Origin of the sequence: Kineosporia sp. NBRC 101731, from assembly GCF_030269305.1 — a bacterium.
Classification (GTDB): Bacteria; Actinomycetota; Actinomycetes; order Actinomycetales; family Kineosporiaceae; genus Kineosporia.
In genome coordinates this window covers 230686-286368 of sequence record NZ_BSTC01000006.1, presented here as the reverse complement: position 1 = coordinate 286368, position 55683 = coordinate 230686, and the positions used below count along the sequence as shown (strand labels likewise).

Here is a 55683-nt window from a genome sequence, read left to right as displayed (position 1 = left end):
GGCGACGGAAGGGGCCGCGTTCGGCCTGTTCCCGGTGATGTGGATCGTGATCAACGCCCTCTGGGTGTACGAGCTGACGCGCCGGTCGGGCCATTTCGACGTCCTGCAGCGCACGTTCACCGGCATCAGCCCGGACGTGCGGATCCAGGGCGTGATCATCGCGTTCTGCTTCGGGGCCCTGCTCGAGGCCCTGGCCGGGTTCGGGGCGCCGGTGGCGATCTGCTCGGTGATGCTGGTGGCGATCGGGCTGAGCCCGCTGAAGGCCGCCACCACGGCCCTGGTCGCGAACACCGCCCCGGTGGCGTACGGCGCGGTCGCCACGCCGGTGATCACGCTGGCCCAGGTGTCGGGGCTGCCCCTGCGCGACATCAGCGCCATGACCGGGCGGCAGGTGCCGTTCCTCGCGCTGATCGTGCCGTTCCTGCTGCTCTACCTGCTCGACGGGCGGCGGGGCCTGCGGGACGTCTGGCCGGTGGCCGCGGTCTGCGGGGTGTCGTTCGCCCTCGCCCAATTCGCTGTGTCCAACTACGGGCCGGTCGAGCTCAGCGACATCGCCGCGGCCCTGGTCTCGGCGGGAGCCGTGCTGGTGTTCCTGCGGGGGTGGTCACCGGCGCCCATGGTGGACGCCCCTGAGCCTTCCGGTTCCGTCGCACCTTCCGGTCCTCCCGGGAGGAGGGAAGGTGAGGAGACATCGGCGGTCTCACCGACGTCCTCAGTGAAAACTCTCGAGAACCCCGAGCGCCACGACCGATGGCTGGCCTTCGCGCCCTACCTGATCGTGATCGCGCTCTTCAGCATCGTCGCGATCCCGGCGGTGAAGGAGACCCTGTTGCGGCCCTCGGCCCGGTTCGGCTGGCCCGGGCTCGACGTGGTGAAGGCCGACGGCAGCGAACTGGCGCTCACCACCTTCAAATTCGAGTGGCTGGGGACGGGTGGGACGGTGCTGCTGCTGACCGGGGTGCTGACCGGCCTGCTGCTGCGCCTGCCCCTGGCCGCATGGGGACGGGCCTACGGCGCGGTGCTGGTGCAACTGCGCACCGCGATCCTGACCGTGGTGGCGGTGCTGGGCATCGCCTACGTGATGAACACGTCGGGCATGACCACCACGCTGGGTGTCTGGCTGGCCGGTGCCGGCTCGTTCTTCGCGCTGCTGTCGCCGCTGCTGGGCTGGTTCGGCACGGCCGTGACCGGTTCGGACACCTCGTCGAACTCGCTGTTCGGGGCCCTTCAGGTGAGTGCGGCGGCCGAGACCGGGCTCGATCCCCTGCTGCTGGCCGCATCGAACGGGTCGGGCGGGGTGCTGGGCAAGATGGTCAGCCCGCAGAACCTGGCCATCGGCGCGGCCGCCGTCGGGCTGGCCGGGCGGGAGGGCGAGCTGTTCCGGGCGGTGCTGAAGGCGACGGTGATCCTCCTGCCGGTGATGTGTCTTCTCGTCGTGCTGCAGGCCTCACCGGTGCTGTCGTGGATGGTGCCCTGAGGGTCTGCGGCCGACGGTAGGCCGACGGTAGGCCGACGGTAGATTGTCGCGAATGGGACAGGGGTTGCGAGCGCATCGCGGGCCGGGCCGGCGGGACGTGCGCACCGTGGAAGACGCCTTACGGTTGCTGGACAGCATGTTTCCCACCTCGGCGGATCGCTGGAGCGACGGTGCGGGCGGGGCCTGGTGGGACGGCTTCTACACCGGTCGGGACCGGTCCGTACCGTTCTTCGAGAACAAGCCGGACGAGAACCTGGTGGCCCATCTGGAGGCCGGCCGGATCCGGCCGGGCCGGGCACTCGACCTCGGCGCCGGACCGGGACGCAACGCGCTGTTCCTGGCCTCGCGGGGTTTCACGGTCGACGCGATCGACCTGTCCGACAAAGCCGTGGCCTGGGCCCGGGAACGTGCGCAGAAACAGGGGCTGGCGGTGAACTTCGTCGTCGGCGACGCCTTCCAGGAGGCGGGGGGCGAGCTGGGCGGACCGTACGACCTGATCTACGACTCCGGCTGTCTGCACCACCTGCCGCCGCACCGCCGGGTGAGCTACCGGGCACTGCTCGAGCGGCTGCTGGCACCGGGCGGTCACTTCGGTGTCTCCTGTTTCGCCGCCGGCCGGATGGGCTCGGACGAGCCGGACGCCGAGCTGTACCGGTCGCAGTCACTGGCCGGTGGTCTGGCCTTCTCCCCGGACGACCTGCGCTGGCTGTTCCAGGACCTCACCGAGGTCGAGATCCGCCCGATGCTGGCCCAGTCCGGCGAATCCTCCTGGTTCGGCCTGGACTTCCTGGTCACGGCACTGTTCGAGCGCCCCTCCGAGGCGCCCTCCGCCATACCCTCTGCCGTGTCCTCCGAGGTGCGCGAGGAGCCGCCGTCGCCGAAGCTGGACCGGTGAGCGTCCGAACCAGACTGTCCACGGCCCTGCGGGCGTCCGTGCGCCCCGTCGCCCTGACCGCCGGGCTGATGCTCGCCGGCACCGCGGCGGGCCGTCCCGACGACCCGGCCTACTACCGATCCCTGCGCCAGGCGCCCTACGCCCCACCGCCCGTGGCATTCGGGCCGGCCTGGGCGATCGCCAAGCTGGGCTGGTCGGTGGCCACCCTGCGGGCGGCGCGGACGGTTCCGGGCCCCGACCGGGGTCGTCTGCTCGCTCTGGCCGCGGTCGACGCCGCCGTGTACGTGAGTTTCTCCTACGCCTACTTCCGGCGCCGCAGCCCCGTGCTCGCCGCTGCCTGGACCGCCACCGACGCGGCCGTCACCGCAGCGGCCCTGCCCCTGCTGGCCCGGCACGACCGGGCGGCTGCGGCGGCCCTGCTTCCCCAGGCGGCCTGGCTCGGCCTGGCCACCCCGGTGGCCGTCTACCAGGCCCGGGCCAACCCGGACCCGATCTTCGGGAAGCGGTTCGTCAGTCTCTGACCTGGTCGCTGGGTCGGTCGCTGGGTCGGTCGCTGGGTCAAGCTTCTCGGTGCGGGCGGTTAAGCGTCTCCCAAGCCACTTCACCTGCGCCTGGTCGGCGTCCATGCTCGTGGTCGTGCACTCCCGACGACACGTAGCTCCCGCCCTGGCCGCTCTCGGTACCGCCCTGCTGCTCGCGGCCTGCAGCGGTGGGGGTTCCGACAGCAGCCCGGCCCCGACCGGTAGCAGCGAGAGCAGCACGAGCGGTGAGAGCGCCGAGGCCGCCAAGGGCCAGGCCTGCGAGGAGTACCGCGATCTCTCGGCGCAGGTCGACGCCGCGAACGCGCAGGCGCAGGACCTCACGGTCAGCACCGAGGAAGACGGCAAGAAGGTGACCGAGTTGCTGACCAAGGTCAGTGACCTGACCGAGCAGGCCGACGCCGCCTACGCCCTCTGCTACGCCGAGGGCAGCGAGCCCCAGTAGCTGAGCCGGTCCCGGTGACTCAGCGGGTGTGGCGCCCCTGCTGCCGGGCTGCCGTCACGATCGCGATCGGCACGGTGTCGGACGTCGCGGAGACCGGCGGCAGCACCTGACGCACGGGCGGGGCCGCCTGTACGGAGGGCTGCGCCGGCTCGGTGCGGCCCCCGGGCACGACCGAACGGCCGGGTGTCGTCGTCCGTACCGGCTCGTCGTCCGCCAGCGCGGAGGCCGCCGGGAGCGTGGACACCCGCTGGAACCTCGACTTCAGTCGCAGGATCGGCTTCTCGAACAGGTACCACGAGGCGGCCGCGGCGACGACCGCCGCGACGGCCGCGATCGCGCGTTCCTTGCCGGTCAGGGCGCGTCCGTGCGGTTCCAGACTGATGAACACCCAGTTCCAGAGGTAGAGCCCGTAGGAGAGGGTGCCGAACCAGCGCAGCACCGGGTTGGCGAGCACCGTGAGGGTGGCCGCGCCGAGCACCAGCAGAGCGCTGACCAGCACCACCGGGAACATCAGCAGGGTGGCCTCGCGCCAGTCGGCCTCGGGCAGCCGGGTCAGGAACAGCGGCACCAGGCAGACCACGACCAGGCCGCCGGCTGCGGCCGGGGTGGGCACTCGCAGCCGGGCCTGCGAGCGCACGGACGTGGCCAGGAGGCAGCCGGTGAACAGGAAGATCGCGTTGCTGTCGGGCGAGTAGTAGGTCCAGTCGTAGCTCAGCACGGCGATCGACACGACGTGCCAGATCAGCGCGACGATCCAGATGTTGCGCACGATCGCGGTGATCCGGCGGCGGTCCCCGCGCGCGCGGCCGATGATCAGGCCGAGCAGCAGCGGCCAGACGAAGTAGAACTGCTCCTCGACCGACAGGCTCCACGCATGGGCGAGCACCGAGACGTGGCCGGTCGCGCTCTCGAAGTCCTGGATGTAGAACACCGTGCTGAGGAGGCCGGGCAGGATGTCGTGCAGTCGTGGGTCGTGGGCCAGCCAGAGCACCAGGGGTGTCAGGACCACCAGCAGCGCGAGAGCGGGGAAGAGCCGCAGGCCGCGCCGGATGTAGAAGTCCGTCATGTTGACCCGGCCGAACCGATCCCGCTCGGCCAGCAGCAGGCTGGTGATGAGGAAGCCGGACAGGACGAAGAAGATCGCTACGCCGGCGGGCCCGAGCAGCTCGGCGCGGTAGCTGCTGACGTGGGAGACCACCACCATCAGCACCGCGAGGCCGCGCAGGCCGTCGAGTGCTGGGATCCGGTGATGTGCACTTGTCGATGTCACGACCGTTGACTATGAGGCCTGCGAACGCCGAGTGTTAGCGATTTCGCCGATCATTAACCCACAAGGACGTCGGAGGTACTCTCGGTGATCGATTTCCCGGCCGTGCGGTGCGTGCTGGTCGCTACGGACAAGTTCAAGGGAACGCTGGACGCGGCGACCGCCAACGCGGCGATCGCGCGCGGCCTGCACACCGTTGCCCCGGGGATCGAGGTACGGACGCGGGGGGTGGCCGACGGAGGCGACGGCACCCTTGCGGTGTTGCTGGAGAACGGGTTCGAGGCGGTGGACGTCGAGGTCGCCGGGCCGACGCGGGTGCCCCGGCGGTCGGTCATCGGGCAGCGGGACGACGAGGCGTTCGTCGAGCTGGCCGAGATCTGCGGCCTGGTGCAGCTGCCGGAGGGCCGGCTGGACGGGCTGCACGCCTCCAGCTGGGGGCTCGGACTCGCGGTCCGGGCCGCGCTCGACCTGGGCGCGCGGCGCGTCCACGTCGCGATCGGTGGCAGCGCCTCGACCGACGGCGGGCTCGGTCTGCTGACGGCCCTGGGTGCGGTGGCCACCGATCGGGACGGCCGACCGGTGACGCCCGACGCCTCCGGCCTGCTGAGGGTGGAGCACCTGGACCTCTCCGGTCTGGACCGTCGCCTGGGCGGGGTCGACATCGTCGCCGTGACCGACGTCCGCAATCCCCTCACCGGAACCCAGGGCGCAGCCCACGTCTACGGACCACAGAAGGGGCTCGACGCGTCCACCATCGTGCTGGTCGACGCCGCGCTGGAGCGCTGGGCGAGACTCCTGGGGCCCGGCTTCTCCCCGGAGATTCCCGGTACCGGCGCGGCGGGTGGTGTCGGGGCGGGGATTCTCGGGGGCCTGGGCGGGCGGCTCACACCGGGTGCCCCGTACGTGCTGGACGCGATCGGTTTCGACGCGGACCTGGCGGCGTCCCAGCTGGTGGTGACCGGCGAGGGTTCCTGGGACGAGCAGAGTCTGCAGGGCAAGGCGCCGGCCGAGGTGCTGCGACGGGCCCGGGCCGCCGGGGTGCCCGCGGCGATCGTGGCGGGACGGGTGGCGAGCCGGACGGGACTGCAGGAGTTGGGCGTGCGGTCGGTCACGGCACTGGTCGAGCTGGCCGGTTCCGCCGAGGTCGCCATGCGGGACGCCGAGCCGTTGCTGGAGAGGGCCGGGGCAGACCTGGGCGAGTGGCTCAGAACACGGTGATCCTTCACCTTCCGGGCTGTTTCGAACGACTTCCGGGCTGCCAGAATCCGCTGGATGTACGGGTCGCCGCATCCATCGAATCGGTCGCACGAGTCACATGAGTCACCGCGGTCGAATCAGGAGTCCGAGGGTTTCTGGAGACGCTGGTCGCGGCGGGTCGGCGAGGGCTGCGACTGCGCCGATACCTGCACGGCCCCCTGCGGCTGGGCGAGCGACTGCTTCAGCCTGTTCGAGTGGTCGGGCTGTGACAGTCCGGACTGCAACCTGCCGGACTGTGGCCTGCTGCGGGGCGGCAGCGTGCTCGCCCTCATCGCCCTTCAGGTACCGCAGACACGACCCCGTCCGCGGCCGGGCGTGGCGGCCCGCGCCGGGCTGCTCCTGATCCGGGGGTACCAGCGTTTCCTCTCACCCCGGCTGCCGACCCGTTGCCGCCAGGTGCCCACCTGCAGCCGGTACGGCTATCTGGCGGTGAGCCGGTACGGTCTGCTCACCGGCAGCCGCCTGACAGCGGGCCGGATCGGCCGGTGCAACCGGGCCACCCCGCACGGGACCCTCGACCCGGTGCCGTGAGCACCGGCGTCCTCAAGCAGCTCAAAGCCCTTGCCCTCACCGGGAAGCCTGCTCTCAGAAGGGGTACACCGGAAGGTCACCGCGCAGCGTGACCCACTGGGTCTCGGTGAACGCCTCGATGTTCGCCGCCGGGCCACCCGCTCGGGAACCGTTGCCGGATGCCCCGACCCCACCGAAGGGGGCGACGGCCTCGTCGTTCACCGTCTGGTCGTTGATGTGCACGAGCCCGGCCGGAACGCGCTGCGCGAACGCCAGCCCGGCGTACACGTCCTTCGTGAGAATGCCCAGCGACAGGCCGTACTCGGACCCGGAGGCGAGGGCCACCACCTAGTCCACCGACCCGAAGGCCGTGACCGGTGCGACCGGGCCGAAGATCTCCTGCTGATAGGCCGGAGCCTGTTGGGGCACCCGGCCGAGCACCGTCGGGCGGTAGAAGAGCTCGTCGTAGGTGCCACCGGTCAGCAACGTCGCCCCGGCCGCGACGCTGGAGGTGACCAGGTCGTGCACCCGGTCGCGCTGCCCGGCGTCGATCAGCGGGCCCAGCGCCACCTGCTCGCGGAAAGGGTCACCCACCGGTAGTTTCTCCACCCTCGCGGCGAGTGATGCGGCGTAGGCGTCGACGATCGACTCGTGGACCAGGTGACGGCTGGTCGCCATGCAGATCTGGCCGGAGTTCAGGAACGAGCCCCAGGCCCCGACCGCCGCGGCCTTGTCCACGTCGACGTCCGGCATGACCACCAGCGCCGAGTTACCGCCCAGCTCCAGGTGGGCCCGCTTGAGATGCTGCCCGGCGATCGCCCCGACAGCCCTGCCCGCCTTCGTGGAACCGGTGAACGCGATCACCCGGACCTCGGGGGCGACGATCAGGGCCTCGCCCACGTCCGCCCCTCCCGGCAGCACCTGGAAGACGCCCTCGGGAACCCCGGCCCGGGCGAACACCTCGGCGAACAGGGTGCCTCCGACGACGGCGGTGCGCGGGTCCGGCTTCAGCACGACGGCGTTGCCGAGTGCGAGTGCGGGGGCCACGGCGCGGATCGCCAGGATGGTCGGCACGTTGAACGGTGCGATCACCCCGACCACCCCGACGGGCAGCCGGCGCGCGAAACTCAGCCGCGGCGAGCCGGTCCGGAGCAGTTCCCCGTACGGGTGGCTCGGGAGGGCGGACGCCTCGTAACACTCCTGCGCGCTGGTGTGGACCTGGAAGTCGCCGAACGGCGGGACGGTGCCGGCCTCGCGCGCCAGCCAGCCCTTGATCTCGTCCGCGTTCTGCGTGAGCAGGTCCCCGGCCCGGCGCAGCACGGCGGCGCGCTCCTCGAACGGGCGCGCGGCCCAGTCTTTCTGCGCCGCGGCCGCTCTTGTCGCGGCATCGGTCACGTCACCGGGGGTGGCCCGGCCGACCTGTGCGACCTTCTCGCCGGTGGCGGGTTCCACGCAGTCGTAGACGCCACCGGAGCCGTCGGTCCAGCCACCGGTCCAGATCTTGCCGTGCCAGGAGGTGTCGTCCAGCAGTGCCATCAGTCCGCCGTCCCGTTCGCCGTCGTCCGAGCCGTTCTGCATCTCGTGGTTCTTGTGGCTTCTCGCGGTCGAGCATAGGGCGGGGGCGCGGGATCGCACGGGCATCACTCGTCCGGCGGTCTCGCGGTTCCGGACCCGCTCAAGGGCCTCCCGGGATCCGCCGACGGGAAACAATGGTCGCGGCCCGTCCGGTGTTCGAGAACAGCCCGGTCTACGACCCGCAGCGAATTCGCGCGGTCGAGGCCACCGGGCTGCTGCATCGCCCTCCCGTCGCGGGTCTGGAACGTCTCACCCGCCTGGCGGCACGCCTGCTCGATACCCCCGTCATCCTGGTCTCCCTGGTCACGGGTGAGCGTCAGGTGTTCGTCAGTCAGCTCGGCCTGTCCCAGCCCTGGGCGGACGCGGGCGAGACGCCGCTCACGCACTCGTTCTGCCAGCACGTGGTGGACACCGACGCTCCGCTGGTCGTGACCGATGCCCGGGAGGACGATGTCCTGGCCGGCAACGGGGCGGTGGCCGACATCGGGGTGGTCAGCTATGCGGGCATGCCGATCCGGCTGGATTCGGGTACCTACGGCTCGTTCTGCGCGATCGACGGCCACCCCCGCGAGTGGACGCAGCAGGAACTGGACATCCTCGAGGACCTCGCCGCGGCGGTGGCCTCGGAGATCGCCCTGGAACAGGCGGCCCGGGAGGCTCGGGAGGCCTCGGCCACGTTCGGGGCCATCCTCACCGCGACCAACGACGCCTACCTGTCGGTGGACGCCGACGGCGTCGTCCTGGAGTGGAACCCAGGTGCGGAAAGACTCTTCGGGTTCGAGCGGGAGATCGCCGTAGGAAGCCGGCTGGCCGGGCTGATCGTGCCGTCGGGGTCTCAGGACGCCTACGCGGACGCTCTCTTCCCGGGGTACGACGACGGGAAGGGCAGTCCCACGCTGCGGGAACGGACCGAACTGCCCGCCATCGACCGGCACGGGCGCACGTTTCCCGTGGAGGTCTCCGCCCAGGTGACCCGCACCGGCCTCCGCCCGGTCTGCCACGCGTTCGTCCATGACATCAGCGCCCGCCGGGCGGGCGAGGAGGAGATGCGCCGTCAGGCCGAGCTGATCGACGCCGCTCCGGCGGCGATCGTCGTGCGCGACCAGGACGGCACCATCCGGTCCTGGAACCGTGGCGCCGAGGAGATGTACGGTTGGCCGGCCCAGGCGGTGATCGGCCGGAACATCCACCGACTGTTGAACACCGGCTTTCCCAAGGGACTTCCGGAGATCGAGACGGAGCTGATGGCTACCGGCCGCTGGCAGGGCGAGCTCCGGCACCGGCGTGCGGACGGCGCCGTCGTGGTCGCGCTCAGCCAGCACGTGGTGCGCTCCACCGCCGACGGCACCGGCCACGAGGTGATCGAGACCAACACCGACATCACCGAGCGCCGCCAGGCCGAGGAACGACTCGGCGCGAGCGAACGGCAGTTCCGGGTGCAGTTCCACCAGGCCACGATCGGGCAGACGATCATCGGGCTGGACGGCCGGTTCATCCGGGTGAACGACGCCTTCGCACGGATGCTCGGTTACGGCGCCGACGAGATGATCGGCATGGTCAACTCCTCCTTCACCCACCCCGACGACCGGTCCCGTGCGGCCCGGCAGCTGGCCGGGCTCTACTCCGGCGACTACGACTCGTACGAGCACACGAAGAAGCTGGTGCACCGCGACGGGCACGCGGTGGATGCCCAGGTCGGGGTGCGGCTCGTGCGGCAGGCGGACGGACAGCCCCTGCACCTCATCGGGTTCGTGCAGGACATCAGCGACCAGCTCGTGATCCAGCGCGAACGGGACGAGGCCCTGGCCACCCTGGCCCGGCGCAATCACCAGCTGGTGGAAACGAATTCCGAGCTGGAAGACGCCAACCAGCTCAAGCTCGACCTGATGGGCATGCTCTCGCACGACATCGGCACACCGCTGAGCACGATCCTCGGTTACGGGGAGATCCTGGGAGACGCCGCCCCGTCGGCGGACGTGCCCGGGACTGCGGCGAAGATCGTCAGGGCGGCCCAGCGCATCGACCAGTTGCGCCTCAACGTCCTGGCCATGTGCAGCCGGGACACCAGCAAGTTGCAGGCCCACCGCGAGGTCGTGTCGTTGCGCGGGGCCTTGCAGGAGGTGGTCGAGTCCGCCGACCAGACGGTGGCGGTGTCCTGCCCCGAGCACGTGCAGGTGCTGGTGAATCCCCAGCACCTGCAGCAGATCATCACCAATTTCCTGACCAACGCCGTGAAGTACGGCGGTGGGGCGACGGCGGTCGCCGTCACCACGGAGGCCGGCTTCGCCACCATCGGTGTGCACGACGACGGACCCGGCGTACCGGCGGACGTGCGGGAGCACCTGTTCGAACGCTTCACCCGCGCGGCCGACGCCGGGGCGGGCGGCACGGCCGGGCACGGCCTGGGACTGCACATCGTGGCGAGCCTGGCCGAGGCGAACGGTGGGGCCGTCGGGCAGCACGACAACCAGCCCACCGGGAGCGTGTTCACCCTGCGGTTGGAGATGGCCCGCTGAAGCCCTGGGTGCCCATCACCGCCGATCTCTCCCAAATCCCCCCAAGAGACACCAATCCTCTCGTCGCCAAACAGCCCATACTCCCGCGATTCGACACCGCTATCCCCACCCTGGCCATCCACGGGGAAGGTCTTCGCGGCATACTGTTCATGTGACGTTTGAGCTCATCGGTGGCCCGGAGAAGCGCGACATCGTCCTCGTCGGATACAGCGACTCCTGGCCCTCGATGTTCGAGCATGAGCGTGACAAGATCGCGGCCGCTCTGGGTGGAAGAGCCTCGCGCATCGACCATGTCGGCTCCACCTCGATTCCCGGCCTGACCGCCAAGCCGATCATCGACATCGATCTGAGCGTGGTCGACGCCGACGACGAGAACGACTACCTGCCCGCTCTGGAGTCCGCCGGCTATCAGCTGCGGGTACGGGAGCCGGACCATCGCATGGTCCGGACTCCCGAGCTCACCGTCCACGTTCACGTCTGCTCGGCCGGTAGCGAGTGGGAACGCCGACACCTCCTCTTCCGTGACTGGCTACGCCAGGACCAGTCCGACCGCGACGCCTACGCCCACCTCAAACGGCAGCTGGCCCTTCGCGACTGGCCGGACGCGAACGCGTATGCCAGGGCCAAGGGCACCCTGATCGCCGCCATCACCGACCGGGCCGAGTCATGGGCGGCAGCCACCGGCTGGGCGGTCTGAGGAGCATCAGGTCCGGCAGTTCGCCCAGCCCCCGGATCACCGGCACGCCCGGCCCGGCTCCCGGCCCGGGCTCTTCCCCCTCACCCGCCCGATCCAGCCAAACTCCGGTCAGCCCCGCATCGCGTGCGGCGGCCGCGTCCAGGTCGAGCCGATCCCCCACGCAGAGCACCCGTTCCGCCGGCAGATCCAGCCTGTGACAGGCCAGGGCGAAGATGGCCGGATCCGGTTTGGACACGCCCACCTCGCCCGACACCAGCACCACGTCGGTCAGGGTGTCCCAGCCGATCGCCGCGAGCTTGCGTCGTTGCTGGTCGCCCTGTCCGTTCGTGACGACGCCCAGTTTCAGCCCCCGGGCCACCAACCGGTCGACGACCTCGGCGACATCGTCGTAGGCTCGCCATCCCGCTTCGTAGGCCTGCAGGTAACCGGCGAACCAGGCATCGGTCTGCTCGTCCGTCCAGCTTCCGAGCCCACGGTGCCGGGCCAGCGCGGCGACCCGCACCCGGCGCTGCTCCGTGAAGGTGAGCTCCCCGGCCAGGAAACGGCCGAAGACCGAAGCCTCCAGTTCACGCCAGACCTGCAGTAACTCCGGCAGTGCCGGATCGTCCGGCCCCAGCCCGCACGTCTGCGCCAGGGCAGCGCTCGCGGCGCTCTCATGGTCGAGCAGTGTGCCGTCCAGGTCGAACAGAACCGCCTCGATCGTCGGTACACCGTGTTCTTCGATCCAGGACTCCTCCATCCAGGGACTCTCCGTCCAGAGCTCCTTCTTCCGAGGTATCCCTTCCGGAACCCTCATGCGGAGCCTCGTCCAAGGCCCCATCCCGGTGGACTGCGGGCGATGAACGCCGGCCCGTCGCCAGCTGGGCCGCATGCCTGCCGTCACCGACGCGCGGGCTTCTCAGCCCGGCAGCCCGGTGACCCGCATCGTGATGTTGATACGCCCACCATCCAGACCGCACCCGTCCGGAGCCGTGCCCGGATAAACCTTCGGAATGCCGTGATGGGCCAGCCTCGACGGGCCTCCGAACACGAACAGGTCTCCCGAGGCCAGATCGATGTCCTCGTAGGGCCGCCCCCGGTTCTCGGTGTTACCGAACCGGAAACGGCACGTGTCCCCGATGGACAAGGACACCACCGGATCCAGAACCGCCTCGTCCCGGTCCTGGTGCATGCCCATCCGGGCCTGCTGGTCGTAATAGTTCACGAGCGCAGTGTCGGGCGTGTACGCCTCTCCGGCCGGCGAATCACCCGTTGCCTCGGCGATTGCCCGTCGCCCGAGACGGACCATCCAGTCGGGAAAATCGAGCACCCGGTTGCCGTTCACATCGACGGCCTCCCGGGTGTACTGGTACGGACGCCAGTGCCAGCCCAGGCAGACGGTTTTCACACTCATCTCGTGCCCGTTGACAACTGCGCCCCGGAGAGGCACCGGACCGTCGGCCCATTCGCGGAACCGGGCCACGATCCAGGCCTGCTGCTCGAGCGTGAGCCACCCCGGCACCCAGTAGGCGCCGGGCGCCAGCTCGCGCCGTGGACGCTCGAACAACTCGTCACCGAACAGCGTGCTCATTCAGGCCTCTCCTGACGTTCTCCCCCGGCCGGATCTTTCCCCACCCGATCTTCCCCCACCGATCGTTCCCCGACCGACCGCTTCCCGACCGATTGCGTCTCGTCCGGTTGTGTCTCGTCCGACAGCTTCCCGACCGGCCGCCCCTCCACGACCGGTTCCCCCAACTGCTCCTCCCACACGCGTCCCCCTTGCGCTCGATCCCCCGCCGACCGCGCCTCACGCCAGGCCTGGTACTTCACGGGCAGACAAGCGCCACAGGGCCGGTACCCAGCAGCGATAGCGACGGTCTCGGACGCGAAGAACACCCGGTACTTCAGGTAGCCGCCCGTCTGTCCCACCCGGCACTGACCGATCGCCCTCAATGCCGACGGACAGTCCAGACGGCCGTAGACCTTCAACCGCCGATGACCGCCGAGCAGCCCCGGAACATCCGAAGAGTAGAGCCGACCATCGGCACCGAGCAGCGTATAGACCCGCCTGTCCCCGCCCACGGTTCCCCTCCCCTGCCGACCACCTGCCCCGTCACCAGGTAAACGCTCCGGCACCCCCCGATTGTGAGGTCGTCCCCCCCACCCATTTCCGCCGAGCGCACCAGGAGGGCAGCACCGTGCCGAACGACGGCACGGCCCGCCCTCCCCTGTTCACCAGCTCGACTTCGTCACTCCCGGCAGTTCGCCACGGTGGGCCATCTCCCGGAAACGCACCCGGGAGAGCCCGAACCGCCCCAGATACCCGCGCGGACGCCCGTCCACCAGGTCGCGGTTGCGCAGCCGGGTCGGGGACGCATGACGGGGCAGCCGGTGCAGGGCCGCCATCGCCCCGGCCCGCTCGGCCTCGGACACCTGCGGATCCACGCTCAGCCGCTTGAGCTCGAGACGACGTTCGGCATACCGGGCGACAACCTCACGACGCTGCTCATCACGGGCGATCTTGCTCTTCTTCGCCATCAGAGCCTCACCCCGCGCGCCCGGATCGCCCGCACCACGGCATCGATGCCGCGCTGGTCGATGGTCTTGATGCCCCGTGCGCTGACGGTCAGCGTCACGCTCCGGCCCAGGGACGGCACCCAGTACCGCTTGGACTGAATGTTGAGGTCGAAGCGCCGCTTGTTACGCCGGTGGGAGTGGGAGATGGCGTGACCGAAGCCGGGAACGGCACCGGTGACCATGCAAACGCGGGACAAGCCTGCCTCCAGAAGGGCCGGGAATGAAACGGCGCCAGGTTAGCTTATTGAAAACGATTCTCAATACATCTAAGGTGACCGCATGCCCGACGTCCCCGTCCTGACCGTCACCTCGATCGATCCCGTCCTGCGCGACAGCGCCATCGCCACCCTGCTTCTCGACCTTCCGGAAGCGGTGGCCGTCCACCACGACATCACCCCGGACGGCTATCTGCACCGGGTGGTGCACGACTGGTCCGGCGTCCGGGACAGGCACACACAACCGATGGACCACGGCTGTCTGTCGTGTGCACTGCGCGAAGATCTTCTGCCGGTGCTCCGTGGGCTGCTCGGGTCCCCGCAGCCACCCACCCAGATCATCGTCGGCCTACCGGTCAGCACCGAGCCCCATCCTCTGATCCACGCCGTCCAGCCCTGGCCGGGCGCCGGCCTGCTGCCCGGTGCGAGGGCTGCGGCCGTGATCGCGGCCGTCTCTCCTGTCGGCCTTTTCGACGATCTCTTCGGTGACGACCTACTCGCCGAACGCGGTCTGGAACTCCACACGGACGATCGCAGATCGGTGGGCGAGGCTCTCGCCGCCCAACTGGAATACGCGGACGTCGTCCTGTTCGATGCTCCTGCCGGACGTCGGGAACGCGATCTGATCGACCATCTGACCAGTCCTGATCTACCGAGAAGCGCTATCACGGAGATTGATACGAGGTCTCTGGTCAGCGTCCACCGCTCTCCGGACGACCCCCGAGGCGACCCGACCCACCTTCCAGCCCTCCGCTCGACCGACACCCAGGAGATCTGGTCACTGGACCTGCACTCCCATAAGCCCTTCCACCCGGACCGCCTGCACGCCGAATTACCAGGTCTGGGTGATGGGCCGATGAGAGCGAGGGGAACCTTCTGGCTGCCGGGGCGACCTTCGGTCGTCGGGATCTGGGACGGTGCCGGCGGCCAGCTCAGCATCGGCACAGCCGGCACCTGGTCGGGTGAGGTTCGGACCACCCGGTTGCGCGTCACCGGCATCGGGCCGCAAAGGGATTCGGTCTTCAGGGCCTTCCACCGGGCCCTCCTGACCGACCAGGAGATGGAGCGCGGACTAGGTCGCTGGCTCGGGACGGACGACGGTTTTGGCCCCTGGCTCGGGGATCACGACGAGATGGACATCGACGACCTCAGCGCCTGAAAGACCCCTAAGGAGAGTTCATGAAGGTACGCGCCTCACTGAAGTCGCTCAAGGAGAAGCCCGGTTCGATCGTCGTACGCCGACGCGGACAGGTCTTCGTCATCAACAAGAAGAACCCACGATGGAAAGGACGGCAGGGCTGACGTGAAACCTGGCATCCACCCTGAGTATCGCCCGGTCGTGTTTCGCGACCGTAGCTCCGGCACCGCATTCCTCACCCGCTCGACCGTCGCCTCCCGGGGCACGATCCAGTGGGAGGACGGCCACGAGTACCCGGTCGTCGACGTGGAGATCTCCAGTGCCAGCCATCCGTTCTGGACCGGACGCGCCCGCACCGCCGACACCGAGGGCCGCATCGCCCGCTTCGAACGACGCTACAAGAAACAGTGATGCGCCACTGATCAGGGGATTTCGGCAGAGGACGCCGGCTCCGGGGAAGATTGTCGGTAGGGGCATCTAGTATCGGTTCTAGGCGGTGGGGACCGCGACGATTCGGGCGAGACGGGGGTTTCACTCATGAGCATGCTCGGCGAAGGGCTCATGTCCACAGAGGCTTTCGTCTCGCCCGACGCCCTGGCCCGGGTTCTGGATGCCGACAGGTCATCGAACGGCGCACTCCTACAGGGCATCGTCGACAGCGAGCTCCTGCTGCGGCAGCTGAAGGCCTGGCAGCTCGGCTGCGTGAGAGAACTGGTCGAGCACACCCAGCCGGTGCAGCGCAGTCCGCGGTCCACCCGGAACAGCAAGAGGCCCACAATTGAAGACGACGCGCTCACCGATGCGTTCGGTCCCAGCACGGCTTCACAGATCGGGTCCGGTTCACTCGTATCGGCGCAGCTCGCTCCCGAGCTGACGCTTTCGCGCAACAGTGCCTGGGGTCTGGCCCGTACCTCGGTCGAATTGCCCCGCGACCTTCCGATGATCGCCGCCCTGTTCGAAGCCGGTCGCCTGGACTGGGACAGGGCCAGGTTGATCAACGACCGTCTGCACCGCCCACCGCACAAGCCCGAATGGTTCGGGCCCGGTTGCCCGCAGTGGATGCTGTTCCAGGTGGCACTGGCCGAGCAGGCGCCCTCCACCCCCTACCACGCGCTGCAAGTTCTCATCGACCAGCTCCTGCTCGGCCTTGCTCCCGACGGTGCCAATGAACGGCATGCTCAGGCACGCCAGGCTCGAGGTGTCTGGACAGAGCTGCTGCCCGACGGAATGACCGCCGTGCACGCCATTCTGGCCGCCGACGACGGTCAGCTCCTCGACGGTGTGCTCGACGCCATGGCCGATGCCTGCCGCGACCGGCTCCTGGCCGAGGGGCGAACCGATCCGCGCACACATGATCAGCGCCGGGCCGACGCTCTGGCCGCCATCGTCCAGGCCCTGGCCGAAGGCCTCGATATTCCTCTCGCCCACGACACCCGCCGGGAGCAGACAGACGACGAGACGGACCGGCGTGCGGACGACGGCGAACCGGAACCGGCGGACGTCAGTAGGAACCACGCTGCGACCGGAGCCGGCGCACATGAGCCCTCCGAGCCCTCCGAGCCGTCCGAGCCGTCCGAGCCGTCCGAGCCGTCCGAGCCGTCCGAGGATGCTGCCCGGAATGCCCGCCGAGGGGATCCCGACCGTCTTGCCGCTGCGGTCACCAGGTCCACGGGATCTTCTGATGGGCCTGTGGAACCAGCCGTTTGCCCTGGCTGCAGTCATCGAGCCCGCGAAGATCTCACCGACGCCGCTGCCCAGGCACGATCCGAGTCCTACGCCGGATTCGGACTCTCCGCTCTCCCCCAGGGCCGGATCCCGGCCTGGTGGGAGCTACCCAGCCTTCCGAGGAAAAAGGGCCATGGCCCTCACCTGGTCATCACGATCACAGACGCCACGCTTCTCGGACTCGACAACGTCCCGGGCCTGTTGCAGGGCTACGGGGCTGTGCCCGCCGGGTTGGCCCGCCGGATCGCCGCCTCCGCAAGGGACATCACCTTGCTTCCAGTTCCAGGCACGGCGACGGGAAGCGATGGGAAACCTGACTCATCAGCGGACCCCGGGCCCGGGTGCAGTTACGGCCGGGACCATTCCACGCCGCAGGCCCATCGCTACCATCCGGGAAGGGTTCTCACCGATCAGATCAATGCCCGCTATCAGACCTGCACGTTCCCCGGCTGCAGCGTGCCCTCAAACCGTTGCGACCTGGACCATCTCGTTCCATTCAATGAAGGAGGCGTCACCTGTCCCTGTAATCTGCACCCAGCTTGCAGAACTCACCACAATCTCAAGACCAGCGCCGGCTGGAGCACCCGCTTCAGCCGGTCCAACGAACGCCTTCCGGCCGGGACTGTTCTCTGGGTCACCCCCGAGGGCAGAGTTCACGCGTCTCCTCCGCCGGTACTTCCTGGCAGTCCGGGATGGACCTTGCCCCTGTCCGCGACGTTGTCCGAGAGGGAGTTCCCCATCAGGCCGGCAACATCCATCCCGAACGACACTTGGTCTGCAGCCCAGCGCACCGCTGACCGCCTCAGACGCTGGCAACGCGACATCGAACAAGTCAACGACGAGATCGCACGGGCACGAAGAAGACGCGATGGCCACAGCGAGAAATCTTCTTCCCCAGATAGTTCTGCGCCCCTCCGTGGCAAGCGCAGACCGTGGGGGACGGCCAGCGGCCATCTTCCCGACTACCCCGAACCGCCGTTCTGAGAGCTTCCGGGCCTTGCCGCCTCGATGACGGACTCCCGGTTCCGAAGTCCCACGACGCACAGCCAGATCGAAGGCCCGGCAAGGCCCCGTGCCTACCTGATGATTCCCCGTTCACCAGCCCGACGGACGGTACCGGCCACGCGACCGGTGGCGCACTACCGGACCACCACCGAGCCGCCCCGACAACCGTGACATCACGGTCCGGTGAGCCCTCACCGCACCACTCAGGCAGCAGGCCCCAGCAACAGGCCACCGTCGATCACCACGTCCGAACCGGTCATGAACGCCGCCCGTGAGGAGGTCAGATGAAGCAACAGATCGCTCACCTCCTCCGGCCGACCCAGCCGCGGCACGGCGAACGGCTCGGGCGAGAAGACATCGACGAGTGCCGGGTGTCCGTCAGCCGGCGACTCGTGCACGAGAGGTGTGGAGATGACGCCCGGGTGAATCGCCAGCACCCGGATCCCATCCTTCGCGAGCTCCAGGGCCGCAGAGCGCGTCAGTCCCCGAACCGCCCATTTACTGGCCACATACGAAGCGAAGTGGGCCGTCCCGCCGTAGGCCATCGACGACCCGACATTGATGATCACCCCGCCACCGGCGCGCCGCATGGAGGCTGTCACCGCCCGGATGCCCAGATACTGCCCGGTGACGTTGACCGCGAACGTCCGCTCCCAGAGGCCGGGTTCGGTGTCCTCGAGCAGCACGGCCGGATTCTGCACGCCCGCGTTGTTGATCAGCACCGAGACCGGACCGAACCGTTCCTGCGCGGCGTGCACCGCCGCTCTCCAGTCGTCCTCGTCCGTGACATCGAGCCGGACGAAGAGCGACCTCTCCCCCAGCTCCCCGACCATCGCCTCACCCACCGCCGCATTGAGACCCGCGACGACCACGGCGTCCCCTTGTGCATGAAAGGCCCGTACATGACTGGACCCCATACCCCCGGTGCCGCCGGTGATCAGAACAGTCCTCATGAGCATCCTTCGATCAAATAGCGAGCCGAGCGACTCGCCTCACAACGTAGACAGAGACCCATAGTGAGTCAAGTAGCTCACCATCCGGGCAGGGCGGCATGATGGACGACGTGTCTCCGGAGATCTCCACGTACCACCAGGCCATGGCCGCCCAGAAGCGCGCCGCGATCATCGGTGCGGCAACCGGCCTCTTCCTCCGGTCGGGCTACGCCGGCACCTCCCTGGCCAAGGTCGCCATCGCTGCCGACGTCTCCAAGGCGACACTGTTCAAGCAGTTCCCGACCAAGGCCGCGCTGTTCGACGCGATCGTCACGGACTACTGGCGACCGCAGCACGAGGGCGACCACGATCAGCCCTCCACCGGTGACCTCACGGCCGGCCTGGAGACTGTCGGGCGACGCTACGTCGCCCTCCTCACCCGCCCGGGTATGGCCGATCTGTTCCGTATCGTCATCGCCGAGGCCCCCCGCTTCCCCGAACTGGGCCAGACCCACTTCCGCCTGGGCAAGATGCCGTTCTTCGACTCGGTGCGCAGCTACCTCGAGGCCGAGAGGGATTCCGGGAACGTGGAACTCTCCGACGCCTCACTCGCCGCAACGCAGTTCCTGGGCATGATCGCCGACTTCGTTCTCTGGCCGCGCATGCTGCTGCTCGACTACAGCCCTTCGGACGAGGCGATGGACGAGGCCGTGGTCGAGGCCGCCAGAACCATGAGGGCCCGCTACGCCACCACCTGAACGACCGTTCGTCGCCAGACGAGAGGTATCTGTCGCTTTGACGTGAGGTTTACCGCTAACTTCCGTTACCGGTAAACCTGCACGAACACGCAGGCCAGGCATCGGAGTGGATGCGGCTGGCGCGCCCACTCCTCCTCAAGGAGGTAGCGCCCGTGGGACAACGACGGATCGTCGTCGGGAGTGCAATGGCACTCGCGGCAACCCTGCTGGTGACCGCCTGCAGCGGCGGGAGCGACGCCGCCGGCAGCAGCGACATCGACACCGCCCCGAAGGGTGAGGGGCAGACCCTCACGGTGTGGACGTACGAGGACAAGACCAGTGCGATGGGCATCGCCTGGGAAGAAGCGATGAAGAAGTTCACCGAGGAGACCGGGGCCAAGGTCGACTTCCAGCTCAAGAGCTTCGAGCAGATCAACCAGTCCGCCAGCCAGGTGCTGAACTCGGACTCCGCGCCCGACGTGATGGAGTACAACAAGGGCAACGCCACATCGGGCCTGCTCTCGAGCCAGGGCCTGCTGACCGACATCGGGCCCGCGGTGGAGGCGTACGGCTGGGCCGACAAGCTCTCCTCGTCCCTGCAGACCACGGCGCGGTACAGCGATACCGGCGTGATGGGCTCGGGTAACTGGTACGGCATCCCGAACTACGGCGAGTACGTCCAGGTGTACTACAACAAGGATCTTTTCAAGAAGTACGACCTCGAGGTGCCGACCACCCTCGACGAGTTCACCCAGGTGCTCCAGACGTTCAAGGACCAGGGCATCACCCCGCTCGCCGAGTCCGCCCAGGAGTACCCGCTCGGTCAGTTGCTGTACCAGCTCGCCCTGATGAACGCGGACCGGAAGTGGGTCACCGACTACCAGACCTACACAGCTCCCGCCGACTTCCACGACGCGAACTGGACCGCCGCCGCGAACACCCTGAAGGAATGGGTCGACAAGGGCTACATCTCGAAGAACTCCACCGGGCAGAAGGCCCAGGACGCCGGGGACGCGTTCATCGCCGGCACCAACCCGATCTTCTTCTCCGGTAGCTGGTGGTACGGAAACTTCACCACCTCCAACAAGTTCGACTGGGGCACCTTCCTCTTCCCCGGCGCCAAGCTCTCCCCCGGCTCGTCCGGCAACCTGTGGGTGGTGCCGGAGAACTCGGACGCCAAGGACCTGGCCTACAAGTTCATGGACATCACCATGTCGCCGGAGATCCAGAACCTCCTGGGCAACAGCGGCGGTATCCCGGTGGCCGCCGAACCTGACGCGATCACCGATGAGAAGTCCAAGGACCTGATCACCAACTTCACCACCCTGAACGACCAGGACGGCCTGGCCTTCTACCCGGACTGGCCCGCCCCGACCTTCTACGCCGACCTCAACTCCAGCCTGCAGGAGCTGGTGAACGGCTCCAAGCCGGTCGACGCCGTGCTGGACCAGCTCCAGACCGACTACGACAAGGGTGTCAAGGAGATCGACGGGTGAGGTCGGAAAGCCGTAAAGGCTACTGGCTCTACCTGATCCCGGGAGCGATCCTGCTCACGGTCATCATCATCGTGCCGCTGGCCTGGAACGTGTACCTGAGTTTCACCCGCTACCGCGGGATCAAGCCGCCCATCTGGATCGGCCTGGACAACTGGAAAGAACTGTTCCAGGACGCCGACTTCTGGGCGTCGTTCCAGCACAGCATCGTGATGGTCGTGGCCATGGTGATCCTGCCGACCGCGTTCGGGCTGTTCCTCGCCTCGCTGCTGTTCGACCTGGTGGGGCGCCGGTTCAACGGCAAGATCATGGGTCTGCTGCGGGCGGTCTACTACCTCCCGCAGATCCTCCCGATCGCGATCGCGGCGATCGTGGTCGGGTGGATCCTGCGCCCCGAGGACGGTGCCCTGAACGACCTGCTGAAAGCGGTCGGCCTGGGTGGGTTCCAGCACAACTGGCTGGGAAGTCCCGACACGGCGCTGCTCTCGATCGCAGCGGTCCTGGTCTGGATCCAGATCGGTTACCCCGTCGTGGTCTTCATGTCGGCGTTGCAGAGAATCGACCCTCAGCTCTACGAGGCCGCGGAACTCGACGGCGCCAACTGGTTCCAGCGGTTCCGCGCCATCACCCTGGCCGGCATCCGCCCGGAGATCTTCGTCGTGGTGCTCACCTGCACGGTGGCCGCCCTCAAGGTCTTCGGCCCGGTCTACGCGCTGACGAGAGGCGGCCCGGGCAGCTCGACGATCGTGCCGAGCTACTACTCCTACACCGAGTTCTTCACCGCCCAGCGGGTCGGCTACGGCGCCACGATCGCGACGGCGCTCACCGTGGTGGTGCTCGCCGTCGCCATCTTCTTCGTCCGCGCCCAGTTCCGGCTGGCCGATCAGGAGGAACAATGACGGTCGGCCAGTCCGAGAACGAACAGCAACGAATGGTGGACGAGGAAAACCCCGCCCCTGAGCCCGCCCGGCAGAACGGACCGCGGCGCCGGACCGGCTTCGAATGGCTGGCCCTGGCCGTCACCGTGCTCGTGGGCGTGATCATGGGAGCGCCCCTGCTCCTGGTCCTGCTCAACGCCGTGAAGTCACCCGAGGACTTCTCCGCCCACGGCCCGCTGGGACTGCCCAGTGGGATCTACCTGGACGGCATCAAGACCTTCTGGGAGGCCGTCGACTTCCCCCGCAAGGTCTGGAACAGCGTCCTGATCTCCGGCCTGGTGGCGGTGTTCGGCGTGCTGGTCTCGGTGCTGAACGCCTACGCCCTGGGCATCGGGCGGGTGCGGGGCCGGATGTGGGTGCTCGTGGCGTTCCTCCTGGCGACGATCGTGCCGCAGGAGGCGCTGCTCTACCCGCTGTACATCATGTTCAAGAACATCGGCCTGTACGACACCATCTGGTCGGTCGTCGTCGTCTTCGTCGTCGTCCACGGCGCGTTCGGGACGTACCTGCTGGCCAGTGTCTTCGGGGCCTTCCCCCGGGAGCTCCTGGAAGCGGCGGCGCTCGACGGGGCCAACCGGCGGCAGATTCTCTGGCGCGTCGTGGTTCCCGTCTGCCGCCCGACCCTCGCCGTCCTGGCCGTGTTCTTCTTCATCTGGACCTGGAACGAGTTCCTGATCCCCCTGTCCTTCCTGGTCAGTGCCGACAACCAGACCGTTCAGGTGGGCATCGCGACACTTCAGGGAGAACGCATCATGAACGTCACCACGATCAGCGCCTCGGCCCTGCTCGGCGTTCTGCCCACCCTGATCTTCTTCCTCGTCTTCCAGCGCACCCTGACCCGCGGACTCACCGCGGGTGCCATCAAGTGAGACGAAAGGTGCTGACCCGCCGATGAAATTCAGTGATGGTTACTGGCGCATGCGGGACGGGGTCGAGGCCCTGTACGCCCGTGAGGTGTTCGACATCGAGAGCACCGCAGACCGCCTGATTGTCGTTGCCGCCACGAAAGTCGTTACCCACCGAGGTGACACGCTCAACGCGGCGACGCTCACGGTGACCCTGACGGCTCCGGCCCCCGGTGTGGTCAAGGTGCGTGTCGAACACCACAAGGGCAGCAAGGAGCCGGAGCGGTTCGAGCTCAACACGTCCGAAGGCAACGGTACGGCCAGTTTCGACGGCACGACCGGGGTGCTGCGCTCGGGAGCCCTGGAGGCCCGGATCGACCTGGGCGCCCCCTGGAACCTGAGTTTCGTGCAGGACGGGAAGACCCTGGCGAGCAGCGGCCTGCGCTCCCTCGGGCTGATGCTCGACAACGGCACGACGTACCTGCACGAGCAGCTGACCCTCGGCGTCGGCGAGACCGTCTACGGGCTCGGCGAGCGCTTCGGACCGCTGGTGAAGAACGGTCAGTCGGTGGACATCTGGAATGCCGACGGCGGGACCTCCAGTGAGCAGGCCTACAAGAACGTGCCGTTCTACCTGAGCAGCCGCGGTTACGGGGTGCTGGTGAACGACGCCGGCCCGGTATCGCTCGAGATCGGGTCGGAAGCGGTCGAGCGGGTGCAATTCTCGGTCCCCGGCGAGACGCTGGAGTACCTGGTGATCGGCGGGCCCCAGCCGAAGGACGTGCTCGACCGGTACACCCGGCTCACCGGCCGCCCGGCGCAGGTGCCGGCCTGGAGCTACGGCACCTGGCTGTCCACGAGTTTCACCACCGACTACGGCGAGGAGACCGTCAACCACTTCGTGGACGGTATGGCCGAGCGCGGTATTCCGCTCAGCGTCTTCCATTTCGACTGCTTCTGGATGCGCGAGTACAGCTGGTGCGACTTCACCTGGGATCCGCGGGTGTTCCCCGACCCGGTCGGCATGCTCAAGCGCCTGCGGGAGAAGGATCTGCGGGTGTGCGTCTGGATCAATCCGTACATCGGCCAGCGCGCGGCCATCTTCGACGAGGCGAGCGAGAAGGGATACCTGCTGCAGAAGCCGGGGGGAGGCACGTACCAGACCGACCTCTGGCAGGCCGGGATGGGCCTGGTCGACTTCACCAACCCGGATGCTGTCGCGTGGTACCAGGGACACCTGCGACGTCTCCTGTCCGAGGGCGTCGACTGCTTCAAGACCGACTTCGGCGAGCGCGTGCCCACCGACGTCGTCTACCACAACGGTGCCGACCCCGAGCGGATGCACAACCTCTACACGCACCTCTACAACCGTGCGGTCTTCGAGGTGGTGGAAGAGGTCCGGGGCCACGACGAGGCGATCGTGTTCGCGCGCTCGGCGACCACGGGCGGTCAGCAGTTCCCGGTGCACTGGGGTGGAGACAGCACGGCGTCGTACGTGTCGATGGCCGAGACGCTACGCGGGGGCCTGAGTCTCGGGCTGTCCGGGTTCGGTTTCTGGAGTCACGACATCGGTGGGTTCGAGGGGACGCCCGACACGGCACTGTTCAAGCGGTGGACGGCGTTCGGCATGCTCTCCAGTCATAGCCGCTTCCACGGCAACAACTCGTACCGGGTGCCGTGGCTGGTGGACGACGACGACAGCAGCGACCTCGGCGCGGTCGCGGTGGCGCGGAAGTTCGGGCAGCTCAAGGCTCGTCTGGCCCCGTACCTGCTGAAGGCCGGCCGGGAGGCCCACGAGCGGGGGACGCCGGTGATGCGGCCGATGATCCTGGAGTTCCCCGATGATCCGGCGGTGGCCTACCTGGACCGGCAGTACCTGCTGGGCCCCGATCTGCTGGTCGCGCCGGTCTTCTCCCCCGACGGCGAGGTGGAGTACTACCTGCCCGAAGGCGACTGGGTACGCCTGCTCACCGGTGAGACCGTGACGGGTGGGCGCTGGGTGAAGGAGCACCACGACGTCGACTCGCTTCCGCTGCTGGTGCGGCCCGGTGCGGTGGTGCCCCTGGGTGCGCGCGAGGACCGTCCCGACACCGATCACCTCGACGGGCTCACCCTGGTGGTCAATCCCTCCAACCCATCAGCAGAGGACGCGTGGGAACGTCGGGTGGATATCCTCACCGGTCATGGTGAGGGCGCCGGATCGGCAGAGTTCTCCGTGCGTCGTGACGGCGGGCGGATCGTGGCGGAGTCCAGCATCGCGAACGGCTGGGGCCTGGCCCTGCCCGGGGGCGAGCGGGTCGCCGCGGAGAACGGCAGCGCCGTCCTCGGATGAGCAGTTGTTCCCGGATGGGCAGTTGTTCCCGGATGAGCACCTGTGAGCTCTGACCAGCCTGGCCAGGCCAATCAGCCTGGCCAGGCCAATCAGCCTGGCCAGGCCAAGCGCCCCACCATCTACGACGTCGCCCGGGAGGCCGGTGTCTCGCACCAGACGGTGGCGATGGTGCTGCGGGGGCAGGGCAAGTTCCGGCCGGAGACGCATGCCCGGGTGTCGGCGGCGATCGAGACGCTGCGGTACCGGCCGAACAACGCGGCCCGGGCCCTGGCCACGAGCAGTGCCAACCGGATCGGGGCCCTGGTGTTCGAACTGCTGGAGGTGGGCCCGAGCAAGACCGTGCAGGGTGCGAGCCTGCGCGCGGCCGAGGCCGGGTACCTGCTGGAGATCCTCAGCCTGCCCCTGCACGATCCGCGCGACGACCAGACCGACGACGGTGCGATCCGGCGGGCGCTGACCCTGCTGGATCGCGCGGATGTCGCCGGGATCCTGGTCTTCGCGCCGGTGGACCGGCTGCTCGACCAGCGCAAGGGCGTCGACGTGAGCTCTCTGAGCGTGCCCCTGGTGATGGAGCTGGAACCCGAGCCGGCCCGGGGCACGACGCTCAGCGAGCGCGGGATGGACCTGGTGATCGACCATCTCGCCGGGCTGGGTCACACCCGCATCGCCTACCTGGGCGGCTCTCCCACCTGGCTGGCGGCCCGGCGCCGCAGCGAGGCCGTGCGCGGGGCGCTGGCCCGGCACGGCCTCGAACTGGTCGCGGAACTGACCGGTGACTGGTCGGCCGCGTCCGGGGCCCGGGCCGTGCGGGCCCTGGGCCCGCACGAGCTGGCCGGGATCACCGCTCTGATCTGCGGTAACGACCAGATGGCCCTGGGCGCCCTGCTGGCCCTGGACGAGCACGGCATCGACGTCCCCAGCCGGATGAGCGTCACCGGTTTCGACGGGATCCCGGAGAGCGGCTTCCTGCGCCCGCCCCTCACCACCGTGAAGGTCGACTACGCCACCCACGGGCGTCAGCTGCTGGAATCGCTGCTGGCCCGCATCGGGCAGCCGGCCGGGAACAGCACGGCCGGTCACCCCACGGACGACCCGCCCCCGGACACCGAGTTCCTGCCCCGGGGCAGCACCGCACCACCCCCGAAACCGGACATCAGGAGCTGAACTTCTGCCGGCCTGCGAGGGCCGACGACACCAGGTCGTCCTTCGGCAACGCAGTTCCGGAGGCGACGGCAGACGTCCACTGCTCCACCGTGCCCACTGCCGCGAAGTTGGCGTTGAGCACCGTCATCAGGGTGGCGTGCAGGTCGCTCGCCGCCACGTGCCCGGCCCCGTTGGCCAGGTGCGTGGTGCCCGAGGCGTCGATCAGGATCTCCGCGGCGAAACCCAGCCCCTCGGACTCGACCGACGAGGCCAGGTCGCAGTTGTGGGTCATGAAGCCGACCAGGGTGACCGTGTCCACGCCCTCGGCCCGCAGCCGGGCAGCGAGATCCGTTCCGGCGTAAACACTTCCGTTGACCTTGGAGATCCGCGGGGAGTCGCCGGCGGAGGCCTCGATCTGTGGGTGCAGCTGCCACCCGGCCGAACCCTCGGCGAACACCGGCGAGCCGGCCGGGGCGGTGTGCTGCACGTAGACGACCGGCAGGCCGGCCTCCCGGGCGACGGTGATCGCCCGCAGGATCTGCGCGAGCGCCTCGTCGCGGGGCGGGTACTGGATCTCCAGCGGACCGTCGAAGTACTCCTGCTGGACGTCGACGACGACGAGTGCACGAGTGGTCATCGGGGTTCCTTCCTGAGGCGGAAAAGGCTGACCCCTGAAGCATCCGCGCCCGACGGCGACGGCACGAGTGGCCCGGATGCATAATAGCGATGAGTTCAGGCCAACCTCCGGGATCCCCGAGCCGACGGAGGGATGAAGCATGCGCATCGCCGTTCACGCCTTCGACGGCATCACGATGTTCCACCTGGCCGCCCCCCAGCTGGTGTTCGGCGAGGTCGCCAAGCTCGGGCTCGCGCAGTGGTCGACGCACGTGTGGACGACGTCGGGTCCCTCGATCGTCACGGCCGAGGGGTACACGATCGCGGGCCTGGGCGGCCCCTCGACGACGGAGGGGGCGGACATCGTGGTCGTCCCCTCGTGGCGGGACAGCCTGGAGGCACCGGACGACGGTCTGGTCCGGGCCGTCCAGGACGCCCACGCCGCGGGCAGCATGGTGATCGGCCTCTGCCTGGGCGCGTTCCCGGTGGCCGCGGCCGGCCTTCTGCGGCACCGCACCGCGGTGACGCACTGGAGCGCCACCGAGGAACTGGCAGCCCGCCACCCCGAGATCACGGTGGACAGCTCGGTGCTCTACGTGGATCACGGCGACGTGCTCACGTCCGCCGGCACCGCGTCCGGGATCGACGCGTGTCTCCACGTCGTCCGTCAGCATCTGGGGGTCACCGCCGCGAACCGGGTGGCCCGCAGCCTGGTCGTCGCCCCGCACCGCGAGGGGGGCCAGGCCCAGTACATCGAGCGGCCGCTGGTGGACGCGCGCAGCGACGCCCCGATCGCCGACGTGCTCGCCTGGGCCCTGGAGCATCTGGACCAGCCCTTGGCCCTGGAGGATCTGGCGGCCCGGGCCACGATGAGCCGCCGCAATTTCGTGCGCCGCTTCCGCGAGGCGACCGGCAGCACCCCCGCCCGCTGGGTGACCGACCAGCGGCTCGACGAGGCCCGGCGCCTCCTGGAGACCAGCGATTGGCCCGTCGACCGCATCGCCCAGGAGTGCGGATTCGGGAGCCCGGTGACATTACGCCAGAATTTCGCGGCCCGGTTCGCAACGTCCCCCGCCGGTTACCGGCGCACTTTCCAGGAACGACGTCCCCAAGCAGTGGTTTGACCCTGCCCAAGCAGACAGCGCAACCTCTGGTTAACCTCAGACGGGTTCACATGCGTTCGACAGGAATGGCACCCTAACCTTCCCTGTCGACTAAGAAGGGTTTGTCCGATGATCAGCAAGAAGTTCCTCGCCGTCTCCGCGGCCGCGCTCATGACGCTGGGCCTGGCCGCCTGTGGTGGCGACTCGGACAGCTCGGGCGGTACCGGCGGCGGCAGCAAGGACCCACTGAAGGTGGCCACCGAGGGCGTCTACGCGCCCTTCACCTACCACGACGCGAAGAACGGCAACAAGCTCACCGGCTACGACGTCGAGGTGGTCGAGGCCGTCGCCGCCAAGCTCGGCCGCGAGGTGGAGTTCTCCGAGACCTCCTGGGACTCGATCTTCGCCGGCCTGGAGGCCAAGCGCTACGACGTGGTGGCCAACCAGGTCACCGTCAACGACGAGCGCAAGGCCAAGTACAGCTTCTCGCAGACCTACACCGATTCGGTCGGCGTCATCGTCACCCGCGCGGACGAGACCTCGATCACCACCGCGGCCGACCTCAAGGGCAAGACCGCCGCGCAGTCGCCGACGAGCAGCTTCGGCACGGCCGCCGAGGACGCCGGGGCCAAGGTCGAGGCCGTCGAGGGCTTCAGCCAGGCCATCCCGCTGCTCAAGCAGAAGCGGGTCGACGTCACGCTCAACGACAGCCTGGCCGTGCTCAACTACCTGACCGAGAGCGGCGACCAGGACATCAAGATCGCCGGAGAGATCGGCGACCCCACGCAGCAGGCGTTCGCGTTCCGTAAGGACAGCGACCTGCCCGCCGAGTTCGACACGGCGCTCGACGAACTGCGCGCCGACGGCACGCTGGCCGAGCTCTCCGAGAAGTACTTCGGTAAAGACGTCTCCGGCGGCGACCCGGACAGCGCGAGCAGCGCCTCCCCGAGCCCGTCCGCGAGCTGATCCCTCATGGACCAGTCGACCGTCGAGCTGATCCGTAGCTCGCTGCGGCCGCTGCTGGAGGGGATGGTCAAGGGGACCATCCCCCTCACGGCGATCAGCTTCGTGCTCGGGCTGCTGCTGGCCCTGGTCGTGGCGCTGATGCGGCTGTCGCCGATCTGGCCGGTCTCCGCGATCGCCCGGTTCTACGTCTCGGTGATCCGCGGAACGCCGCTGCTGGTACAGCTGTTCATCATCTTCTACGGTCTGCCCTCGCTCGGTGCCACGATCGATCCGTGGCCGAGCGCCGTCCTGGCGTTCACCCTGAACGTCGGCGGGTACGCCTCGGAGATCATCCGCGCGGCCATCATCTCGGTGCCGCGCGGGCAATGGGAGGCGGCCCAGACCGTCGGCATGAACTACCCGACCACCCTGCGCCGGATCATCCTGCCGCAGGCCGCCCGGGTGTCCGTGCCGCCGCTGTCGAACACACTCATCTCGCTGGTGAAAGACACCTCCCTGGCCTCCACCATCCTGGTCTCCGAGACCTTCCGAAAGGCCCAGGAACTGGCCGGCCCCACCTTCGAGTTCTTCACGCTCTACATGGTGGCCGCCGCCTACTACTGGGTGGTCTGCCTGGTGCTGTCCTTCGCCCAGTCCCGCCTGGAGACGCGACTCGATCGGTATGTGGCCTCATGACGGAAAACCTGCTCGAAGTCAACGGTCTCCACAAGTCCTTCGGCGACAACCACGTGCTGCGCGGTGTCGACCTGACCGTGCCCACCGGCTCGGTCACTGTACTCATCGGCCCGTCCGGCTCCGGCAAGACCACGGTGCTGCGCTCGCTCAACGCGCTCGAGATCCCCGACACGGGCACGGTGCGCATCGGTGACGTCAGCGTCGACTTCGGTGCGAGAACCGATCGCCGTCAGATCACGGAACTCCGCGCGCAGAGCGGGATGGTGTTCCAGAGTCACAACCTGTTCCCGCACCTGAGCGTGCTGCGCAACGTCACCGAGGGCCCGCTCGTCGTGCAGAAGCGCCCGGCGGCCGAGGTCAACGCCGAGGCACTGGAACTGCTGCGGCGGGTCGGGCTGGCCGAGAAGGCCGAGCAGTTCCCGTTCGAACTGTCCGGAGGTCAGCAGCAACGCGTCGGTATCGCCCGGGCCCTGGCCATCAAGCCGCGGCTCATGCTGTTCGACGAGCCCACCTCGGCCCTCGATCCCGAGCTCGTGGGCGAGGTGCTCGCGGTGATGAAAGACCTGGCCGCCGACGGCTGGACCATGGTCGTGGTGACGCACGAGATCCGGTTCGCCCGGCAGGTCGCCGACCAGGTGCTGTTCCTCGACGGCGGGGTGGTGGCCGAGCGCGGCACCCCGGCCGAGGTGCTCGACCACCCGAAGGCCGAGCGCACGCAGCGCTTCCTGCACCGCCTCACCGATCCGCTCTGAGCTCGTCGGGAGCAGGCCCGGCCCGGCCGTGGAGATCCCGGTCACAGCCGGGCCGTCCGGCGGAATACCCTTCCCGGCCCTGGGCTTCCCCTGACCAGGTACGTCGGAGGAGTCACGTCATGCAGCGGGCGACCGTGGTGGTCATCGGAGCGGGTCAGGCCGGGCTCTCGGCGGCCTACCACCTGAAGCGGCGGGGATTCCGGTCCGCGCTCGAGCAACCGTCCGGAACCCGCCGCACCTTCGTCGTGCTCGACGCGGCCACCGCACCGGGCGGGGCCTGGCAACAGCGCTGGGAATCCCTGACGATGACCACGGTCAACGGGATCTTCGACCTCCCCGGCCGTCCGAGCCCGCCCGTCGATCCCCACGAGCCGAGCCGGACGGCGGTCCCCCGCTACTTCGCCGGGTTCGAGCAGGAGAACGACCTTCCGATCCTGCGCCCCGTCCCGGTCACGGCGGTACACCGCACCCCGCCGGGGTTCGAGGTCGAAACCAGCCGTGGCACCTGGCTCGCCGAGGCGGTCGTCAACGCCACCGGTACCTGGACCAACCCGGTGCTCCCGCACTACCCGGGTCAGGAGACCTTCACCGGACGCCAGCTGCACACTCGCGACTACGTGTCGGCCGCGGAGTTCTCCGGGCAGCGGGTGGCCGTGGTCGGCGGTGGTATCTCGGCGGTCGAGCTGTTGGAGGAGATCTCCCGCGACGCCACCACCTTCTGGTTCACCCGCCGCGAACCCATCTTCCGGGAGGGCAATTTCGAGCCGGAGGTCGCCGGGCGCGAGACGATCGCCCGGGTCGTCGCCGATGTCGAGGCGGGCCGGCCCACCGGCAGCGTCGTGTCGTACACCGGCCTGATCTGGGCCCCGTACGCCGTCGCGGCCCGCGACCGGGGTGTGCTGGTACGCCGCCCGATGTTCACCGCGATCGAGCCCGGCGGCGTGCGCGAGGCGGACGGCTCGTTCACCCCCGTCGACGTGATCGTCTGGGCGACGGGTTTCCGGCCCGCCCTCAGCCACCTCGATCCCCTGGGCGTGCGTAACGAGAACGGTGGAATCCAGCTCGACGGCACCTCGGTCGTGGGCGAACCGGGCCTGCACCTGATCGGTTTCGGGCCCTCCCAGTCCACCGTCGGCGCCAACCGGGCCGGGCGGGCGGCCGTGGCCTCCCTGGTACGACAGCTCGAACCGGTACGGGCCTGAGAAAGCGCTCCTACGGTCAGTCTGTCAGAAGGACACGTCGGCCAGGCGCCGGGTCACGACCAGGGCCACGCGCGAGAACAGGTCGCCCTCCGGTGGATGGGCCAGGATGTCGGCCAGGGCGAAAAGGTCGAGTGCCCGGGCGATCTCAAGCCAGTTCTCGGGCAGTTCGCCACCGGCGCCGGTGTAGCCGTCGGCAAACCCGGCTCCGTACTCCCGCGGGCCGTCCTCCGCGAAGCGGAGCATGTTCCCCACATCGGTGAGAGGTGAGCCGCTGAAAGCGAACTCCCAGTCGAGCACGGCAGCGACCTCCCAGCGCCCGCGCACCTGACGCACCAGGATGTTCTTCGGACTGAAGTTGCCGTGCACCAGATGCCGGGCCCCGGCGACCGCGTCGACCCAGTGAGTGGAACGCAGCGCGAGCGCCAGCAGACCACGCCGCTGGTGCCCGTCGAGCACACGCGAGGAGTACCCGGCGGACAGGGCCCGGTCCATGACGTCCAGAGGGTCGATGAGAGCGTCCCTGCCGTCCGGTTCGAGCGAACCCTCACGAAATACCCCGGGTTGAGCGAAGGAGAACTGACCGACACCGGCCAGAGCCTCGCCGACAGCCCGCCCCAATTGCTCCATCTCGTCCGCACTGGAACGGTTTTGGTCATGGAGGACGAGGTCGAGGGGGCGACCGTCGACATATCGGTAAACCAGGGTCGGCTCGCCGGAGGCCTCACCGGTGGGGTCGGCACCGACCACCTCGACGACCGGAACCCGACCGGCCAGGTGGACCAACAGAGACTGCTCCAGGGCGCAGGAATTGCGGTGCCGGTACCGGCGCACCACGTACCGCTCCCCCGAATCAACGGTCAGGCAGACCATTTCGCGGTCGACTCCACCGACCAAGGGCTGCGAGTCGACGATCCGCCGACCGGGCAGCACCTCGCCGACCACCCACTCGTTCAGTGGATTGTCAAGGACGACATGCGGTTTGGTCTCCCCCATCGCACGGACTCTACCCGGTCCACCCCGGGCAGCCATGATCAGGGCACGAATACCACCCGCTCGCCGGTCGTCGCCTCCCAGTGACCGGCGACCTCGGCGAGCGGCACCGCGCGAGCCTGGACCTGGAGCGACCCGTCGGTGACCGCCGCAGCCAACGCCGGCAGTTCCGCGAGGATGTCCCGGGCGGGCACCGATCCGATGCCGCTGCCGACGATCTGGAGCCGGGCCTGCCGCAGCGCGGCGGCGGGAACGGCCGCGTCCGGCCCCGCCATCGACCCGATCTGGATCCAGGTCAGCGGCGCGCTGCGGTCCGCGCGGGACCGGAGCATCGGCACCATCAGTCCCGCGGTGACATCACCCCAGAGGTAGTCGAGCACCACGTCGACATCGGCGGCCTTGCCCACCTCGTCGAAGGTGATGACCTCGTCGGCCCCCAGCGCGCGCAGCTCCTGCAGGCGGGTCCGGTCCCGCCCGGCCGCGATCACCTGCGACGCGCCGAACAGCCGGGCGATCTGCACCGCCAGCCGCCCGGAGTTCCCGGTGGCCCCGAGAACCAGCACCCGCTGGCCCTTCTCGAAGGCGATACGACGGCGCAGGGCGACCCACGACGACATGCCCGGGTTCATCGCGGCCGCGATCCGCGCCGGGTCGACGTCGTCCGGCAGCACGACACTGCGGCGCGCGTCGATCACGGTGCGGTCGGCGAAGGTACCGAAGGCCGAGTCGTCCAGCACCACGTACCGCAGCCGGCCCGACGCGTCCCGCACCACGCCGTCCATCCCGGGCACCATCGGGAGCACCCCCGAGCTGCTGTAGTGCGAGCCGTTCGCCCGCGACCGGGTGAGGTGGTGCAACCCGGCCGCCAGCACGTCCACCAGCATCTCGTTCTCGTCCGTGACAACGGGGTCGGCGTGCTCGCGGTAGACCGGGGGGAGGGCGAGGTCGGTGATGACAGCTGCCTGCATGACGGGGCTCCTCGTAACAATGGTTTGTGTTGCCAACAACTTCATATTGGTTGGTCATCCAAACCATGTCAAGTAGCCTGGCTGCGTGACCCCCGAAGACCCCCTGCTCGACGCGCTGGTCCAGAACACGTTCCGCGTCACCGCCGTGCTCACCCGGGTCGGTGCCGAGCACGATCTGTCCCTGACACAGCTGCGGGTGCTCGGCATCCTGCGCGACCGCCGGGCCCGCATGAGCGACCTGGCGGCATTCCTGGGCCTGGACAAGTCCACCCTGTCCGGACTGATCGACCGGGCCGAGAAGCGCGGGCTGCTCGCGCGGGAGAAGAGCCCGGGCGACCGCCGGGTGATCGAGGTGTTCACGACGGAAGCCGGCCTGGAACTGGCCGAGATCGTCTACGCGAAGATCAGGCGGGAACTGTCACCGTCGATGGACCGCCTGGACCCGCAGCAGCGCGATCAGCTCACCGCTCTGATGGGGATCTTGCTGGAGCACTTCTGAGCATCCGGTTGAGGCTGTTCCTTCTTGTGCTCCTTCTGTTCGGTGGCCATCCGCTCGGGTCAGCCACGCAGACCATCCTGAATGCGGTCATAACGTTTTGCATGTCGGCAGGCGGGCCCTCGCTCACCACTACTCCACCCCCGACGCCGAACCACCGGGCCCGCTCCGCCGGCGGGGCGGGCGAGCGGGCGGCAGACCCAGGCGCCCGCACCGTGCTCCCGAGGGTGATCTTCGCCGCCCGTAGCCTCTTCTGATGACGGCCCCGGCAAGCGTTTTCACCCTGATCCCGAGGCCCAGGAATCACCGGGCACGACGGCTGCATCTCCCGGTCCCCGACCGTGGTGGCGACCGATGACCTGGTCAGCTCGACAATGCTCATGATCCCCGCGCGCCACACGATGATCGAGAGCCGGATGGGTGCGGGGCCGCACCTTCAGCGCAGTGTCATCGGCCATGACGCAGGGTCCATCTCATCCACGGACGGCCGACTTAGCCTGCTGAACTAGCGATTTGGTATGAAAGTGCTAGGGCCCCGTAATGTGTGCCGTATGTCGCCGACTCCTGTCCCACGGAACGTTCTGGGCCTGTTGGGCGCCTTCGTGGTAACCAGTCTCGTAGCGGGAATTCTCGCGGCCGGACTAGCGGTACCGGCGATCGGCGCCTCGGGCATGGCCACCACCGGCGCCATCAAGTCCTTCCAGGAGCTGCCCAGCGACCTGCAAGAGACGCCGATGGCGGCCAACACCACCGTTCTGGCGGCGGACGGGTCCGTGCTCGCGACCTTCTTCGACCAGAACCGTGAACTCGTGAAACTCGACGACATCTCGCCGTTCATGCAGAACGCGATCGTCGCGATCGAGGACGAGCGCTTCTACGAGCACGGCGGTGTCGACCCGCAGGGCCTGATCCGCGCCCTGCTGGTGAACGAGATCAACGGTGGTGTCGCGCAGGGTGCCTCCACGCTGACCCAGCAGCTGGTCAAGAACATGCTGCAGCAGCAGGCCTACCTCGCCGGCAACGCCGAGGGGGTCGACGCCGCCGCGGTGCAGACGAACGCCCGCAAGCTCAAGGAGATCCGGCTCGCCTCGGCCCTGGAGCAGCGCAAGGACAAGAAGGAGATCCTCCAGGACTACCTGAACATCGCCTGGTTCGGCTCCGGGCAGGTGTACGGCATCGAGGCGGCCTCGCACTACTACTTCAACACCTCGGCCAAGAAGCTGACCCTGCCGCAGGCCGCGATGCTCGCCGGCATGATCCAGTCGCCGACCCAGTTCGACATCTCCGACAAGAGCAAGCTCAAGGCCGCCGAGACCCGTCGGAACACCGTGCTGAACAAGATGTTCGCGCAGAAGATGATCGACGAGGAGACGCGCGACAAGGCGATCGAGACCAAGCTCCGGCCGAAGATCACGCCGATCTACCAGGGCTGCGCGAACGCCGGGCTGCGGGCCTACTTCTGCGACTACGTCTACAACATCATCACCAAGAGCAATGACTTCAAGTCGCTCGGCAAGACCGTGGAAGATCGGCAGAAGGCCCTCAAGTGGGGTGGCTACACGATCCAGACCACGCTCAGCCCGAAGCTGCTGAAGACCAGCTGGAACGCGGCCAAGAACGCGATCCCGCCGAGCGACCCGAGCAACGTCGCCACGGCGGCGGTCACCGTCGAGCCGGGCACCGGCAACATCCTCTCGATGACCCAGAACAAGTACTACAACGTGAACGAGGGGCGGAAGAACACCACGGTCAACTACTCGACCGACTACCAGTACGGCGGATCTTCCGGCTTCCTCACCGGCTCGACGTTCAAGCCGGTCGTGCTCGCCACCTGGCTGAAGTCGGGGCGCAAGCTCAACTCGGTGATCGACGGGTCGCCGGGCTCGATCGCCCAGAGTTCATTCAAGAGCTGCGGCTCGAACCTCCGGTCCACGAATATTTGGAACTTTGTCAACTCCGGTGACGGTGGCGCGAAGGGCAGCCTGACGGTCTGGAACGCGACGGCGAAGTCCATCAACGGCGCCTACATCCGGATGGAACAGCAGCTCGACCTGTGCGACGTGTCGGACATGGCCGCTGCTCTGGGCATGCACCTGGCCGCACCGCAGGACGACGGGTGCGACGGATCCGAGAAGAAGCACCTGACGACGAAGATCCCCTACTGCATCCCCTCGGTCGTGCTGGGTGTCGCCAACCAGTCGCCGCTGACCATGGCCAACGCCTACGCGACGTTCGCCGCGAGCGGTAAGTACTGCAAGCCGCGGGCGGTCACCTCGATCAAGGACCGCAACGGCAAGGCCCTGAAGATCCCCAAGAAGGACTGCAAGCAGACCATCCCGGCCAACATCGCCAACACGGTCACGCTGGGCCTGAGCCGGGCCTTCACCACCGGTACCGCGTCCCACCTGGGCGGGCTCCCCAACGGGCAGCCGGCCTCGGCCAAGACCGGTACGACCAACAACTCGCAGGACACCTGGTTCGCCGGGTACACCCCGCAGCTGGCGACCGCCGTGTGGGTCGGCCCGCAGACGGTCAACGGGCAGCGCAAGCCCATGCTGGGCGTCACCGTCAACGGCCACTACTGGGCGAACGTCTACGGTGGTTCCATCGGTGGGCCGATCTGGAAGTCGATCATGACGACCGCGCTCCAGGGCAAGAAGGTCGAGCGGTTCCCGAGCGCCGACAGCAGCCTGGTCGGTGCGGAACCCCAGATCCAGAAGCCGAAGACCGACAAGGGCGGCACCACCGGTGGGGGCCGGGGCAACGCCGGCGGCGGCACGGGTACGGGCGGCAACACCGGTGGCAACGGTGGCGGTAACGCCGGCGGTGGCGGCAACGGCCGCTGAGCAGCCGTGATCTGATCCGGGTCGAAAGGCCGGGAGCCCACGTCGGGCTCCCGGCCTTTTTTCTTCGCCCCGATCACTGTACCGTTCGGTACAGTCATCTGCTGCTGAGGAGAAACCATGCCCCGCCCGCCGTTCCCACCCTTCACCGCCGACACCGCGGTCACCAAGGTCCGCCTGGCCGAGGACGCCTGGAACAGCCGCGATCCCGAGCGGGTCAGCCTGGCCTACACCCCCCACAGTCGCTGGCGGAACCGCTCGCAGTTCCTCACCGGCCGTCCGGAGATCGTCACGTTCCTGACCGCCAAGTGGGAGCGCGAGCACGAGTACCGGCTGATCAAGGAGTTGTGGGCCTTCACCGGCGATCGCATCGCGGTGCGCTTCGCCTACGAGTGGCGCTCCGGCGAGGGCCAGTGGTTCCGCTCCTACGGCAACGAGAACTGGCACTTCGACGCCGAGGGCCTCATGGCCGAACGGCACGCGAGCATCAACGACGTGGCCATCGCCGAGACCGACCGGCTCTTCCACTGGGACCACTCCGGCTCCCGGCCCGACGACCACCCCGGCCTCAGCGACCTGGGCCTGTAGATGGCGCGCGTTCAGGCCGACCGGGCCGACGCCGTCCTGGCTCTCGCCACGACCTTCCGCCTCCACGGCTACGAGGGCGCCAGCCTGACCGCGATCACCGCACAGACCGGGCTGGGCAAGGGCAGCCTTTACCACTTCTTCCCGGGCGGGAAGGAGGACATGGCCCGCGCCGTGCTCGACGAGGTCGGCGACTGGTTCCGCCGGGAGGTCTACGGGCCGCTACGCGCCGACGGCCCCGCCGATCAGCGCCTGGCGGCCATGTTCACCGCCGTCGAGACCTATTTCGCCTCCCGCCACCTGGTCTGCCTCTTCGCCGCCTTCGCCCTCGGCCAGGAACGCGACCGCTTCGCCGAGGTGATCACCGCCTACTTCAGCGAATGGCTCGACGCCCTGGAGGCGGCGACCGGTGACCGCGAACTCGCCGCCGACACGGTGGCCACCCTGCAAGGAGCCCTGATCCTGGCCCGGGCCCTGAACGACCCGGCCGTTTTCCACGCCACTGCCGCCCGCGCCCACGAACGTCTTCGTTCGTGATCATGCAAATCCCCCCGCCTTCGGCCGGGAGGTGCCCCCACTCCCCGGAGTTCTATGACTCTCGATTGCTCCCGGCCAGGCTGTCGCCCAGTTCCGTGCGCCGGTACACCACCGACCGGCCCACCCGCTCACGAGTGACGAGACCCGCGTCCAGAAGCACTCGAAGATGACCGCCCGTGGCCCCGAGGGACGCCTGGAGCACGCCGGCGATCTGGGTGGTGGAACCCGGGTCGGCCAGGGTCTCCAGGAGCCGCGCGCGGGTACCGCCGATCAGGGGCGCCAGGGCTGGTGAACGGAGCGGCCGGCTCTCCCAGAGCGTTGCCGTGCCCCGGCAGGAGTAGCGGATCATCGGCTGCCGCGGGTCGTGCAGGCTGAGGGCCAGGCCCTGGGTGAGGAACACGGAGGGTACGAAGAGCAGGCCGCGCCCGGCGAGCGAGACCGTCTCGTCCGGGCGTCCCGACAGGCGGATCTGACCGCCGTGCCAGCCGAGCCGCGGATGAACGCCCTCCAGGCCGGCGGCCCAGCCGAGGGCCACGAGCCGCCCGGCCCGGTGCTGCACGTCACGCTGTAACACCGCGAGCAGGCGCGGCCATTCGGGGCGCAGCAGCACGTCCCAGGCCCGTTCGACCGCGTCGGCCAACTGGTCGAGCACATCGGGGGCACCGAGAACCGAGGCCACCGCATCGTCCCCTGTCTCCGGACCAGGAGGCCCGAGGATCTGGGCCATCTCCTCGCGGGCCGCCCCGACGGACCCCGACCGCACCGCCGCGAGATCGTCCTGAATCGTCTGCCCCATCCCCGCCGGAGGCGGCGAGGTGAAGTCGACGCCCTCGTGCTGCCGCTGCAGCGAGGCCAGGGCACGCACCCCCGGATCGTTCCGGATCGTGCCCCACCGACGGGCGAAACGCCGCAGCAGGGGCGGGTGCCCGGTGCGCCGCCGGGCGAGCATCGCGACCAGGTGCACGGTCTCCCCGGCCGGGGAGACGGCGAACCGGGACGACGCGATGTCGTCGGCGTCCACCGTGATGCGCAGCGATGTTTCGCTCATATCCGAAACATTAGCCCGGCCCCCACACCGGTGCCAGATTGATCGTCATGAGCACTGACACCCGCACCACCTATCGGGAGGTGTTCGCCGTACCGGGTTTTGCCGCCCTGTTCGGTGCGACCACCCTGACGGTGCTCGGCATCTCGCTGCAGATCCTGGCCTTCTCGGTGCTCGTCTTCGACGCGACCGGCTCGTCCACCTGGTCGTCCGCCGCCTTCGCCGCCGGGTTCCTGCCCGGTGTCGTCGGTGGGCTGCTGCTCCCGTCCCTGGCCGACCGCCTCCCGGCCCGGCCCCTGATCGCCACCGGTGGCCTGGTCCGGGCGAGCGGCAGCGCCCTGCTGGCCCTCTCGTCCACCAGTCATTCAGGTGCGGCAGCCGGTTTCGTGGTGGTGACGACCGTTGCGCTGGTCCATCCCCTCTTCAGCTCCGCGCAGTCCGGCGTGGTGACCGAACTCCTCACCGGCGACCGTTACGTGCTCGGCCAGTCGCTGTTCACGATCACGTCGATGGTCGCCCAGCTGCTCGGGCTGGCCGTGGGTGGTGTCGTGCTGCAGACGCTCGGCACCACCTGGGTCCTGCTGCTGGCCGCTGCGATACAGGCGGGCGCGGCCCTGCTGAGCACCGTCGGCCTGCCGTCGGTACCGGCGCGAGGCCACACCCGCTGGGCCCCCGGGGACACCGTGCGCGGGTACCGGGAACTGTTCTCACTGAGCACGATCCGGTCCCTCCTGCTGCTCTGGTGGGTGCCGTTCGCCCTCCTCGCCGGGGTCGAGTCGCTGGCCGTGCCCTACGCGGCCGGCTCCGGGGCGGGTGGCCTGGCGGCGTCGGCCCTGATGGCCGCGGCGCCGCTCGGCGCGATGGTGGGAGCGGCCGCGGTGGGCCGGCTGGCCGGTCCGCCCACGCGCGAAAAACTCGTGCCCGGGCTGCTTCTTCTTCTGGGTGCGGCCCTGCTCCCGCTCGTGGCCAGTCCCCCGGCCCCGTTTGCGGCCGCACTCATCGCCGTGGCGAGCATCGGCCTCGCCTTCGAGATCGGTGGGCAGGGCCGGTTCCGGGAGGCGCTGCCCACCGGGCGCGAGGCCCTGGGCTTCGGGCTGCTGGGCGTCGGGATGATGACCGGGCAGGGCCTCGGCCCCCTGATCGCCGGCCCGCTGGCGGATCTCGTCCGCCCGGGCCCGGCCTCGGCGATCATGGGCGGTCTCATCCTGGTGTCAGCGGTCTTCCTGCTCCCCCGACAGGACCACATAGAGGACAGAATCTGACCGCTACCCCTGAGATTGTCGTCGCACCGGCAGAACCGCCGGCCTTCAGATCTCAGGAGTACTCGTGTCGCTGGACTTCGGCATCAACCCGATCGCCGTCATCGTGGCCACCGTGGCCTGCACCCTGCTCGGCGGCCTCTACTTCACCGTCGTCGTGGCCAAGCCGTACGCCGCCGTGATGGGCCGTGAGAACGAGCCGGCCTGGCAGCCGCCCGCATCGGCCTTCGCCGGGCAGTTCGTCTCCACCCTCCTGGTCGTGCTCACCAGTTCGGTCCTGCTGAACAGCCTGCGGATCACCGAGATCGGCACCGGCCTGCTGTTCGGCCTCGTGGTCGGCGTCGGGTATCTAGCGGCCCAGACCCTGAACATCGCGATCAACCCGAACTTTCCCCACCCGTTCCGCTACACCGCGCTCAATGCCCCGTACTTCATCGCCTGCAGCGTGATCACCGGCGCAATCGTCACCGCGCTGGCCTGACACGCCGCCGGACCGACCCGGCTCGGCCCTCCACCCGGCGGTTCGGCAAGATCTGGGGCATGAGTAACACGGGCAAGAGAATCGTTCCGGCGCCGCGCCGGGTGGCCATGGTCTACGGAACCATCTCCGTCATCGGAGTGCTGGGTGTCATCGCCCTCCTGACCGAGGGCTACGTCCCGGCCGCGGTCGTCGCCGCGATTCTCACGGCCTTCTGGCTCGCCGTCACCGTCCGGGCCCTGGGCAACGGTGTGTACAGCGACGGCTACCAGCTCGTTAACCGCAACGACCTGGGCAGCCGCCGGATCGCCTGGATCCACATCGACCGGTTCGAGCACCGCGGGGTGAAGGGCCTGGGGCTGTGGAACAAGGAGGACGAGTGGATGGTGCTGCAGTACATCCCCGCCCACGGTGACACGGCCACCCGGGCCCTGACCGTGCTCGAGGAAGAGCTGCGGAAGAATCAGGCTCAGCAGAATCAGGCCTGAGCCAGGAGCTGCTCGCTGCGCTCCCACAGGTCCCGGGCCAGCCGGGCGTCGTGGATCTGCGGATGCGTCTTCCTCGGTGCCTTGTCGACCACGTAGTAGGCGCCCGATTCCCAGGTGATGCCCGGCGTACCGTCGATGTACCGCACCAGCGTCCGGCCGCCCACCTCGGGCTTGCTCAGCACGAGCACCTGGCCGATCTTCGTGCGCCAGATGAACCGCGTCGGGCTGCTGGTGTCCTGGCCCATGTTCGTGGCCACGTTGCCCGGGTGGAAGCTGACCGTGCTGATGCCCTGGTCGTGATAGCGGCGGTGCAGCTCCCGGGTGAACAGGATGTTGGCCAGTTTGCTGTCGCCGTAGGCCTTGTCGGCCGTCCACTTCTTCTCGTTGGCTAGGTCGCCCAGATCCAGGTTCCCGTAGATGCGCGCGGCCTCGCTCGCGGTCTGGAGCACGGCGGCCCGGGAGGCGACGAGGCGGTCCAGCAGCAGGGTCGTCAGGAGGAACGGGGCCAGATGATTGACCTGCATCGACTTCTCGAACCCGTCCCGGGTGGTCTCGTGCCGGAAGTTGTTGCCCGCGTTGTTGGCCAGGACGTCGATGCGTGGGTAGGTGTCGAGCAGTTCGGCGGCGAGCCGGCGCACCTGGGACAGATCGGTGAAATCGGCCAGGTGGTAGGGCGCACCGCCCGCCGCCTGCGCCACCTCGCGGGTCTTGCCCGGAGAGCGTCCGACGATCACGACCCGCTCCCCCTTCGCCGCCAGCTGCCGGGCCGCGGCAGCCCCGATCCCGTCGCTGGCCCCGGTGATGATGATGGTTCGTGGACTGGTCATACGACCACGCTAGAACCTCACATCCATGTGAGTTTCAAGAATTGGTGACGGGCGTCACCAGAGAGCGGCGATGACCTCCGAGAGCGGTTCCGGCATCGACATGAACGGCGAGTGCGAGCTGTCGAACTCCACGACGGTGGTGGGGGTGGAGGAGACAGCATCGATCTCGCGGGCGAAGCGGCGCTGGAGATCGGGCCGGATCGCGGTGTCCTGGGTGCAGACGACGTAGGTGTGCGGCACCGATCCGTAGCGTTCCCGGGTCACGGTGAAGGTCTCGCCGGCGATCCCGGCCGGGCCGTCGGGGGTGATCAGCGCCAGGGCCGCCTGTGCGGTGGCGGGTTCCACGTCACCGTAGAACGTTTCGCGTACGGCACCGCTCAGCTCGGGGTCCGCGGGATCCAGGCGCAGTGCCCCGGTGGCGAACAGGTCTCCGCGCAGCAGCGGCCCCACCGTTTCCCCGGCGTTCTCGGGAAAGGCGATGTAGGCGGCCCCCGGGAGACCACTGACGGGCGCGAAGGCCGTGACGTAGACCAGGTGCGAGAACAGGGTGGGTTCCAGCTCGGCCGCCAGGGTCGCGACGATCCCGCCCATGCTGTGGGCGACCACGACACACGGCTCCCCGCCCCCGATCCGGCGGATCTGCGCCACCAGCGCGGCCGCGGCGGACGACGCGGTCACGGCGGCGACCGGTGAGGGCTCCGTGGCGAACGCCGTGGCATCAAAGGGCCGGGCCCAGCGGGATTTCGGGGACCTGCAGTTCAGGCCGTGCCCGTCGAGGTCGACGGCGATCGAGGGAACGGCCCGGGCGGCCAGGTGCTCGGCGACGAGGCTCCAGCACCAGCTGCCGTGCCAGAGCCCGTGAACGAGAATGACGTTTCGCATGCGCCCACCCTAGGAAGCCGGCCGAAGCCTAACCACGCACTAGTTGTACGGGGCTGCCAGCCGGGCGATCCGCCCGGCGCTCGGGGTGCCGGGTGTGGGCTTCAGAAGCAGAAGGCGTTGCGACGAGGTCGGACTGGTGATGACGGAACACTCCAGGTCGATCCGCCCGACCTCCGGGTGCTCGATCACCTTGGCCGCACAGTGCAGCGCCGACACCACGTGCCGGTCCCACGCCTCGACGAATTCCTCGCTGGTGGCGAGCAGGTCGGCCAGCAGGGCCGCGGCCCGGGCGTCCGGCTCCCGCCGGGCCAGGCCGGCCCGCAGGTCGGCGGCGTAGGCCAGACCGGAGGCCTCGTGCTGGTCGCGGGGTTCCATCAGGTCGCGCCAGGCCGGTGAGGTGAACCAGCGCCAGGTCAGGTTCGCCTCCCAGCCCGGCAGGCCGGTCACATCCCCGAGCAGCTCCCGGTTGAGCCGGTTCTGCTTCAGCACGTCACCGAGGCCGTCGGTGATGGAGGCCGGGGTGGTGCCGGCCACCGCGTCCATCACGTAGTCCAGGGCCGGATCGACGTCCTCGCCGGTCCGGGGCCGGGCCGGCGGAGCATGCCCGGCCAGGCGGTAGAGGTGGTCGCGGGCGTCGTCCTCCAGCCGCAGGGCGTGAGCCAGACCGGCCAGCACCGGGGCGGACGGCAGCGATCCGCGGGCCTGTTCCAGCCGCTCGTAGTAGACCGTGGAGATGTTCGCGAGCTCGGCGACCTCTTCGCGGCGCAGCCCGGGCGTACGACGGCGTGAACCGGCCCGGACCGCGACCAGGGGCGGCGCCGTCTCCCGGCGCCGGCGCAGGAAGGTGCCCAGTTCTGCGCGCTTGTCCATACCGCGAGGGTATCGACCCGTTCAGCGGACCCGCAGCAGCCCGGCGTCGGGGTCGAAGTCGATCAGGCCACGCCGGCGGAACTCCTCCAGCCACCCGCGCATCGGGTACCAGCCGTGCAGCTCGGCGAAAAGACCTGCATTGCGAACGATGTCGTTCAGGTGCGGCAACGGTGGGCTCTGGCTCGCGTGGTGCTGGTGGTAGGCCACCGCGTCACCGCTCCACCACACGCCCAGTCCGGCCTGCTCGGCCCGGACCGCGAAATCGGTATCCTCGCCGCCGTACCCGCTGAAGCGCTCGTCGAAACCGCCGATCCGGTCGAACGAGTCCCGTCGCAGGGCCAGGGACGTCGTCCACGCCAGTTCGTGCCGGTCGTCGCGCACCAGCCGTCCCGGCTCGGGCGCCGGGCGGGCGGGGTGCTGCTCGGAGTGACGGCGCAGGTGCGGTTCGCTCCAGCCGCTGCGCACGGCTCCCTCGGCGAGATACCGCAGCGGCCCGGTGACCAGTCCGTCCACCCGTTCCAGGGCGTCCGCGTAGGTCTCGACCAGACGCCGCCCGGGGATGCAGTCGACGTCCAGCAGCACGACGTGCTGGGCGTCGCTCGTGCGCACCCCCAGGTTGCGGGCCGCGGCCAGGCGCAGATGCCCGTTCTCGGGCGGCAGATCGACCACGGTCACCCGCCGCGCCGGGCGGCTGGGCAGAGTGACGGTCTCGTCGTCCATGCGCACGATCACCAGCTCGTCCGCCGGACGGGTCTGGTGTTGCAGCCCTTCGAGCAGATGGGTCAGGTGACCGCGTCGTCCGGCCACGATGGTGACCACCGCGAGGCCGGTCATCCGACCGTCACCGCCACCGGATCAACCGTGCGGCAACGCTCTTCGAGCAGCCGGGCGAATCGTTCGGCGCCGTCCGCGACCAGGGCGGGCGGCGTGGTGGCGCGGGCCACGGCCTGCGCCCACCCGGTCGGCCCGGGCATCCGGGTCAGTACCACGGCATCCCCCGCTGCCTCCAGGGCCCGGGCGGTGGCCTCCTGCTCCCCGAACGGACGTTCCTCGGGCAGCGCCACGAACGGTCTCCGGGCTGCCACCACATCGCCGAGGGTTCCCAGACCGGTGTTCCCGATCGCCACGTGGGCCGCGCCCAACTCCGTCCCCACGTCCTCGATCCGGCCCCGAAAGCTCAGATTCGCAGCAGTGGGCCCCGAAAGCCCCAGCACGTGCACATCGTGGCCGGGGAGCCCGGCCGCGATCTGCGCACACGCCTTCGCACCCAGCCGCGAACCACCCGAACCCACGAGGACCACCGCCCGCGGGCGTCCTCCATCGTCGGACTCGGCCACCACCCGGCGAGCGCCGCTCACCAACCCGACCGCCCGCGTACGCGGCCGACCGGTGTGCAGCCCCCAGGACTGCGGCACCGGCATGACCACCTCGTCCGCCAGGGCGAAACCCAGGGCGTGCGCGGGGTCGTCGCGCAGTCCGGGCTGACGCACCGCCACCACCGGAACCCCACTGGTGCGCAGCAGAACGGTCACCTCGACCGAAACGTCGACCACCGCGAGGAGCGGGCGGTAGCGGGCCACCGCATCCAGCAGCATCTGATGCCGGTGCAGCAGACCGTCTTCGTGCAGCGGAGCCCAATGCAGTTGACCATGGGCATCGTTCCCCGCCCCGTCACCGTAGTCGCGATCGGACCAGTCCAGCGGCAGCCGGAGGTGGCGGCACGTCGCCGGCAACTCCCCCGGCGGCGGCCCCGAGGAGGCGAGAACCACGGGCCGCTCGAGCATTCCGGCCACGGCCAGGGCGCGTCGCCAGTGCCCCAGACCCTGATGGTGGACGTAGTACAGAATCGGTCTCACGGGTGCGCCTCAGGCGCTCAGCGCGTCGGGCAGGGGGCCGGCGCCCACAGCGGATTCCACGGCGGAAACGGCTTGGGAAGTCCCGGTCAGTTCCAGCATCAGGGCCTCGTACTGATTCATCATGGTGCGGGCGTCGTAACGCCGCGCGTGGCGCCGGACCTTGCGGCGGTTCATCGTGCGGGCCACGTCGATCGCGGCGGCCAGGCCGTCCACCGAGGCCTTGTCGGCCACGGCTCCGCCCGAGGGCAGGACCACTTCGGGGCAGGCTCCGTTGGGCAGCGCCGCCACCGGGGTGCCGCAGGCCATCGCCTCGACCATCGCCAGGCCGAACGGCTCGTCCCACAGCGGGGTGGCCAGGAACACCTCGGCCTTCGACATCTGGGAGGCCAGCTGCTCGTGGGTCAGGTGGCCGCGGTAGCGCACGTCCGGGCCCGTGCGCGGCCTGATCTCGTCCTCGAAGTACTGCGGGTCACCCACGATGCCGGTGAACTCCAGGTGCATACCCGCCGCCCGGGCCGCGTCGATCGCCAGGTGCAGACCCTTCTCCGGCGTGATCCGGGCCGACCAGACGGCCAGACCGCGCTCCTGGCCGGCCACCGCGCGCCACTGGTCCAGGTCGATGCCGTTGGGCACGACCCCCACCTCCGGCAGCAGCGAGCGCCACGCCATCGCGGTGAAGCGCGAGACGGCGACGAACGCGTGCCGGGGCCCGGGCTCCCAGCCCGGGGCCTCGATGACGGCGTTGACCTTCTCGAGCGTGGGTGGGGTGTGCAGCACCGTGAGCATCGGGTGGCCGGCGAGGTCGCGGTAGGGCAGCGGGCTCAGCGAGTTGTTGAGGACGAGGTCGAAGCCGCCGTCCTCGATCCGGGCCAGGGCGCGGCGCATGGCGGTGTCCAGCACCTCGTCGCGGCTGTGACTGTGCCGCACCGCCCCGTACACGAAGCTGTCGTCGAGGATCGGTTCGAGCCGGGCCGACGTCGAGCTGTTCTCCCGGGCGAACAGGGTCACGTCGTGCCCCCGCCGCACGAGTTCGTCAGCCACCAGGTGGGTATGCATCTCCATGCCGCCGGCGAAGGGCTCGGCGATCGGATGGTGCAGGTGGGCCAACAACGCAATTCTCACTGGTAGACCCTTCGTGCCCGAACCCCGGGTTTCCCGGTGCTCCCGCTTCAGTGCCACATCGGCGGGGCCCGCGGTCTCGAGCCGCCCCCGGTCCCGCCCGAACGGACGAGGCACCGCCACGGAACGTATCGCTGCTGAGGACGGAGCGCCTGTCGGCGTGGTGGACGAAGGCTCTGATCATGACTTGACCAGGACCTGAACAGGAACTGACCAGGAGAAGTACGACAACCCTGGAGGCCGGAGCTAGCTGTGAGTAACCGCCAGTAGCGACCGGCGCGATACCGCGGTGCCTGCCGCCCAACGGGTGAGCCCGAACTGACGCGCAGCCCCCGGACTGCCAGCATCGTCCTGACCGATCCCCGAGGAAGGCGAGCTCATGGGTACGGTGGCCCAGCCCGGCGAGTACGCTCCGGACGAGGACAGCGGGCAGATTCTTCCGCCCGCGGCGGAAAAGACCCGAGAGATGCACTTCTGGGTCCGCGCCGCGATCATCGCTGCGCTCGGCGTCGCCATCCTGACCCTGCTCGGGTCGGCGTTGCTGAGCATCTCCCACGCGCCACGGCCGCACCGTCTGCCGCTGGGCTACGTGGGGGCGGAGTCCGGCCGTACCGCGATGGCCGAACAGGCGGGCAGCGCGCTCGATCTCGTCACCTACGGCAGCCGGGCACAGGCCGTCGAGGGCATCCGGCGGCTGGACACCTACGGCGCGGTCGTCACGGGCATCGACAGCACCGAACTGCTGAAGTCCACGGCGGCCTCGCCCCAGGTCGCCGCGGCCCTCACCGCGATGTTCAGTACGTCGGACGGGACCTCCGGCGGGCCGACGACGGTGAGCGAGATCAGCCCGCTTCCCGCCGGCGACTCCGCGGGCGGCAGCCTGGCCATTCTGCTCCAGGTCGTCGTGCTGGTGGGCACGATCGGCTCCGTGGGGCTGGGGCGGCTGGTACCGCGGTATCGCGCCAACTGGGCCCGCGGTGAGCTCCCCGTGCTCTTCCTGGTGCTGTACGCCCTCGTGGTGGGAGCCGGAATCTCCACCCTCGCCCACGCATTCGGTGTCGGGAACCACGTCCACTATTGGAAACTGGCTCTCTGCCTGGCGCTGATCAATCTTGCCGTGACCGCCTCGGTCAGCGCCCTGGTCTCCCTCATCGGCAGTGCCGGGGCCGGTGTCGGGGGTGTGCTGTACTTCCTGCTCGGCACCCCGATCAGCGGCGCCGCGACCGCCCTGCCCATGATGCCGGTCGCGTGGCGTGATTTCGGTCAGGTACTGCCTCCCGGCGCCGGTGCCACCCTGCTGCGGCGGGTGCTCTACTTCCCCGACGCGTCGCTGACCACTCCCCTGCTGACGCTCGGCCTGTTCGCCGGCACCGGCGCGGTGGTGCTGGGCGCGGTCAACCTGGTCGCCGGGGCGCAACGCCGCAACAGCCTGGCCAACCTGCCCTGAGACCAGACCCCTCAGCCGGGGGTGTGCACCTTGTCGATCTTCACGGTGAGAAGGACCCGCTGCTGGTCGCGGCCACCCCACCAGGGATAGGGGCGGCCGAGGTACTTCTGCGCGAGCTTGTCGATGTGGGCCTCCGCGCCCTCGGTGCTCTCGGAGACCACGGTCCCGCGCAGGGCCCAGGACCGGGACGGCGCCTGCGGGTCGGTGATGCCGATGGCCACGCGCGGGTCACGCCGGATGTTCCGCATCTTCTGATGGGTGTCCACCGTGTTGACGAGAAGGTGCTCGCCGTCGGTGTCCACCCAGGTCTGGCTGATCTGCGGGGCACCGTCCGGCATCAGCGTGGTGACGAAGCAGATGGCCGGTCCGGAGAGGACGTCGAGCAGGTTCTGGGGCAGTGCGGACATGGGCTGGACCTTCACTTCCGGTAGTCGCCGTAGAGACGGTCGATGATGTCGTTGCCGGGGGCCGGGTCGGGTAGATCGGCATGGCGCAGGCCGGCCAGCCCGATCTGCAGGGCCCGGCGCCACAGGTCGGGGTCGAAGGCGCGGGAAGCGTCCAGAATGCTGCCGACCATGAGGTGCACCGCCACGAAGTCACCCGGAACCACCCCCGGGGGTAGCTGTTCGGCCCGCACCGCCCGGGCGATCAGGTCGGTGATGATCGGTGTCATCCGGGCCCGGGTCTGGACCACCAGGTCGGACGACTGCTCCCGGCCCCGCAGAAGTTCACTGAGCCCGCGATGGGCGGCCTCGCGTTCCAGTTGCCGCTCGAGGAACCAGACCAGGCCGGCCCAGGCATCGTCCTGGAGCGCAGCCTCCTCCGCCAGCCCCATCACCATGTCGACGTGCTCACTGAACAGTGCGTCGATCAGATCCTGACGTTGCGGAAAACGGCGGTACACCGTGCCCATCCCGGTACCGGCGGCCCGGGCGATGTCCTCGTAGGACACCTGGAGCCCGGCCTCGGCCATGAGGTCAGAGGCGGTGCGCAGCAGCAGTTGCCGATTGCGCTCGGCATCGCGGCGCAGGACCGCGGAACTCTCGGGCATGCCCCGACCCTAGCTAAGTGGAAACTGGATTCTCAAGTTGAATTTCTCTTCCACTTTCGCCGGTGACGGCCGCACCCCATCCCGATCACTGATCGAAGACCGGCCGGGGCTGGATTTGGTCCAGACCCAAAACTGTTTTAAGGCACCGCCACGGTGCAGCGGCCAGCATCGGCGGACGGGACGAAGCCGTCGATGAAGGGAACCGAGAAGTGTCATCCGCTGCATCCTGGCGCCGCCGAAACCGCCGGAGCCTGTTCGCGGGCAGCATCACGACGGTCGCGGCGGTCGTGACGGGATATCTCGTCACCATGAGCCTGTCCTCGTCGGCGGCCGAGGTGAACGCGAACGTCTGGCTGACCACCCCCGACCGGACGAACCTGCTGGCCCGGCAGGCGGCGGTGCCCTTCGGAACGGCCGGTTCCGGGCCGGTCATCACGGTCGACCCGGAGACGACCTATCAGAGCATGGTCGGTTTCGGGGCCTCGTTCACCGATTCCGCGGCGTACAACGTGTTCACCTCGACCGCTCGCGACACCGTCATGAAGAAACTGTTCGACCCGGACTCCGGCATCGGCCTGAGCTTCCTGCGCCAGCCGCTCGGCGCGAGCGACTACTCCCGGTCGTTCTACACCTACGACGACGGCAAAGGCTTCTCCATCGCGCACGACCAGGACTACATCCTGCCGCTGCTGAAGCAGGCCAAGACGCTCAACCCCGAGATCACCTACATGGGAACGCCGTGGAGCGCGCCGGCCTCGATGAAGACTCCCGCCCAGCTGGTCGGGGGAACCCTTTCCGCGAGCAGCGTCGGCGCCTACGCCGACTATCTGGTCAAGACCGCGAAGGCGTACCAGGCGGCCGGGGTTCCCCTCTCCTACCTGAGTGTTCAGAACGAGCCGGAGTTCCAGCCGCCGGGATACCCGGGCATGAAGATCCCGGCCTCACTCGAGGCCTCGGTGATCAATGCGCTGGCGCCCCGACTGGCGGCCGCCGGGCTGACGACGAAGATCCTCGGCTACGACCACAACTGGAACGACCCGGTCTACCCCGAGGCCGTGCTGGCCGCGACCGGGGCGAACGTGGCCGGCACGGCATTCCACTGCTACGAGGGCGATCCCACGGGCCAGAGCACCGTGCACGACGCCGCACCGCAGAAAGACATCTTCTTCACCGAGTGCTCCGGCACCGAATCTGCCGACACCTCCAAGACCTTCGGCGACAGCCTGTGGTGGCAGGGTCGTAACCTGGCCATCGGCGCGACCCGCAACTGGGCCCGCACGGTCGCCACCTGGAACATCGCGCTCGACGCCGATCACGGTCCGCAGATCGGCAGCTGCCAGAACTGCACCGGGGTGGTCACCGTCGACGGCGGAAAGTTCTCGTACAACGCCGAGTACTACGTGCTGGGTCACCTGAGCAAGTTCGTGAAGCCCTGTGCCGTGCGCATCGCCTCGACCGCGCAGAAGCAGGGCGGCATCGAGAACGTGGCCTTCCGCAACCCGGACGGTACGGTCGCACTGGTGGCCGTGAACACCGGTGGCGCGCAGAACTTCCAGGTCTCTTACCGGGGCAAGCTCTTCGGGTACCGCCTGCCGGCCGGATCGATGGCCACGTTCACCTGGCCCGGTGGCACCCCGGCAACGACACCCACCCCGTCCGCGACTGCGTCCACCACGGCGTCCACCGGCACCGCGGGCACCCGGATCACCGGGCTCGGCGGCAAATGTCTCGACGTCGCCGACAGCTCGACCGCCGACGGGGCCACCCCACAGATGTGGGACTGCTTCGGGGCCGCCAACCAGCAGTGGACGCACCCGGCCGACGGTACGGTGCGCGCGCTCGGCAAGTGCCTGGACGTCACGGACAACGGCACCGCGAACGGCACGGCCGTGCAACTGTGGGACTGCTACGGATCCGGTAACCAGCAGTGGACGTACTCCGAGCACAACCTGGTGAACAAGGCCAGCGGCAAGTGCCTCGACGTGCGGGACGGCTCGACCACCAATGGCGCCACCCTGCAGATCTGGACCTGCACCGGGGCAGGGCACCAGAAGTGGGCAGGCCTGTGACCTGAGCCTTCACCGGTTCAGGTAGTGCCTGCACCACCAGGCGGGGTGCGGCCAGCACCCGGGCGGGTGGGCAGCCTGTGGCAATGATCGCCAGGGACGATCGCGACAGGCTGGACGCATGACGACAGACACCGCCACCAGGAAGCCCGCCGGCCCGCGTCGCCGCACGGCGGTCGCGCTCAGTGCCGCTGTTCTGGCCGGTTCGGGCGCGATCGCCGCGGCGGGCGCAGCTTCGGCCGGAACCGCAGCCTCGGCCGGCACTGCGGCCCCGGCCCGCCAGAGCCCGATGCGCGACGTCGCCGAGCAGGTGCTGGCCTCCGGCGCCCCCGGCTACGTCGCCCGGATCGACGACGGCCACCGCACCGCGTTCACGGTCGCCGGGCTCGCCGACATCGCCACCGGACGCCCGCTCACCACTCGCGACCAGTTCGAGATCGGCAGCAACACCAAGACTTTCATGTCGGCCCTGGCCCTGCAGCTGGTCGACCGGCATCAGCTGCGCCTGGACGCCCCGGTCGCGAAGTACCTGCCCGGCGTCGTGCCGAACGGGAAGAACATCACCGTCCGGATGCTGCTCAACCACACCAGCGGCCTGTTCAGCTACACCGGCGACGAGGACTTCTTCGCCCAGCTGACCGAAGACCCGCAGCGCGTCTGGACCGAGCAGGAGCTGCTGGACGTCGCGTTCAAGCACGACCCGAACTTCGCCCCGGGCACGAGCTGGTCGTACTCCAACACCAACTACACGCTGATCGGCCTGATCCTGCAGAAGCAGACCGGCAAGTCCCTGCCCGACCTGGTACAGCAGCGCATCGCCAAGCCCCTGGGCCTGCGGCACACCTACTACGCCGACCCGCGCGCCACGAACACCGGGCCCGGCTACGCCCACGGGTACGCGGTCAACTTCTCGGGCGCCACCCCGACGAAGGTCGATACGTCCACCTGGCCCATCGGTGGCTGGGGCGGTGCCGCCGGCGCGATCGTGTCCGACGCGAACGACCTGTCCCGCTTCTTCTCCGGTGTCCTGAGCGGAAAACTGTTCTCCCAGCACCAGCTCAACCAGATGAAGAAGACGGTCGACGTGCCGGCCGACTACCCGATCAAGGGCGGCTACGGTCTGGGCCTGTTCCGCATCGACGGCGCGTGCGGCACCGTCTGGGGCCACGGTGGCGACACCCTGGGCCACCACAGCACCGCCGTGGCCACCGAGGACGGCCGGCGCACCGCGGTCAGCGACACCACCGCCGAGCCCAGCGACACCAAGGCCAACGACGGCGTGAACCGTTACGCCCAGGTCGCCTTCGCCGCCGAGGACGTGACCATCTGCGAGATGCTCGACCAGCCCGTCCCGGCCTCCGTCACCGACGCCCTGCACGGCATCACCCCGACCCCCTCGGCCGCCGGCTGACGTCGCCACCCCCGGAAAAGGCCGGTCGCGCACATCTGGCGACCGGCCTTGCCCGGACGCCTGCTACGACAGGCTCTTCGCCGCTCTTGTTCCGGACCTGATCGATCGGTCCGGTGACCTGCGGCGATGAACCCGGCACGAGCCCCTGCACCGAAAGCTCGGTGAGGCCCTTACTCTGATCACCCCGGCCCTCGTCCCGAAATGAGCCGACCCGACGTGGACATCACCCCGCAGGTCTATGCCCGGCGCGGCCTTTGCGTTCTCCTGTGGGTGGCTCTCTGGGCCCTCGCCACGATCGGCCCCCGCCACCTCGGGGAATGGCTCGATCTCGGGCAGCTGACCAGAGACACGATCGGTGGCCTCGCCTACCTGACCATCGCCGTCATCTGCGGGGTCGAGAGCCGGAGCTGGTTCAGTTTCGTCCTGTCGTTGATCCCGGTCTACGGAATGATCCATTCCGCGCGCTGTTTCTGGCGACTCGCCGGGCCGGCCCAGAGGGAACCCGCCACGTGCCCCGTCTGACCACGCGGCAACGGGTCCGGCTGGTACCACCAGCCGACGGCTGACGCGTCTCAGTCCTGCTTCAGGTACTCGGCCAGGCTCATCGGGGCGGTGCCGGTGATGTCCTCGATCGCCGGGCTGACCGGGGCCATGACGTTGCCGGCGATGGCCGTGTAGGTGCTCACCCAGGCATCGAGCTGCCAGTCCGGCGCCCCGTACCCGGCCCGTGAGGCGTAGGCCTCCTCGATCGTCTCGTCGTGGAAGACGACGGACCGGCCCCGGGCGGCGCTGACGGTCTCGGCGACCTCCACGAGGGTCAGGGCCTGCGGCCCGGTCAGGTCGTACTGCCGGTCCTGGTGCTGTTCCGGGGAGAGCAGGACGGCGGCGGCGGTGCGGGCGACGTCGGTGTGGGCGACGAAGGCGCAGCGTCCCTGGCCGGCCGGGCCGCGGATCACCCCGTCGTCACCGGCCAGGTTCGCGGCCAGGTCGAGGTAGAAGCTGTCGCGCAGGAAGGTCCAGCGCATACCGCTGGCCTTGATGTGTTCCTCGGTGACGTGGTGGTCACGGGCCAGGGTGAAGGTCGCGTCGGCGGCCGCGCCGACGAACGAGGTGTAGACGATGTGGGGCACCCCGGCCGCGGCCGCCGCGTCGATGAACGAGCGGTGCAGGTCGAGTCGCTCCTGGCTCTCGGGCGCCGAGACCATGAAGAGCACCGCGACCCCGTCCAGGGCACTCGTCGCCGCCTGCCGGTCGGTGTAGCTGAACGGGTGGACGCTGGAGTCCGGCAGTTGGAGTGCCCGGCCCGGATCGCGCACCAGGAGGCGCTGGGTGGCGCCGGCTTCGGCGAGGTGGCGGGCCACCCTTCCCCCGAGCCGGCCGGTCGATCCCGTGACCGCGATCGGTGATGTGCCCATGGTTTTCTCTCCCTCAGTCCCGCTACCGGAAAACAGCTTCCCAGTTTCTGTCATTCCGGTGGGACCCGGACGGTCGTTCCTGATGACCGTGTCCCCCTGCGAGAGATGACCTCCATGCGTTCATCAGTATCCGTCACCCGCCGCAACCTGCTCCTCGGTGCCGGGGCCCTCGGGACCGCGGCCGCCGTCGGCGTGGCGGTGAGACCGGCAGCGGCGGTAGAGCCGGCGGCCACGACAGCGGCGACAGCCGCGACGTTCGCCCATCCCGGTCTGCTGCACACGAAGGCCGACTTCACCCGGATCCGCAGCAGTATCGCGGCCGGTGACGCCGTCGTCACCGCCGGCTGGCAGCGCCTGACCGCCAACGGCCGCTCGCACGCGACCTGGAAGCCCCGGCCGCTGGCGACCGTGGTGCGTGGCGGTGCCGGGCAGAACTACGCCCAGTTCTTCATCGATGTGCACGCCGCCTACCAGAACGCGCTGCGCTGGCGGATCACCGACGACCCGGCGCACGCCCTGGCCGCCGTCGGCATCCTGAACGCCTGGTCGTCGAACCTGAAACAGGTCACCGGGAACGCCGACCGGTTCCTCGCGGCCGGGATCTACGGCTATCAGCTGGCCAACACGGCCGAACTGCTCCGCGGCTACCAGGGCTTCGACCTGGCGGGCGCCCAGAGCCTTCTCACGAAGGTCTTCTACCCGCTGAACGACCAGTTCCTGACCAGGCACAACGACGCTTACATCACGAATTACTGGGCCAACTGGGACCTGTCGAACCTCGCCTCGGTGATGGCGATCGGCATCCTGTGCGACGACCGGAGCCTGTTCGACCGCGCCGTCACCTATCTGAAGACCGGGCCCGGCAACGGCTCGATCCCCCACGCCGTGCCCTTCCTGCACGGTGAGCTCGGGCAGTGGCAGGAGAGCGGCCGCGACCAGGGCCACAGCATCATGGGCGTCGGCCTGCTCGGCGCCATCTGCGAGATGGCCTGGAACCAGGGCGTGGACCTGTACGGCTTCGACGACAACCGGTTCCTCAAGGGGGCGGAGTACGTGGCCCGCTACAACCTCGGCAACGAGGTGCCCTTCACCACCTACGAGTGGGGCACCGGCGTCACCGGGGCCCGGCGGACCCAGAGCGTGATCTCCCCCGCCGGGCGGGGAGAGGTGCGCCCGGTCTGGGAACAGGTCTTCCACCACTACGTCAACCGGCGCGGGCTGGCCGCCCCGAACGTCACCGCGATGGCGAAGAGCATCCGCGCCGAAGGGGGCGGGGGTGACTACGGCTCGGCCAGCGGCGGCTATGACCAGCTGGGTTTCGGGACGCTGATGTTCACCCGTCCCCTGACGAAGACGAAGCGTCAGAGCCGGCGCTGAGGGATGGGGCCCCGCGACGGACCGGTCGCGGGGCCTCTCATCCACTGACCCGGCTCCGGCGGGGCACGGTCGCCGGGTCGGGCGGGTCGGCGCGGGTGACGTACTGGGGCACCGGCGCGGCGT

The 55683-nt window shown here is 69.1% G+C and carries 56 protein-coding genes and 1 pseudogene (2 of these 57 cut by a window edge); 35 read left to right on the top strand and 22 right to left on the bottom strand.

The genetic code is table 11. The features are described 5' to 3' along the window. The 4 genes from QSK05_RS19130 to QSK05_RS19115 all read left to right on the top strand — a co-directional run. Positions 1-1477 carry the 3' portion of an L-lactate permease gene (locus tag QSK05_RS19130; RefSeq protein WP_352301911.1) on the top strand. 200 nt of this gene lie to the left of the window's left edge, so 1477 of the gene's 1677 nt are visible here — the last part of the coding sequence; its start codon lies beyond the left edge, outside the window; the stop codon is at positions 1475-1477. A gap of 52 nt (positions 1478-1529) precedes the next feature. Further along, positions 1530-2372 (top strand): class I SAM-dependent methyltransferase, encoded by an 843-nt coding sequence (locus QSK05_RS19125; protein WP_352301806.1) that lies wholly within the window; start codon positions 1530-1532, stop codon positions 2370-2372. Then, positions 2369-2893, top strand: coding sequence for a tryptophan-rich sensory protein (locus QSK05_RS19120; protein ID WP_285598608.1), 525 nt, complete (start codon positions 2369-2371; stop codon positions 2891-2893). Before QSK05_RS19125 ends, QSK05_RS19120 begins: the two co-directional genes overlap by 4 nt. 115 nt (positions 2894-3008) lie before the next feature. Continuing rightward, complete coding sequence (locus QSK05_RS19115) at positions 3009-3356, top strand: hypothetical protein (protein WP_285598607.1); 348 nt, start codon at positions 3009-3011, stop codon at positions 3354-3356. A gap of 19 nt (positions 3357-3375) precedes the next feature. Here the strand turns inward: QSK05_RS19115 and QSK05_RS19110 are convergent, their stop codons facing one another. After that, the gene (locus tag QSK05_RS19110) at positions 3376-4626 is read right to left on the bottom strand and encodes an acyltransferase family protein (RefSeq protein ID WP_285598606.1); all 1251 of its coding nucleotides are present in this window, start codon (positions 4624-4626) and stop codon (positions 3376-3378) included. 84 nt (positions 4627-4710) lie between these two features. On the opposite strand from QSK05_RS19110, the gene QSK05_RS19105 reads away from it, so the two are divergent. Beyond that, positions 4711-5841: a glycerate kinase gene (locus QSK05_RS19105; RefSeq protein WP_285598605.1), complete on the top strand. Its 1131-nt coding sequence runs from the start codon at positions 4711-4713 to the stop codon at positions 5839-5841. A 54-nt stretch (positions 5842-5895) separates the two neighbouring features. Next, positions 5896-6411, top strand: a complete 516-nt coding sequence (yidD, locus tag QSK05_RS19100; protein ID WP_285598603.1) for a membrane protein insertion efficiency factor YidD — start codon at positions 5896-5898, stop codon at positions 6409-6411. Between the two features lie 54 nt (positions 6412-6465). On the opposite strand, the pseudogene QSK05_RS19095 reads toward yidD, so the two are convergent. Then, positions 6466-7926 (bottom strand): annotated as a pseudogene (locus QSK05_RS19095) (aldehyde dehydrogenase family protein). A 191-nt stretch (positions 7927-8117) separates the two neighbouring features. Here QSK05_RS19095 and QSK05_RS19090 point away from each other — a divergent pair. After that, complete coding sequence (locus QSK05_RS19090) at positions 8118-10481, top strand: sensor histidine kinase (RefSeq protein ID WP_285598602.1); 2364 nt, start codon at positions 8118-8120, stop codon at positions 10479-10481. 151 nt (positions 10482-10632) lie between these two features. Then, positions 10633-11178 (top strand): GrpB family protein, encoded by a 546-nt coding sequence (locus QSK05_RS19085; protein ID WP_285598601.1) that lies wholly within the window; start codon positions 10633-10635, stop codon positions 11176-11178. Here QSK05_RS19085 and QSK05_RS19080 read toward each other — a convergent pair. The 5 genes from QSK05_RS19080 to rpmB all read right to left on the bottom strand — a co-directional run bounded on the left by QSK05_RS19080 (position 11129) and on the right by rpmB (position 13931). After that, entirely contained in the window at positions 11129-11917 is a 789-nt protein-coding gene (locus QSK05_RS19080; protein ID WP_285598600.1) for an HAD family hydrolase, read from the bottom strand. The two genes, QSK05_RS19085 and QSK05_RS19080, sit on opposite strands and share 50 nt — an antisense overlap. 159 nt (positions 11918-12076) lie before the next feature. Continuing rightward, positions 12077-12748 (bottom strand): alpha-ketoglutarate-dependent dioxygenase AlkB family protein, encoded by a 672-nt coding sequence (locus QSK05_RS19075; protein ID WP_285598599.1) that lies wholly within the window; start codon positions 12746-12748, stop codon positions 12077-12079. Continuing rightward, a complete protein-coding gene (locus QSK05_RS19070) occupies positions 12745-13239 on the bottom strand; it encodes a hypothetical protein (protein WP_285598598.1) in 495 nt (164 codons plus the stop codon). Before QSK05_RS19070 ends, QSK05_RS19075 begins: the two co-directional genes overlap by 4 nt. A 150-nt stretch (positions 13240-13389) precedes the next feature. Continuing rightward, on the bottom strand, positions 13390-13695 hold the full coding sequence (rpsN, locus tag QSK05_RS19065) for a 30S ribosomal protein S14 (protein WP_285598597.1): 306 nt from the start codon (positions 13693-13695) through the stop codon (positions 13390-13392). Beyond that, positions 13695-13931, bottom strand: coding sequence for a 50S ribosomal protein L28 (gene rpmB / locus QSK05_RS19060; RefSeq protein ID WP_285598596.1), 237 nt, complete (start codon positions 13929-13931; stop codon positions 13695-13697). Before rpmB ends, rpsN begins: the two co-directional genes overlap by 1 nt. Before the next feature lie 82 nt (positions 13932-14013). Between rpmB and QSK05_RS19055 the strand changes: the two genes are divergently transcribed. The 4 genes from QSK05_RS19055 to QSK05_RS19040 all read left to right on the top strand — a co-directional run bounded on the left by QSK05_RS19055 (position 14014) and on the right by QSK05_RS19040 (position 17796). Further along, positions 14014-15108, top strand: coding sequence for a GTP-binding protein (locus QSK05_RS19055; protein ID WP_285598595.1), 1095 nt, complete (start codon positions 14014-14016; stop codon positions 15106-15108). A 20-nt stretch (positions 15109-15128) separates the two neighbouring features. Next, positions 15129-15251, top strand: a complete 123-nt coding sequence (gene ykgO, locus QSK05_RS19050) for a type B 50S ribosomal protein L36 (protein WP_285598594.1) — start codon at positions 15129-15131, stop codon at positions 15249-15251. A gap of 1 nt (position 15252) precedes the next feature. Then, positions 15253-15498 (top strand): type B 50S ribosomal protein L31, encoded by a 246-nt coding sequence (locus QSK05_RS19045; RefSeq protein WP_285598593.1) that lies wholly within the window; start codon positions 15253-15255, stop codon positions 15496-15498. A 126-nt stretch (positions 15499-15624) separates the two neighbouring features. Beyond that, positions 15625-17796 carry an HNH endonuclease signature motif containing protein gene (locus QSK05_RS19040; RefSeq protein ID WP_285598592.1) on the top strand — a complete coding sequence of 724 codons (2172 nt, stop codon included), beginning with the start codon at positions 15625-15627 and terminating at the stop codon, positions 17794-17796. A 224-nt stretch (positions 17797-18020) separates the two neighbouring features. Here QSK05_RS19040 and QSK05_RS19035 read toward each other — a convergent pair whose 3' ends face one another. Beyond that, the gene (locus QSK05_RS19035; RefSeq protein ID WP_285598591.1) at positions 18021-18770 is read right to left on the bottom strand and encodes an SDR family NAD(P)-dependent oxidoreductase; all 750 of its coding nucleotides are present in this window, start codon (positions 18768-18770) and stop codon (positions 18021-18023) included. Between the two features lie 110 nt (positions 18771-18880). On the opposite strand from QSK05_RS19035, the gene QSK05_RS19030 reads away from it, so the two are divergent. The 6 genes from QSK05_RS19030 (at position 18881) to QSK05_RS19005 (ending at position 26258) form a co-directional block, all read left to right on the top strand. Continuing rightward, on the top strand, positions 18881-19507 hold the full coding sequence (locus QSK05_RS19030) for a TetR/AcrR family transcriptional regulator (RefSeq protein WP_285598590.1): 627 nt from the start codon (positions 18881-18883) through the stop codon (positions 19505-19507). A gap of 185 nt (positions 19508-19692) precedes the next feature. After that, complete coding sequence (locus QSK05_RS19025) at positions 19693-20982, top strand: ABC transporter substrate-binding protein (RefSeq protein WP_285598589.1); 1290 nt, start codon at positions 19693-19695, stop codon at positions 20980-20982. Continuing rightward, positions 20979-21878, top strand: coding sequence for a carbohydrate ABC transporter permease (locus QSK05_RS19020; protein ID WP_285598588.1), 900 nt, complete (start codon positions 20979-20981; stop codon positions 21876-21878). Before QSK05_RS19025 ends, QSK05_RS19020 begins: the two co-directional genes overlap by 4 nt. A 143-nt stretch (positions 21879-22021) precedes the next feature. Further along, positions 22022-22786, top strand: coding sequence for a carbohydrate ABC transporter permease (locus tag QSK05_RS19015; RefSeq protein WP_352301908.1), 765 nt, complete (start codon positions 22022-22024; stop codon positions 22784-22786). A gap of 22 nt (positions 22787-22808) precedes the next feature. Then, on the top strand, positions 22809-25094 hold the full coding sequence (gene yicI, locus QSK05_RS19010; protein WP_285598586.1) for an alpha-xylosidase: 2286 nt from the start codon (positions 22809-22811) through the stop codon (positions 25092-25094). Positions 25095-25136: 42 nt separating this feature from the next. Then, positions 25137-26258, top strand: coding sequence for a LacI family DNA-binding transcriptional regulator (locus QSK05_RS19005; RefSeq protein WP_285598585.1), 1122 nt, complete (start codon positions 25137-25139; stop codon positions 26256-26258). On the opposite strand, the gene QSK05_RS19000 is transcribed toward QSK05_RS19005, so the two are convergent. Beyond that, the gene (locus tag QSK05_RS19000) at positions 26248-26874 is read right to left on the bottom strand and encodes an isochorismatase family protein (RefSeq protein WP_285598584.1); all 627 of its coding nucleotides are present in this window, start codon (positions 26872-26874) and stop codon (positions 26248-26250) included. The two genes, QSK05_RS19005 and QSK05_RS19000, sit on opposite strands and share 11 nt — an antisense overlap. A 139-nt stretch (positions 26875-27013) precedes the next feature. On the opposite strand from QSK05_RS19000, the gene QSK05_RS18995 reads away from it, so the two are divergent. The 5 genes from QSK05_RS18995 (at position 27014) to QSK05_RS18975 (ending at position 31550) form a co-directional block, all read left to right on the top strand. Next, a complete protein-coding gene (locus QSK05_RS18995; protein ID WP_285598583.1) occupies positions 27014-27976 on the top strand; it encodes a GlxA family transcriptional regulator in 963 nt (320 codons plus the stop codon). 108 nt (positions 27977-28084) lie between these two features. Next, entirely contained in the window at positions 28085-28921 is an 837-nt protein-coding gene (locus QSK05_RS18990; protein WP_285598582.1) for a transporter substrate-binding domain-containing protein, read from the top strand. A gap of 6 nt (positions 28922-28927) precedes the next feature. Continuing rightward, entirely contained in the window at positions 28928-29596 is a 669-nt protein-coding gene (locus QSK05_RS18985) for an amino acid ABC transporter permease (protein WP_285598581.1), read from the top strand. Continuing rightward, positions 29593-30348 (top strand): amino acid ABC transporter ATP-binding protein, encoded by a 756-nt coding sequence (locus QSK05_RS18980; protein WP_285598580.1) that lies wholly within the window; start codon positions 29593-29595, stop codon positions 30346-30348. Before QSK05_RS18985 ends, QSK05_RS18980 begins: the two co-directional genes overlap by 4 nt. A 119-nt stretch (positions 30349-30467) precedes the next feature. After that, on the top strand, positions 30468-31550 hold the full coding sequence (locus QSK05_RS18975; RefSeq protein WP_285598579.1) for an NAD(P)-binding domain-containing protein: 1083 nt from the start codon (positions 30468-30470) through the stop codon (positions 31548-31550). A 24-nt stretch (positions 31551-31574) separates the two neighbouring features. Here QSK05_RS18975 and QSK05_RS18970 read toward each other — a convergent pair whose 3' ends face one another. Beyond that, complete coding sequence (locus tag QSK05_RS18970) at positions 31575-32543, bottom strand: phosphotransferase family protein (protein ID WP_285598578.1); 969 nt, start codon at positions 32541-32543, stop codon at positions 31575-31577. 38 nt (positions 32544-32581) lie between these two features. Next, entirely contained in the window at positions 32582-33508 is a 927-nt protein-coding gene (locus QSK05_RS18965; protein WP_285598577.1) for a quinone oxidoreductase family protein, read from the bottom strand. 85 nt (positions 33509-33593) lie between these two features. Here QSK05_RS18965 and QSK05_RS18960 point away from each other — a divergent pair, with 85 nt between their 5' ends. The 4 genes from QSK05_RS18960 (at position 33594) to QSK05_RS18945 (ending at position 37969) form a co-directional block, all read left to right on the top strand. Then, positions 33594-34007 carry a MarR family winged helix-turn-helix transcriptional regulator gene (locus tag QSK05_RS18960; protein WP_285598576.1) on the top strand — a complete coding sequence of 138 codons (414 nt, stop codon included), beginning with the start codon at positions 33594-33596 and terminating at the stop codon, positions 34005-34007. A 548-nt stretch (positions 34008-34555) separates the two neighbouring features. Continuing rightward, complete coding sequence (locus QSK05_RS18955) at positions 34556-36850, top strand: transglycosylase domain-containing protein (RefSeq protein ID WP_285598575.1); 2295 nt, start codon at positions 34556-34558, stop codon at positions 36848-36850. A 117-nt stretch (positions 36851-36967) separates the two neighbouring features. Beyond that, a complete protein-coding gene (locus QSK05_RS18950; RefSeq protein ID WP_285598574.1) occupies positions 36968-37435 on the top strand; it encodes a nuclear transport factor 2 family protein in 468 nt (155 codons plus the stop codon). After that, entirely contained in the window at positions 37436-37969 is a 534-nt protein-coding gene (locus QSK05_RS18945; protein WP_285598573.1) for a TetR/AcrR family transcriptional regulator, read from the top strand. A gap of 52 nt (positions 37970-38021) precedes the next feature. Here the strand turns inward: QSK05_RS18945 and QSK05_RS18940 are convergent, their stop codons facing one another. Beyond that, positions 38022-39017: an ArsR/SmtB family transcription factor gene (locus tag QSK05_RS18940; RefSeq protein ID WP_285598572.1), complete on the bottom strand. Its 996-nt coding sequence runs from the start codon at positions 39015-39017 to the stop codon at positions 38022-38024. 47 nt (positions 39018-39064) lie between these two features. Here QSK05_RS18940 and QSK05_RS18935 point away from each other — a divergent pair, with 47 nt between their 5' ends. The 3 genes from QSK05_RS18935 (at position 39065) to QSK05_RS18925 (ending at position 41239) form a co-directional block, all read left to right on the top strand. Next, positions 39065-40276 carry an MFS transporter gene (locus QSK05_RS18935; protein WP_285598571.1) on the top strand — a complete coding sequence of 404 codons (1212 nt, stop codon included), beginning with the start codon at positions 39065-39067 and terminating at the stop codon, positions 40274-40276. A gap of 64 nt (positions 40277-40340) precedes the next feature. After that, on the top strand, positions 40341-40754 hold the full coding sequence (locus tag QSK05_RS18930) for a DUF1761 domain-containing protein (RefSeq protein ID WP_285598570.1): 414 nt from the start codon (positions 40341-40343) through the stop codon (positions 40752-40754). Between the two features lie 59 nt (positions 40755-40813). Next, the gene (locus QSK05_RS18925; RefSeq protein WP_285598569.1) at positions 40814-41239 is read left to right on the top strand and encodes a hypothetical protein; all 426 of its coding nucleotides are present in this window, start codon (positions 40814-40816) and stop codon (positions 41237-41239) included. Here QSK05_RS18925 and QSK05_RS18920 read toward each other — a convergent pair. Genes QSK05_RS18920 through QSK05_RS18895 form a run of 6 tightly spaced genes read right to left on the bottom strand, consistent with a single transcriptional unit; the run spans position 41230 to position 46796 of the window. Then, positions 41230-42066, bottom strand: a complete 837-nt coding sequence (locus QSK05_RS18920; RefSeq protein ID WP_285598568.1) for an SDR family NAD(P)-dependent oxidoreductase — start codon at positions 42064-42066, stop codon at positions 41230-41232. The genes QSK05_RS18925 and QSK05_RS18920 overlap by 10 nt on opposite strands. Before the next feature lie 54 nt (positions 42067-42120). After that, positions 42121-42948, bottom strand: coding sequence for an alpha/beta fold hydrolase (locus QSK05_RS18915; protein WP_285598567.1), 828 nt, complete (start codon positions 42946-42948; stop codon positions 42121-42123). A 39-nt stretch (positions 42949-42987) separates the two neighbouring features. Next, positions 42988-43818, bottom strand: coding sequence for a helix-turn-helix transcriptional regulator (locus tag QSK05_RS18910; RefSeq protein ID WP_285598566.1), 831 nt, complete (start codon positions 43816-43818; stop codon positions 42988-42990). Positions 43819-43839: 21 nt separating this feature from the next. Beyond that, positions 43840-44652 carry a glycosyltransferase family 2 protein gene (locus QSK05_RS18905; protein ID WP_285598565.1) on the bottom strand — a complete coding sequence of 271 codons (813 nt, stop codon included), beginning with the start codon at positions 44650-44652 and terminating at the stop codon, positions 43840-43842. Beyond that, positions 44649-45674, bottom strand: a complete 1026-nt coding sequence (locus QSK05_RS18900) for a hypothetical protein (RefSeq protein ID WP_285598564.1) — start codon at positions 45672-45674, stop codon at positions 44649-44651. The genes QSK05_RS18905 and QSK05_RS18900 overlap by 4 nt, the downstream gene beginning before the upstream one ends. Positions 45675-45683: 9 nt before the next feature. Beyond that, entirely contained in the window at positions 45684-46796 is a 1113-nt protein-coding gene (locus QSK05_RS18895; RefSeq protein WP_285598563.1) for a glycosyltransferase, read from the bottom strand. A 376-nt stretch (positions 46797-47172) separates the two neighbouring features. Here QSK05_RS18895 and QSK05_RS18890 point away from each other — a divergent pair, with 376 nt between their 5' ends. Then, the gene (locus tag QSK05_RS18890) at positions 47173-48240 is read left to right on the top strand and encodes an ABC transporter permease (RefSeq protein ID WP_285598562.1); all 1068 of its coding nucleotides are present in this window, start codon (positions 47173-47175) and stop codon (positions 48238-48240) included. A gap of 11 nt (positions 48241-48251) precedes the next feature. Here the strand turns inward: QSK05_RS18890 and QSK05_RS18885 are convergent, their stop codons facing one another. Beyond that, positions 48252-48647, bottom strand: a complete 396-nt coding sequence (locus QSK05_RS18885; RefSeq protein ID WP_285598561.1) for a PPOX class F420-dependent oxidoreductase — start codon at positions 48645-48647, stop codon at positions 48252-48254. Between the two features lie 11 nt (positions 48648-48658). After that, positions 48659-49291, bottom strand: a complete 633-nt coding sequence (locus tag QSK05_RS18880; RefSeq protein ID WP_285598560.1) for a TetR/AcrR family transcriptional regulator — start codon at positions 49289-49291, stop codon at positions 48659-48661. Positions 49292-49500: 209 nt separating this feature from the next. On the opposite strand from QSK05_RS18880, the gene QSK05_RS18875 reads away from it, so the two are divergent. The 3 genes from QSK05_RS18875 to QSK05_RS18865 all read left to right on the top strand — a co-directional run bounded on the left by QSK05_RS18875 (position 49501) and on the right by QSK05_RS18865 (position 53290). Continuing rightward, a complete protein-coding gene (locus QSK05_RS18875) occupies positions 49501-51360 on the top strand; it encodes an RICIN domain-containing protein (protein ID WP_285598559.1) in 1860 nt (619 codons plus the stop codon). A 118-nt stretch (positions 51361-51478) separates the two neighbouring features. Beyond that, positions 51479-52768: a serine hydrolase domain-containing protein gene (locus tag QSK05_RS18870; RefSeq protein ID WP_285598558.1), complete on the top strand. Its 1290-nt coding sequence runs from the start codon at positions 51479-51481 to the stop codon at positions 52766-52768. Positions 52769-52969: 201 nt separating this feature from the next. Next, on the top strand, positions 52970-53290 hold the full coding sequence (locus QSK05_RS18865) for a hypothetical protein (RefSeq protein ID WP_285598557.1): 321 nt from the start codon (positions 52970-52972) through the stop codon (positions 53288-53290). 50 nt (positions 53291-53340) lie between these two features. Here the strand turns inward: QSK05_RS18865 and QSK05_RS18860 are convergent, their stop codons facing one another. Further along, positions 53341-54183, bottom strand: a complete 843-nt coding sequence (locus tag QSK05_RS18860) for an SDR family oxidoreductase (RefSeq protein ID WP_285598556.1) — start codon at positions 54181-54183, stop codon at positions 53341-53343. Positions 54184-54297: 114 nt separating this feature from the next. On the opposite strand from QSK05_RS18860, the gene QSK05_RS18855 reads away from it, so the two are divergent. Continuing rightward, positions 54298-55560 (top strand): alginate lyase family protein, encoded by a 1263-nt coding sequence (locus QSK05_RS18855; RefSeq protein ID WP_285598555.1) that lies wholly within the window; start codon positions 54298-54300, stop codon positions 55558-55560. A 37-nt stretch (positions 55561-55597) separates the two neighbouring features. Here the strand turns inward: QSK05_RS18855 and QSK05_RS18850 are convergent, their stop codons facing one another. Continuing rightward, on the bottom strand, positions 55598-55683 hold the final stretch of the coding sequence (locus QSK05_RS18850; RefSeq protein WP_285598554.1) for an RNA polymerase sigma factor. It continues 1741 nt past the right edge of the window; 86 of the gene's 1827 nt are visible here — the last part of the coding sequence; the start codon falls outside the window, past its right edge; its stop codon occupies positions 55598-55600.

Excerpts from the sequence above, each read along its gene's own strand:
- QSK05_RS18980 (WP_285598580.1), top strand. The coding sequence starts at position 29,593 with ATGACGGAAAACCTGCTCGAAGTCAACGGTCTCCACAAGTCCTTCGGC.
- QSK05_RS18950 (WP_285598574.1), top strand. The coding sequence starts at position 36,968 with ATGCCCCGCCCGCCGTTCCCACCCTTCACCGCCGACACCGCGGTCACC.
- QSK05_RS18935 (WP_285598571.1), top strand. The coding sequence starts at position 39,065 with ATGAGCACTGACACCCGCACCACCTATCGGGAGGTGTTCGCCGTACCG.
- ykgO (WP_285598594.1), top strand. The coding sequence starts at position 15,129 with ATGAAGGTACGCGCCTCACTGAAGTCGCTCAAGGAGAAGCCCGGTTCG.
- QSK05_RS18965 (WP_285598577.1), bottom strand. The coding sequence starts at position 33,508 with ATGCAGGCAGCTGTCATCACCGACCTCGCCCTCCCCCCGGTCTACCGC.
- QSK05_RS18910 (WP_285598566.1), bottom strand. The coding sequence starts at position 43,818 with ATGGACAAGCGCGCAGAACTGGGCACCTTCCTGCGCCGGCGCCGGGAG.
- QSK05_RS18920 (WP_285598568.1), bottom strand. The coding sequence starts at position 42,066 with ATGACCAGTCCACGAACCATCATCATCACCGGGGCCAGCGACGGGATC.
- QSK05_RS18990 (WP_285598582.1), top strand. The coding sequence starts at position 28,085 with ATGATCAGCAAGAAGTTCCTCGCCGTCTCCGCGGCCGCGCTCATGACG.
- QSK05_RS19025 (WP_285598589.1), top strand. The coding sequence starts at position 19,693 with ATGGCACTCGCGGCAACCCTGCTGGTGACCGCCTGCAGCGGCGGGAGC.
- QSK05_RS18855 (WP_285598555.1), top strand. The coding sequence starts at position 54,298 with ATGCGTTCATCAGTATCCGTCACCCGCCGCAACCTGCTCCTCGGTGCC.
- rpsN (WP_285598597.1), bottom strand. The coding sequence starts at position 13,695 with ATGGCGAAGAAGAGCAAGATCGCCCGTGATGAGCAGCGTCGTGAGGTT.
- QSK05_RS18860 (WP_285598556.1), bottom strand. The coding sequence starts at position 54,183 with ATGGGCACATCACCGATCGCGGTCACGGGATCGACCGGCCGGCTCGGG.
- QSK05_RS18890 (WP_285598562.1), top strand. The coding sequence starts at position 47,173 with ATGGGTACGGTGGCCCAGCCCGGCGAGTACGCTCCGGACGAGGACAGC.
- QSK05_RS18995 (WP_285598583.1), top strand. The coding sequence starts at position 27,014 with ATGCGCATCGCCGTTCACGCCTTCGACGGCATCACGATGTTCCACCTG.
- QSK05_RS19055 (WP_285598595.1), top strand. The coding sequence starts at position 14,014 with ATGCCCGACGTCCCCGTCCTGACCGTCACCTCGATCGATCCCGTCCTG.
- QSK05_RS18945 (WP_285598573.1), top strand. The coding sequence starts at position 37,436 with ATGGCGCGCGTTCAGGCCGACCGGGCCGACGCCGTCCTGGCTCTCGCC.
- QSK05_RS19015 (WP_352301908.1), top strand. The coding sequence starts at position 22,022 with ATGGGAGCGCCCCTGCTCCTGGTCCTGCTCAACGCCGTGAAGTCACCC.
- QSK05_RS18865 (WP_285598557.1), top strand. The coding sequence starts at position 52,970 with ATGAGCCGACCCGACGTGGACATCACCCCGCAGGTCTATGCCCGGCGC.
- QSK05_RS18915 (WP_285598567.1), bottom strand. The coding sequence starts at position 42,948 with ATGCGAAACGTCATTCTCGTTCACGGGCTCTGGCACGGCAGCTGGTGC.
- QSK05_RS18975 (WP_285598579.1), top strand. The coding sequence starts at position 30,468 with ATGCAGCGGGCGACCGTGGTGGTCATCGGAGCGGGTCAGGCCGGGCTC.
- QSK05_RS19040 (WP_285598592.1), top strand. The coding sequence starts at position 15,625 with ATGAGCATGCTCGGCGAAGGGCTCATGTCCACAGAGGCTTTCGTCTCG.
- QSK05_RS19080 (WP_285598600.1), bottom strand. The coding sequence starts at position 11,917 with ATGGAGGAGTCCTGGATCGAAGAACACGGTGTACCGACGATCGAGGCG.
- QSK05_RS18985 (WP_285598581.1), top strand. The coding sequence starts at position 28,928 with ATGGACCAGTCGACCGTCGAGCTGATCCGTAGCTCGCTGCGGCCGCTG.
- QSK05_RS18870 (WP_285598558.1), top strand. The coding sequence starts at position 51,479 with ATGACGACAGACACCGCCACCAGGAAGCCCGCCGGCCCGCGTCGCCGC.
- QSK05_RS19035 (WP_285598591.1), bottom strand. The coding sequence starts at position 18,770 with ATGAGGACTGTTCTGATCACCGGCGGCACCGGGGGTATGGGGTCCAGT.
- QSK05_RS18880 (WP_285598560.1), bottom strand. The coding sequence starts at position 49,291 with ATGCCCGAGAGTTCCGCGGTCCTGCGCCGCGATGCCGAGCGCAATCGG.
- QSK05_RS18955 (WP_285598575.1), top strand. The coding sequence starts at position 34,556 with ATGTCGCCGACTCCTGTCCCACGGAACGTTCTGGGCCTGTTGGGCGCC.
- QSK05_RS19125 (WP_352301806.1), top strand. The coding sequence starts at position 1,530 with ATGGGACAGGGGTTGCGAGCGCATCGCGGGCCGGGCCGGCGGGACGTG.
- QSK05_RS18970 (WP_285598578.1), bottom strand. The coding sequence starts at position 32,543 with ATGGGGGAGACCAAACCGCATGTCGTCCTTGACAATCCACTGAACGAG.
- QSK05_RS19075 (WP_285598599.1), bottom strand. The coding sequence starts at position 12,748 with ATGAGCACGCTGTTCGGTGACGAGTTGTTCGAGCGTCCACGGCGCGAG.
- yicI (WP_285598586.1), top strand. The coding sequence starts at position 22,809 with ATGAAATTCAGTGATGGTTACTGGCGCATGCGGGACGGGGTCGAGGCC.
- QSK05_RS18925 (WP_285598569.1), top strand. The coding sequence starts at position 40,814 with ATGAGTAACACGGGCAAGAGAATCGTTCCGGCGCCGCGCCGGGTGGCC.
- yidD (WP_285598603.1), top strand. The coding sequence starts at position 5,896 with ATGTACGGGTCGCCGCATCCATCGAATCGGTCGCACGAGTCACATGAG.
- QSK05_RS19000 (WP_285598584.1), bottom strand. The coding sequence starts at position 26,874 with ATGACCACTCGTGCACTCGTCGTCGTCGACGTCCAGCAGGAGTACTTC.
- QSK05_RS18885 (WP_285598561.1), bottom strand. The coding sequence starts at position 48,647 with ATGTCCGCACTGCCCCAGAACCTGCTCGACGTCCTCTCCGGACCGGCC.
- QSK05_RS18905 (WP_285598565.1), bottom strand. The coding sequence starts at position 44,652 with ATGACCGGCCTCGCGGTGGTCACCATCGTGGCCGGACGACGCGGTCAC.
- QSK05_RS18940 (WP_285598572.1), bottom strand. The coding sequence starts at position 39,017 with ATGAGCGAAACATCGCTGCGCATCACGGTGGACGCCGACGACATCGCG.